The organism is Pseudomonas sp. F220, assembly GCF_057813935.1.
The window spans coordinates 57,300-114,970 of the sequence record NZ_JBVASJ010000010.1 but is presented as its reverse complement, the minus strand read 5'-3'; the positions used below and the strand labels follow the sequence as shown (position 1 = coordinate 114,970).

The following is a 57,671-nucleotide window of genomic DNA, read 5'->3' as shown; positions in this document are numbered from 1 at the left end:
GTGCGCGAAGCCCTCGCTGAACGCGAAGTGCTGCTGGCCAAAGCGCCGCACATCGTCAAACCGATGCGTTTCGTGCTCCCACACCGCCCTCACCTGCGCCCGGCCTGGATGATCCGCGCAGGCCTGTTCCTTTATGACCATTTGGGCAAGCGGGAAAAACTCGCCGGTTCCAAGAGCCTGAAGTTTGGCGCCGACAGCCCGCTCAAAGCGCAAATCAGCAAAGGCTTTGAATACTCCGACTGCTGGGTCGATGACGCCCGTCTGGTCGTACTGAACGCCATGGCTGCCCGTGAAAAAGGCGCTCACGTTCACACCCAGACTCGCTGCGTCAGTGCCCGTCGCAGCAAAGGCTTGTGGCACCTGCATCTGGAGCGCGCCGATGGCAGCCTGCTCTCGATCCGCGCCAAGGCATTGGTCAACGCCGCCGGCCCGTGGGTCGCCAAGTTCATCCGTGATGACCTGAAGATGGAATCGCCGTACGGCATTCGCCTGATCCAGGGCAGCCACCTGATCGTGCCAAAACTCTACGACGCGCCGAATGCCTTCATTCTGCAGAACGAAGACCAGCGCATCGTATTCGCCATTCCGTACCTGAACCACTTCACCCTGATCGGTACCACCGACCGCGAATACACCGGCGACCCGGCCAAAGTCGCGATCACTGAAGGCGAAACCGATTACTTGCTCAACGTGGTCAACGCGCACTTCAAGAAGCAACTGACCCGCGATGACATCCTGCACAGTTATTCCGGTGTTCGTCCGCTGTGCAACGACGAATCCGACAACCCATCGGCCGTAACCCGCGATTACACCCTGGCGTTGTCCGGCAACGCCGAAGAAGCGCCGCTGCTGTCGGTGTTCGGTGGCAAGCTGACGACTTATCGCAAACTGGCCGAATCGGCCCTGGCGCAACTGGCGCCGTACTTCAAAGACATCAAGCCAAGCTGGACCGCTCAGTCGACACTGCCAGGCGGCGAAGACATGACCACCCCACAGGCATTGTGCTCAAAGATCCGCGATAAATTCGACTGGGTCCCGAGCGAAATCGCTCGCCGCTGGGCCACCACCTATGGCAGCCGCGTCTGGCGCTTGCTGGAGGGCGTGCAGAATCTTAGCGACATGGGCGAACACATTGGTGGCGGCCTCTACACTCGTGAAGTCGATTATCTGTGCAGTGAAGAATGGGCCGTGAGCGCTCACGACATTCTGTGGCGCCGCAGCAAACTAGGATTGTTCACTACCCCGGCAGAGCAGCAGCAATTGCAGCAGTATCTGGACAAAGTTCAACAGAACCGCAGCAAGATCGAAGCGGCCTGATCGTTTTTCCGGTCATTGAAACGCCCCTGAGCCGAAAGGTTCGGGGGCGTTTTTATTTGTGCAAGTGCCTGGCTCCTACAGAGGGCGAGGAATGCCGATCAATCATTCGGTTTTCCGAACGCACCTTACAGCCTGATTCGGTTTACCGGATATTTCATCCGCTAAATTGTCGCCATAAATATTTAATATCCTTTTAAATCAACAACTTGATCTTACTCACCTGGCCTGGCACGAGTCATGCTCTACACTCTTGGACGAATGCCTGATGTGCCCACACTTCAGAAGCCCTCAAGGTATTTGCAGTACAGAAAGGCCGATGAACTGGCTTCATAAAAAAAACAATGTCGAGGAAAATTTGATGCGTATCGTTCCCCATCTTCTGGGCGCAGCAATCGCTGTTGCTCTGATTAGCACTCCAGTTTTCGCAGCCGAGCTCACCGGCACACTGAAGAAAATCAAAGAGTCCGGCACCATCACCCTCGGACATCGCGACGCGTCCATTCCGTTTTCCTACATCGCAGACGCTTCCGGCAAACCGGTCGGCTACTCCCACGATATTCAACTGAAAATCGTCGAAGCCATCAAAAAAGACCTGGACATGCCGAACCTCAACGTCAAGTACAACCTGGTCACCTCGCAAACCCGTATCCCGCTGGTGCAGAACGGCACCGTGGACGTGGAATGCGGCTCCACCACCAACAACGTCGAGCGTCAGCAGCAAGTTGACTTCTCCGTCGGCATCTTCGAAATCGGCACCAAGCTGCTGACCAAAAAAGACTCCGTGTACAAAGACTTCGCTGACCTCAAAGGCAAAAACGTCGTCACCACCGCCGGCACCACGTCCGAGCGCATCCTGAAGTCGATGAACGCCGACAAGCAGATGGGCATGAACGTCATCTCCGCCAAAGACCACGGCGAGTCCTTCCAGATGCTGGAAAGTGGCCGTGCCGTTGCCTTCATGATGGACGACGCACTGCTCGCCGGTGAAATGGCCAAGGCCAAGACGCCGACTGACTGGGCCGTGACCGGTACTCCACAGTCCTACGAAATTTACGGGTGCATGGTCCGCAAGGGCGACGAACCGTTCAAGAAAGCAGTCGACGACGCCATCATCGCGACCTACAAGTCCGGCGAAATCAACAAGATCTACGAAAAGTGGTTTATGCAGCCAATCCCGCCAAAGGGCTTGAATCTGATGTTCCCGATGAGCGACGAGCTCAAGGCATTGATCGCAAATCCGACCGACAAAGCGGCTGACGAAAAGAAATCCTGATTTCTGACTAACCTTACATCCTGAAGGGGCGAAAGCTCTTTCAGGAGTCTGTCACTACCTGCTGGCATTTTTGGAAACACTCGAACCGGTGGTTGTCGAGCCGATAGCGTGTGCCTGACGGTCAACGTCAGATGGGAATGGACTTCCCCCAAGCAGGTGCTTGTACATCGATCGATCTGAGGGGAGACCCTAATGAATTACAACTGGGACTGGGGCGTGTTCTTCAAGTCCACTGGCATTGGCAGTGAGACCTATCTCGACTGGTACATCACTGGTTTGGGCTGGACCATTGCCATCGCCGTGGTGGCCTGGATAATCGCCTTGCTGCTGGGCTCGATACTCGGCGTCATGCGCACCGTACCGAACCGTTTCGTATCGGGTATCGCCACCTGCTACGTGGAACTCTTCCGTAATGTACCGTTGCTGGTTCAGCTGTTCATCTGGTACTTCCTGGTGCCCGACCTGCTGCCGGCCAACTTGCAAGAGTGGTACAAACAGGACCTCAACCCTACCACTTCGGCCTACCTGAGCGTCGTTGTGTGCCTGGGGCTGTTCACCGCTGCTCGCGTTTGCGAACAAGTGCGCACCGGTATCCAGGCGCTGCCTCGTGGCCAGGAAGCCGCCGCTCGCGCCATGGGTTTCAAGCTGCCGCAGGTCTACTGGAATGTGCTGCTGCCCCAGGCCTACCGGATCATCATTCCGCCGCTTACATCGGAATTCCTCAACGTCTTCAAGAACTCCTCCGTGGCCTCGCTGATTGGCCTGATGGAGCTGCTCGCACAAACAAAACAGACTGCCGAGTTTTCCGCCAACCTGTTTGAGGCCTTCACCCTGGCTACCCTGATCTACTTCACCCTGAACATGGGTCTGATGCTGCTGATGCGTATGGTCGAGAAGAAAGTCGCGGTGCCCGGCCTGATTTCCGTGGGGGGTAAATAATGGACCTAGATTTCAGTGGAATCATCCATGCCACACCGGGCCTGTGGAACGGCATGGTGATGACCCTCAAGCTGATGGCCCTGGGCGTCTCCGGCGGGATCATTCTCGGCACGATCCTGGCGCTGATGCGCCTGTCCCACAGTAAACTGCTGTCGAACATTGCCGGCGCCTACGTTAACTACTTCCGCTCGATCCCGCTGCTGCTGGTCATCACCTGGTTCTACCTGGCGGTGCCGTTCGTACTGCGCTGGATCACCGGCGAAGACACCCCGATCGGCGCGTTCGCCTCGTGCATCGTGGCCTTCATGATGTTCGAAGCGGCCTACTTCTGCGAAATCGTCCGGGCTGGCGTGCAGTCGATTCCCAAGGGCCAGATGGGCGCTGCCCAAGCCTTGGGCATGACGTATGGCCAGATGATGCGTTTGATCATTCTGCCGCAAGCGTTCCGCAAGATGACCCCGCTGCTGCTGCAACAGAGCATCATCCTGTTTCAGGACACCTCGCTGGTCTACGCGGTCGGTCTGGTGGATTTCCTCAATGCTTCGCGCGCCAGTGGCGACATTATCGGCCGCTCCAATGAGTTCCTGGTCTTCGCAGGTCTGGTGTATTTTATAATCAGCTTTGCCGCCTCGCAGCTGGTCAAGCGTCTACAAAAAAGGTTTGCCGTATGATCTCTATCAAGAACGTCAACAAGTGGTATGGCGACTTCCAGGTACTGACTGACTGCAGCACCGAAGTCAAAAAAGGCGAAGTGATCGTGGTGTGCGGGCCGTCCGGCTCCGGCAAATCCACCCTGATCAAATGCGTCAATGCTCTGGAGCCGTTCCAGAAAGGCGATGTGGTGGTCGATGGCACGTCCATCGCCGACCCGAAGACCGACCTGCCGAAACTGCGCTCGCGCGTTGGCATGGTGTTCCAGCATTTCGAACTGTTCCCCCACCTGACTATCACCGAAAACCTGACCATCGCACAGATCAAGGTGTTGGGCCGCAGCAAGGAAGAAGCCACCAAGAAAGGCCTGCAACTGCTTGAGCGCGTCGGCCTCTCCGCCCACGCCCACAAGCACCCGGGCCAACTCTCCGGTGGTCAGCAACAGCGTGTGGCGATTGCCCGTGCGCTGGCGATGGACCCGATTGTCATGCTGTTCGACGAACCGACCTCGGCGCTCGACCCGGAAATGGTCAACGAAGTACTCGACGTGATGGTGCAACTGGCTCACGAAGGCATGACCATGATGTGCGTGACCCACGAAATGGGCTTCGCCCGTAAAGTGGCGGACCGGGTGATCTTCATGGACCAGGGCAAGATCATCGAAGACTGCAAGAAAGAAGAGTTCTTCGGTGATATCAACGCCCGCTCCGATCGTGCCCAGCACTTCCTCGAGAAGATTCTGCAGCACTGATCTTCGAGGCATACGCGGCCCCCTGTAGGAGCGAGCTTGCTCGCGATGAACGCCAACGATAACGCGGGGTGACTGATACCCCGCCGCTACGCGGCTATCGCGAGCAAGCTCGCTCCTACATCTGGTTGACCCAAGGCATCTGTGATGAAATGCGACCCCACTCTCTATCGCGCCGCGCCGCCATCACTCGCCGTGAAACCCCGCCTGATTCGCCATCTGTTCCTGCCGCCGCTGATCATCCTGTTGATGATCGGTCTGGGTTACATCGGCTTCTGGACCAGCGAGCACTACGGGATTCGCACCCTCAGCGAGAACGGCGAGCGTCAGTTGGAACTGCACGCCCGCGCCGTCGAAAGCGAGATCAGCAAATATACCTACCTGCCCAGCCTGCTGGAACTCGAATCCAGTGTCTCCAGGCTGCTGGCCGACCCGTCCCCGGAACACCGGCAGACGGTCAATGATTACCTCGAAGGTCTGAACCGACGCAGCCGCAGTCGGGCGATCTACATCATGGATACCACCGGCCGGGTAATGGCCACCAGTAACTGGCGTGATTTCGACAGCTATCTGGGCGAAGACCTGTCCTTCCGTGCCTATTTTCAGAACGCCGTACGCGGGCAGCCGGGACGCTTCTACGGCATCGGCAGCACCAACGGCGAACCCGGTTACTACCTGGCCCACGGCCTGGAAGAGCAAGGCAAAATCATCGGTGTCGCGGTGGTCAAAGTGCGCCTCGAAGCCATGGAAGAACGCTGGAAACGGGCACGCCTGGAAGCCTTCGTCAGTGACGAGAACGGCATCATCATCCTTTCCAGTGACCCGGCGCGGCGGCTCAAATCGGTCCGCCCGCTCAGTGATGAAACCAAGGAGCGCCTGGCGCGCAGCCTGCAATATTACTGGTTTCCGCTCAACGAACTGCAACCGCTGGCCCGCGAACACCTGGCAGAAGGCGTTGAGAAATTGACCTTCCCGGCCAACACCGAGCTGGTGTCCGATGAACAAGAAATCAGCTATCTGTCGCAGACTCGCCCGTTGAGCGATACGCCGTGGAACTTCACCCTGCTGACGCCCCTGCAAGACCTGCGGCGCGAAGCCATCAATCAGGGGATTCTGGTGGCCGTGGCGTTTGCCTTGGTCGCGTTTCTGCTGATCGCCTGGAACGAACGGCGCAAGGTCATTGCCACCCGCCTCGCCGCCCGTGAGGCCCTGCAAGAAGCCAACAACCAGCTGGAACGCAAGATCGCCGAACGCACGGCCGACCTGCGCGCCAGCAACGAACGTCTCAAGAGCCAGATCCGCGAACGGCGGCAAGCCGAAGAAACCTTGCGCCGCGCCCAGGATGAACTGGTGCAGGCCGGCAAGCTGGCAGCCATCGGCCAGATGTCCACCAGCATCGCCCATGAACTGAACCAGCCGCTGGCGGCCCTGCGCACCCTGTCGGGCAATACCGTGCGCTTCCTCGAACGCGGCGCGCTGGACACCGCCAGTGCCAACCTCAAGACCATCAACGAACTAATCGACCGCATGGGCCGTATTACCGCGAGCTTGCGCTCCTTCGCCCGCCGCGGCGATGACCAAGGCCAGGCCAGCCTCGGCAAAGCCGTCGACGCTGCCTTGCAGTTACTCGGCAGCCGCGTGGAAAGCAGTGGGCTACAACTGCACCGCGACTTCAGCAACGTGCAAGTGCAGATTGATCAGACCCGTCTGGAACAGATTCTGGTCAACCTGATCGGCAACGCCCTGGACGCCATGCAGGCGCAACCGTTACCCGAGTTGTGGCTGGAAGGCGAAACCGTCGACGGTAAATACCGCCTGCGGGTACGCGATAACGGCCACGGCATCGACGCCGAGACGCGCAAGCATTTGTTCGAACCCTTCTTCACCACCAAACCTGGCGAACAGGGACTGGGCCTCGGCCTGACCCTCTCGGCGAGCCTGGCCGCTGCCACCGGCGGCAATCTGGGCGTCGAACACCCCGCCAGCGGTGGTACCGCCTTTGTCCTCAGTTTACCGTTGGTAAGCCCCCTTCAAGCCGAGCCAATATGAACAACGACCTTACCGTGCTGATCGTCGAAGACGATCCCCATGTCCTGCTCGGCTGCCAGCAAGCCCTGACCCTTGAAGATATTCCCTGTGTTGGCGTCGGCAGCGCCGAGGAAGCCTTGGCGCAAGTCGGCGACAATTTCGCCGGGATCGTTATCAGCGACATTCGCTTGCCGGGCATCGACGGCCTGGAATTGCTGACCCGGCTCAAGGCCCGCGATCGCAGTCTGCCGGTAGTGCTGATCACCGGCCATGGCGATATCTCCATGGCGGTTGGCGCGATGCAAAAAGGCGCCTATGACTTCATGGAGAAACCCTTCTCCCCCGAGCGCCTGGTGGACGTGGCCCGGCGTGCGCTGGAACAACGCAGCCTGGCTCGGGAAGTCTGGTCACTGCGTCGACAACTGGCCGAGCGCGACTCGCTGGAAGGCCGGATCATCGGTCGCTCACCGGCCATGCAGAACCTGCGCGAGCTGATTGCCAACGTCGCCGACACCTCGGCCAATGTGCTGATCGAAGGTGAGACCGGCACCGGTAAGGAACTGGTCGCGCGCTGCCTGCATGACTTCAGCCGTCGCCAGTCCCAGCAGTTTGTCGCGCTGAACTGCGGTGGCCTGCCGGAGAACCTGTTCGAAAGCGAAATTTTCGGCCACGAAGCCAACGCCTTCACCGGCGCCGGCAAACGGCGGATCGGCAAAATCGAACACGCCCACGGCGGCACGCTGTTTCTCGACGAAGTGGAAAGCATGCCGTTGAACCTGCAGATCAAACTGCTGCGGGTATTGCAGGAGCGCACGCTGGAGCGCCTCGGATCGAACCAGAGCGTTGCTGTCGACTGCCGGGTAATTGCTGCGACCAAGTCCGATCTGGATGAATTGAGCAAGGCCAGTCAGTTCCGCAGCGACCTGTATTACCGCTTGAACGTAGTGACCCTGGAACTGCCGCCGCTGCGCGAACGCCGTGAAGACATCCTGCAATTGTTCGAACACTTTCTGCAGCAGTCGTCCCTGCGCTTTGACCGCACTGCGCCGGATCTGGACAACCAGACCCTGTCGAACCTGATGAGCCATGACTGGCCAGGCAATGTGCGTGAACTGCGCAACGTCGCCGAACGTTTTGCCCTCGGCCTGCCAGCCTTCAAAAAGTCCGGCAGCAACGCCAGCCAGGGCTTGGGTTTTGCCGAGGCGGTCGAGGCTTTCGAGCGCAACCTGCTCAACGATGCCTTGCAGCGTAGCGGTGGCAACCTGACCCAGGCCAGCCTGGAACTGGGCATGGCCAAGACCACGTTGTTCGACAAGGTCAAGAAGTACGGCTTGAGCCACTAACCCTACGCTTGCGAGAACACTGTGGATTTATTGTTGAAAGCTGCATTGGGCGCCGCTGTGGTACTGATTCTGGCCGCCCTGGCAAAAACCAAAAACTATTACATCGCAGGGCTGGTACCGCTGTTTCCAACCTTTGCGCTGATCGCCCATTACATCGTCGGCAAGGGCCGCTCACTGGACGACCTGAAGACCACCATCGTGTTCGGCATGTGGTCGATCATTCCCTACTTTATTTATCTGGCCACCTTGTACGTGATGGTCGATCGCCTTCGGCTGGAGTTGTCGTTGGCCGTTGCCGCCGTGGCGTGGCTGATGGCGGCGACGGTGCTGGTGACGCTTTGGGTTCGGTTTCACGCCTGACTTGGCCGCTAGCCCGGCCCTTGCAGTTACCCGCTAAAGCCCACTCGGCCTGCATTCATGATTGATGAAGCGGGTGGCATCGGCTACAGATGGCGTCCAGCATCAAAACTTATAACTAATCGCCGTCTGCACTTCCCCCTGATTCACGTTGCCCTTTTCTTTGACGATGCTGCTGTCCGCTGCTGAGCCCGTGAGATGAATCCAGCTGGCACTGGTCACCAACGACCAATGCTGCGCCAGAGGAAACTTGAAGCTTTGAGTCAATGCCAGGTTCTGCAAACCGCCGCTGGCGTTGTATTCGCGGATCCCCGAAGCCTGCGCCTCTTGGGCGCTGACCCCAAAGAAAATCTGGGTCTGCCGGCCATCGGCGAAGTGCGCCGTCAGGTTGCTGCTACCAATAATCCCCATACCCAGCGGATAGCCAAGCTCCCCACCCACTCGCCCGAGCAAGCCACCCTGACCACCCTTGCCGCCCACCGCTTGCCCGACTTGAGCGAACACGCGCCAAAAGTCTTGCGGGCTGTACTGGATGAACCCGCCCATTTCAGCCATATCCGGCACATCCCGCAGCCCTTGTATCGAACCATTGGCGCTGCGTCCCGGCACGTAATTGATAAACGGCCCCAGACTGAAACCAGAGGTTTTGAAAGCACTCCAGGTCAAACCATCGTCAGTGCTGAGGCTGACATCACCCCAGTCCAGATCGAGGTACGGTACTGGCACCGTTTCATAACGACTACCGGTAGGGTCATAGGGTTGATAACTGATGCCTAAACCGGCCTCACCGGTAATACCGTCAGCCAGTACGCTGGCCGAAAAGCCGCCAAGGCACAGAAGGCCGACGAATAAAACAGTGGTAATCCTGAACATGGAGCGATTCCTTATCTGTGCATGCGCGCATCAACTCCCAGAGCGGCATCGTCGGGCAAGCACTCATGTTTTTTGTAGCGACCTACAAAAATTGTAGCTCCAAGCATACCGGTTACCGGCCAAGGCCCACCAGCCATGGGCCTAAGTCACTTGGCACAGTCCCTGCTCTACCCCTTGGCATGCGCAACAGCGCGCTCCTGTCCAATAGGTAAATGCAGATGATTGACTGGCATATCGTGTGTGATTTCGACGGGACGATATCTCGCACCGACGCGATCGACAACATCCTTGAACGCTTTGCCGACCCGATCTGGAAAAGCATCGAGCAGGAATGGCTGGACGGTCACATCGGTTCGCGTGAATGTCTCAGCCGCCAACTGGCGCTGGTCAAGGCCACGCCTGCCGAGCTGCTGGCGTATTTCGACACGATCGAAATCGACCCTGACTTCCCGGACTTCGTCGACCACGTCGTAGGTCTGGGCGCTTCCATCGAAGTGGTCAGCGACGGCATCGAGCAAGGCATCGCGCGGATTCTGGCACGCAACTACGTGAGCCTGCTGCCGATCCTCGCCAACCGCCTGCGTCAGGTCGACCACAACAGCTGGCGCATTGACTTTCCGTATTCGAGCGACGCCTGCCGCGCCGCTTCCGGCAACTGTAAATGCAAGTCCACGCCCAAGGGCAAACGCGTATTGGTGATCGGTGACGGTCAGTCCGACATGTGCGTGGCCTCCACCGCTGATTTCGTCTTCGCCAAGGATCGCCTGGCCGAACATTGCGAACGCAACGGCATCGCCTACGCCCGCTTTGACGCCTTCGCCGAACTCCCCGCATTGCTGGCCCAACTGCCGATCGGCAGCGCCGCCAACGCCACCTCCTTCGCGCTTGAACACTCTTTAGAAAAACAGGAACTCTTCCATCATGTCTGATATTCGAATCGCTACTCCCGAAGACCAGGTTCTTCTGGATAAAGAAGCCAAGTACTGCTCCTACGGCGACACCGTTCACTACATCGATCCTCCACGTATTTTCAGCCGTTGCGAAGGTTCCTACGTCTGGGACACCGAAGACCAGGCTTACCTCGACCTGCAAATGTGGTACTCGGCAGTCAACTTCGGTTACGCCAACCCGCGCCTGAACAACGCCTTGAAACAACAGATCGACACCCTGCCGCAGATCGCCAGCCAATACCTGCACAAAGGCAAGATCGAGCTGTCGGAAATGATCGCAGTCGATGCCAAGAACAAGTTCGGTCTGGACGGTCGCGTGCACTTCAACGTCGGCGGTTCGCAGTCCATTGAGGACTCGCTCAAAGTCGTGCGTAACGCCAGCAACGGCAAGAGCCTGATGTTCGCCTTCGAAGGCGGCTACCACGGCCGTACTCTGGGCGCATCGTCGATCACCTCGAGCTTTCGCTACCGTCGCCGCTACGGTCACTTCGGCGAGCGCGCCAACTTCATCCCGTTCCCGTACCACTTCCGCGGCCCTAAAGGCATGACCAAGGAAGAGTACGGCAGCCACTGCGTGCAGCAATTCGCCCGTCTGTTCGAAACCGAATACAACGGCGTCTGGGACCCGAAAACCGGCCAGTGCGAATACGCAGCCTTCTACGTCGAGCCGATCCAGGGCACCGGCGGCTACGTGATCCCGCCGATGAACTTCTACAGCGAGCTCAAGCAAGTGCTGGATCAGCACGGCATCCTGATGGTGGTCGACGAAATCCAGATGGGTTTCTGGCGCACCGGCAAGCTGTGGTCGATCGAGCACTTCGACGTCAAACCGGACGTGATCGTCTTCGGTAAGGCACTGACCAACGGCCTCAATCCTCTGGGCGGTATCTGGGCCCGTGAAGAATTGATCAACCCGAAAATCTTCCCGCCAGGTTCGACCCACTCCACCTTCGCCTCCAACCCGCTGGGTACTGCCGTGGGTCTGGAAATGTTCAAGATGACCTCCGAAGTCGACTACGGCGCGATGGTCATGGAGAAGGGCAAGTACTTCCTGGCCGGTTTGCAGGACCTGCAAAAACGCTATCCGATCATCGGCGATGTCGACGGTCTGGGCCTGGCGCTGCGCTGCGAAATCTGCGGCCCGGACGGTTTCACCCCGGACAAGGCAACCCTGGACTTCATGGTCGAAGAAGGCATGAAGGGCGATATCGAAATCGACGGCAAACGTCTGGGTCTGATTCTCGATGTGGGCGGCTACTACAAGAACGTCATTACCCTCGCGCCGTCCCTGGAAATCAGCTACCCAGAAATCGACCTCGGCATCGCACTGCTCGACCGTCTGCTGCATCGGGCTATGAAGCGGTGAGCATAGAAGAGATCGATCTAGGCGAAGGCAACGCCGGCTTCGTTCTCGGCAAAGGTCCGGTCGGGGTCTTATTGATCCACGGCCTGACCGGCACCCCGACGGAACTCCGTCGGGTGGCCCAGGGCCTGGCTAAGGGGGGGGCGTGCACGGTGTACGTGCCCACACTGGCCGGGCACTGCGGGGACAACAGCGACTTGCAAGCCACCGGCTGGCGGGACTGGTACGAAGGCGTGCGTAAAACCTTCATCGGCGTGCGTCAGCGCCACGAGCAAGTGTTCGTCGGCGGCTTGTCCATGGGCGCGGTCATGTCCATGTACATCGCTTCCGAGCACCCGGGACAGGTCACCGGCCTGTTGATGTATTCCACCACCCTGCGCTACGACGGCTGGAGCATCCACAAGCTGGCGTTCCTGACCCCGCTGTTGATGAAAATTCCGTTCGGCGTGCACATGTGCAGTTTCGAAGAGAAATCGCCCTTTGGCATCAAAAACGAGCGCCTGCGGGCCATCGTCGAACGCCAGATGAAGGCCGGTGAAAGCAGCAACGCCGGGCTGTTGACCATGGAAGGCGTCACCGTGCGCGAATTGCACCGGATGAATGCTGTGGTCAAAAAGCGCATGCCGTCGATTAACACGCCGGCCCTGGTGCTGCACTCCATCGAGGACGACATCACCAGCCGCTGGAACGCTGATTATGTCGAACGCAAACTCGGTGGCCCGGTGACCAAAGTCATGCTGGACAACTGCTATCACATGATCACAGTCGACCTGCAATACCGCCGTGTCGTGGAGTTGAGCGCAGACTTCATCGAACAGCATTCCTTAAACCAGGCCGCGCGCGAAGATTTTCGACAGCGAGCGTAGCTTAAGGAAAAGCCGTGATCACCGCCCAAGCCTTCTCGACCATTCAGGCCATCGAGCGCAGCGCCTGGAATGATTGTTTTCCAGATGTTCTGGAAGGTTGGGACTATTACGTTGCCGTAGAAAATGCCGGAATCAAGGACTTTCAGTGGCGCTACCTGGCCCTGTACGAGGGTTCGACGTTACTGGCCGTTGCGCCAGCGTTCATGACCCGGTATCGACTCGACGCGAGGGTGCAAGGGGTAGGCAAGCGTTTCACCGAATGCCTGGAACAACTATGGCCGGGCATTTTGCAATTGCGCCTCTATGTCATCGGCTCGCCAGTGGCCGAGCAGTGCAATGCCGGGACCGCCAGCCATGTTGCACCGCATCGACGCCAAGCCTTGCTGGAACAGTTACTGAGTTCGGCCCGCCGCGATGCCGATAGTTTCGGTATCGGCCTGCTGGCTGTGAAAGATGCACCCAGTAACGATGAACAATGGGCGGCCAGTTGCCTTGCGGCAGGCCTCCAAGCAATGCCAAGTCCGCCGACAGCGCTGCTGTCGGTGCCGTTTGGCTCGATCGACGCGTATCTGGGCTCTCTTGGCAAATCCACCCGCAAGGACCTGCGGCGCAAGCTTCGCACCCCCGCGCCACGGATCGAATGGCGGCACTCCATCGACGACGTTCTGCCGAGCATAATGCAGTTGTACGAAGCGACGCTGGCGCGCAGCGATCTGCAGTTCGAACGGCTACCGGCGAGCTACTTCACCGGCATCCTCGAACAGCTCGAAGGGAGCGCGGTCTGTGTGCTGTATTGGGTCGACGAGCAATTAGTGGCGTTCAACCTGGTACTGATTGACCAGCAACGCCTGATCGACAAGTTTTTCGCCCACGACATCGAATCCAGTCGTGAGCACAACCTGTATTTCCGTAGTTGGCTGGCCAATGTCGGCTACTGTATTCAACACAAGATCCCGCTGTATGAGTGCGGACAGGCTGGTTATGCCAGTAAGCTGCGGCTCGGCTGTGAGCTTCAGGGCAACACGCTGTTCTTCCGCCATCGCAATTGGCTGCTCAACACGATGCTGAAACTGCTGAAAATGTTTGTCCGACCGGATCGATCCGACCCCGCCATGGCTGCTGCGGTAAGCGAAACCTGATGACCAAAAAAGACCGCCGTACCCCACGCCCCTTCGCCATCTCACGCTGGAGCGTCCAGCGCAAGCTGGTCCTGGCGTTCTGGCTGGTCAGCGTGGTGCCGACGATGATCGCCGCCGAACTCGCGGCGACGACCTTGTCGCAGATTTTCGATAGCAACGTACGGATCTGGTTGCAGGAGTCGACCAAGATCGTCAAGGACGAAATCGGAGAGATCCTGCGAACCAATGCGCGAGTGGCCCAGCTGTTCCTTCGCTATACCAGACCGCCGTCTTCGCGCTCAGCGGCCAAACATGAAAAATTAACGGCAGATATTGCCGACGCCATGGGCATCGACGTGGTCGCATTGATCCGCGAGAGTGATCACAAAGTGGTGTTTTCCACCGTTCCCGATGAGATCACTCGGCAACTCAGCACCGAGCCCAACGCGGTATTGCAAACGCTCAAAGTGAATGGCGACCTCTATGGCGCGGTGGTCTCTGTTTTCCACACGACTCAGGACGGCGCAGACTACCAACTGCTGGTCGCAAGCTATCTGGACAGCAGCTTCCTGAACAGCGTGGCGGACGTTCACTCCCTCGACCTGCGTTTATATCTGTCTGACGCCCACGGGTTCTCCGAGATTTTTTCGACCCAACGCTTCGAGGATCACCCCTCTCAAGTACCGAGCAGCATTGAGACGAACTTACGCGAAACCAAACTACCCAGCGAACAGTTCACCAGCCGTTACAGTGGGCTTTACTGGCCGATTCTCAACGACAACGGTGATCTGCAGGGTGTTATCTTCAGCGGGTTGCTACGCCACAACAGCCTGGTCGGGCTGGTCAATCAAAGCAACCTTTTCATCCTGATTTTCCTGATTGCCAGCGCCCTGTCTCTGAGCGCTGGCTGGCTGGTATCACAGCGTCTGACCCGACCGCTACGCGGCCTCTCCGAGGGGGTGCGGGCAGTGATCGCTGGCGATTATCGCCAACGCATAACCGTCAATGGCAGCGACGAACTGGCCGAACTGAGCAATACCTTCAACCACATGACCGAACGCCTCGGAGAATTGCACCATCTGGAAGCGCAGCTGCGCCGCCGTGATCGCCTGCACGCGCTGGGCGAAGTGGCGATGGGCCTGGCCCATGAAATTCGCAACCCGCTGGGTATCATCAAGACCGCGACCCAGTTACTGCACCGCCGCGCGGACCTGCCCGAAACCGACAAACGCCATCTGGAATATGTGGTCAGCGAAGTCAGTCGGATCAATGACCTGATCACCGAGTTTCTCGACTTCGCCAAACCCAGCGCACCGATGCGCTCGACCCAACTGGCCCGGCCGTTGGTGGATGAACTGATCGGTTTCTGCGCACCGGAACTGGCTACCCATAACATCGATGCACGGATCGACGATCAGGCTCCCGGCGCGACCATCTATGCCGATGCCCGGCAACTCAAACAGGCCTGCCTGAACCTGATCCTCAACGCCATCGACGCCATGCCTGAGGGCGGTCGCCTGACCCTGGGCATTGCCAAAGACAAGGAAAATACGGTCATCAGTGTTTCCGACACCGGCCAAGGCATCGAACCGGACATGATCGAACGTATCTTCACCCCATTCGTGACCACCAAGGCCACCGGCACCGGTCTTGGCCTGGCAAAAGTCTTCTCGATCATGGAAAACCACGACGGCCGTATCGAATGCGTCAGCGAAAAAGATGCCGGCGCCACCTTCAGCCTGTACATTCCGGCCAACGGTGAAGACAGCGGTGAGGATAACGATGACGCATAACATTCTGGTGGTCGACGACGAACCCAAGCTCTGTGACCTGTTGTCTTCAGCCCTGAGCCAGAACGGTACTCAAGTGTTCACCGCCGGCAACGGCCTGCACGCCCTGACCGTGCTTGAACAGGAGGACATCGACCTGGTGATCAGCGACTGGCGCATGCCCGGCATGGACGGACCGCAGTTACTGGCGGAAATCAAAGTACGTTTTCCGCAGCTGCCGGTCATTGTCATGACCGCTTACAGCACGGTGAAAAACGCCGTGCAGTCGATGCGCAACGGAGCCTTCGACTACATTGCCAAACCGTTCGACATCGACGAACTGGACATCACCGTCAGCAAAGCCTTGCAGTTTCGCGACATCCTCAAAGACAACCAGCGCATGCGCGCCGAGCTCGACGAACACCAGCAAATCGACAGCCTGGTGGGCGACAGTCCAACCTTTCGCCGAGTGCTGCAAGCAGTCGATTCAGTGCGTGAAAGCAATGCCACCATCCTGCTCACCGGCGAAAGCGGGACCGGCAAGGAAATGGTCGCCCGGGCCATCCACAAACACGGCAACCGCGCCGACAAACCCTTTATTGCGGTCAACTGCGCGGCGATCCCCGAGGGCCTGCTGGAAAGCGAAATGTTCGGCCACCGTAAAGGCGCCTTTACCGGCGCCGTGACCGATCACGTGGGGCGCTTTATGCAGGCCGACAAGGGCACGCTGTTTCTTGATGAAGTCGGCGACATGCCGCTGGCCTTGCAAGCGAAGATTCTGCGGGCCTTACAGGAGCGCGTGATCGAGCCGGTGGGCGACCCGCGCGAACGCAAGGTCGATGTGCGGGTCATCGCCGCCACCAACAAAAACCTGCTGGAAGCGGTGGTCAACAAAGAGTTTCGCGAAGACCTTTACTATCGCCTGAACGTGTTCCCTATTCCCTTGCCTGCCCTGCGCGAACGGGTCGAAGACATCGCGCCGCTGGCCCGACATTTCGCCCACACCCTGGGTGCCACCGCCGGCAAACGCATTACCGGATTCAGCCCGCAGGCCCTGCAGGCCATGACCAATTACACCTGGCCGGGAAATATCCGCGAACTGCAAAACTGCGTGGAGCGCGCGACTATCGTGGCCTCCGGCAGCATCATCGAAGACAGCGACCTGCCGGCCTATCTGTTCGCCTCACAACCCACCAACAGCAGCGTCAGCGCGATTCTCAGCGCAGGTTCCGGCGTGCCTGAGGATCTGGACGTAGCGCTGGCCGAAGTTGAAAAAACCTACATCCTCGCCGCCCTGCAACAGAGCAACGGGGTACAGGCCGCCGCTGCGCAGCTGATCGGTATCTCCGAACGCAGCTTCTGGTACCGGCTGAAGAAGCTCGGGATTCATGTGGACAAGATTGTGCGGTGAGGATGGGCTGAAGATCTTTTAGCGGTAAATGATCACAACAGATTCGGTGCCACCACCGAATCAATCTGCGCCCAATGCGAGGTATCTTCGCGATGGCTCTGCAAATACGGCAACACCGCCGCCAGTAACGGCGCCTTGAACGCCTCCTGAAAGCGATGAGCCAACCCGGGAATCAACTTCAACTGACTGCCCTGGATATGCGCTGCCAAATGCACTCCATGCATCACCGGCAGCAACGGGTCGGCGGTGCCGTGCACCACCAGCGTCGGCACCCGCAAGTGGTTGAGCAATGCCACCCTGCTCGGTTCAGCGAGGATCGCCATGATCTGGCGCTTCACGCCTTCAGGGTTGAACGCCCGGTCGTAAGAGACCGCCGCCTGATGCAGCAGCGCCTGCCGATCATCCACCACCTGCGGACTGCCCAACGCCGCCAGCAAATCCGCCTGTTGCTCGAGCGCCACCTCGCGGTTCGGCGCACTGCGCCGTGAGAGCAATTGCACCAGCGCTGCGTTCGGCGCCGGCAAACCTTCGGCACCGGAACTGGTCATGATCAGGGTAAGGCTTTCCACCCGTTGCGGCGCCATCGCCGCCATATGCTGGGCAATCATCCCGCCCATGCTCGCACCCAGCACGTGGAACTGCTGCACATGCAAGGCATCCATCAGGCCCAACGCATCGTCAGCCATGTCAGTGAGCGTATACGGTGCAGACACCGGCAAACCGAGTTTGTAGCGCAACACCTCAAAAGTCAGGTTCGCGCTGGCCGGTGCCTGGCGCCAGGTAGAGAGCCCGACATCGCGGTTGTCATAACGAATCACCCGAAAGCCCTGCTGACACAGCGCGACCACCACCTCGTCCGGCCAATGAATCAACTGCCCACCCAGTCCCATCACCAGCAGCAATGCCGGGTCCGACGCGCGGCCAATGCTCTGATAGGCCAAGCTGACCTGAGCCAGCTCGACCTGTTGGGTCGGTACGTTGACATCGCACCGTGACGCCGCAAAAGACGGCAGGCCGAACACCAACGCGACCAGAAAAAGTGCCGCTTGAAAAAACAATGCACGCATGAAAAACACCAAAACGCAGAACCCCAGTAGAGCGCGAGTCTGATGAACTTTGATCAAGCGCGCTGCCACAGTTGCGTGACAGTTTGATGAATGCCGCTGAGTGGTCTTTTTAGCGACCGCGTTATCGTTCATCGCGAGCAAGCTCGCTCCCACACTTGACCGAGTTCAGCCGCCGAATTTTCGGCTAACACAGATCTAATGTGGGAGCGGGCTTGCTCGCGATGGCGTCCGAACTGGCGCTATAGGGCGTTAAGCCAACTGATCCCTCAACTGCCGCGCCGCCGCGACCATGTTCACCAGGGCCGCTTCTGTTTCCGGCCAGGCGCGGGTTTTCAGGCCGCAGTCGGGATTGACCCATAGCCGTTCGGCGGGGATACGTTTGACCGCTTTGCTCATCAGCTTGACCATCTCGGCGGTGTCCGGCACCCGTGGCGAGTGGATGTCGTAGACGCCCGGACCGATATCGTTCGGGTAGTCAAATGCCTCGAAGGCTTCCAGCAGTTCCATGTCCGAGCGCGAAGTCTCGATGGTGATCACGTCGGCATCCATGGCTGCGATGGACCGGATCACGTCGTTGAATTCGCTGTAACACATGTGGGTGTGGATCTGGGTTTGGTCTTGTACGCCCGAGGCTGCGAGGCGGAAGGCTTCCACGGCCCAATCCAGATATTCCTGCCATTGCGCACGGCGCAGTGGCAAGCCTTCGCGGAAAGCGGCTTCGTCGATCTGGACGATTTTGATCCCGGCCTTTTCCAGATCGACTACTTCGTCACGCAGGGCCAGCGCCAATTGCCGGGCCTGGACTTTGCGTGATACGTCTTCGCGCGGGAAGGACCACATCAGCATGGTCACCGGGCCAGTCAGCATGCCTTTCATGACCTTGTCGGTCAGGCTCTGGGCATATTGAATCCAGTCCACGGTCATGGCATTCGGGCGGCTCAGGTCGCCGAAGATAATCGCCGGTTTCACGCAGCGCGAACCGTAACTCTGGACCCAGCCAAAGCGGGTGAACAGGTAACCGTCGAGCTGCTCGGCAAAGTACTCGACCATGTCGTTGCGCTCGGCTTCACCGTGGACCAGCACGTCGAGCCCCAGGCGTTCCTGGACTTGCACGGCGTGGCGGATCTCGCTGTGCATGGCGTCGGTGTAGTCGTTGGCCGACAGTTTGCCCTGCTTGAAGGCCTGACGTGCGAGGCGAATCGATGCGGTCTGCGGGAACGAACCGATGGTGGTGGTCGGGAACGCCGGCAGTTGCAAACGAGCGCGTTGCACCTCAATGCGCTTGGAGAATGGCGATTGACGCTGGCTGTCGGCGGCGCCGATGGCGGCGATGCGGGCCTGAACCTCTGCTTTGTGGATGCGCGGCGACTGGGCGCGGCTGGCCTGTACAGCGCGGCTATCCGCCAGTGCGGCTTGCACGTTTGCCGCGTGCGGGTTGTTCAAGGCATCGCGCAGCACCGCAATTTCGCCACACTTTTGTACGGCAAATGCCAGCCAGCTTTTCAGCTCGACATCGAGTTTGTCTTCGCGGCCCAAGTCTACCGGGCTGTGCAGCAGCGAACAGGAACCGGCCACCCAGAGGTTGTCGCCGAACCGTTGTTGCGCGATGTGCAGTTGTTCCAGCGCCTGTTCCAGCTCGCAGCGCCAGACGTTGCGGCCGTTGACCAGGCCAATGGACAAGACTTTGTAAGTCGGTAGACGATCAAGCACCGCCGCCAGTTGCTCAGGAGCGCGCACCGCGTCGATGTGCAGGCCATCCACCGGCAGGCCGACGGCCAGGCCAAGGTTGTCTTCCAGGCCACTGAAGTAGGTCGCCACGAGTTTTTTCAGCGGCGAGTATTGCAGGATGTGGTAGGCGCGCTCGAAGGCGTTTTTCCATTCCTGCGGCAGGTCCAGGGTAAGGATCGGCTCGTCGATCTGCACCCATTCCACACCTTGGGCCGCCAGACGACCTAGGATTTCGCCGTAGATCGGCAGCAAGCGCTCCAACAGGTCGAGCTTGTCGAAGTCGTCGCCTTTGGCCTTGCCCAGCCACAAGTAGGTCAGCGGGCCGATGATCACCGGTTTCACCTTGTGACCCAGTGCCAGTGCTTCATCGACTTCGTCGAACAGCTGCTCCCAGCTCAGTTTGAACGACTGATCAGCGCTGAATTCAGGGACCAGGTAGTGGTAATTGGTATCGAACCACTTGGTCAGTTCCTGAGCGTATTGCGCCTTGGCATGCTCGCCGCCGCAGCAGGCAGTGGCGCCGCGAGCCATGGCGAACAGGGTGTCGAGGGTTGGCAGGCCTCGGGCATCTTTGACGCTGTCGAAGCGCGCCGGGATCACTCCGAAGGTCAGCGAATGGCTCAGCACCTGGTCGTACCAGGCGAAGTCGCCCACCGGCAGCAAGTCGATACCCGCATCTTTCTGCAGTTGCCAGTGTTTGGCCCGCAGTTCACGGCCAACCGTTTGCAGAGCGCTCTGGGTGAGGTCGCCCTTCCAGTAGGATTCGAGGGCTTTTTTCAGTTCACGGTCAGCACCGATGCGCGGAAAACCAAGATTGTGGGCCAGGGCCATGACGACATTCCTCCATAAAAGATGGTGCTATTGTCGACACCCCATGCAACATGAGACAAACTCAACCTTTTCGTGTTGATCACAAAGTTTATTCATGGAGGCCACGGTGCTGGAAATCCGTCATCTGAAGACCCTGCACGCCTTGCGCGAAGCAGACAGCCTGGTAGAAGCCGCCGAGCGCTTGCACCTGACCCAATCCGCGCTGTCCCACCAGTTCAAGGAGCTTGAGGAACGGCTGGGGATGCAGCTGTTCGTGCGCAAGACCAAACCGGTGCGTTTCACCAGCGCCGGGTTGCGTCTGTTGCAACTGGCCGACGCCACTCTGCCGCTGTTGCGCGGGGCCGAACGGGATATCGCGCGGTTGGCCGGAGGCACTGCCGGGCGGTTGCACATGGCCATCGAATGCCACAGTTGCTTCCAGTGGCTGATGCCGACCATCGATCAGTTCCGCGATGCCTGGCCAGAGGTTGAGCTGGACCTGGCTTCGGGTTTCTCTTTCGCTCCCCTGCCCGCCCTGGCCCGTGGCGATCTGGATTTGGTGGTGACCTCTGACCCGTTGGAACTGACCGGTATCACTTATGTACCGCTGTTCACCTACGAAGCGATGCTCGCGGTGGCCAACCAGCATCGGTTGGCGAACAAGCCGTACATCGTGCCGGAAGATTTGCTCAGCGAAACCTTGATCACCTACCCGGTGGAACGGGACCGGCTGGACATCTTCACCCGTTTTCTGGAGCCAGCGGATATCGAACCGGCGCAGGTCCGCACCTCAGAGCTGACAGTGATGATGATGCAGTTGGTGGCCAGCGGTCGTGGCGTGTGCGGCATGCCCCACTGGGCTCTGCATGAGTACAGTTCACGGGGTTATGTGAAGGCCAAGCGGTTAGGCGACAAAGGTTTGTTTGCGACGCTGTATGCGGGCATTCGAGCCGACATGCTCGATGCGCCGTACATGCGCGACTTTTTGCTGACGGCCAAAGACACCTCATTCTCGACCCTGGATGGGGTGAGTGCGGTGCGCTAAAAGCCGAAACACTGATCCCTTGTAGCAGCTGGCGAAGCCTGCGTTCGAGTGCGTAGCGCTCGTGAATCCTGTATTTCCCGATCGACCTTCAGAATCGCGGTGTCAGGTTTTACGACTGCTACGCAGCCGAACGCAGGCTCCGCCAGCTGCTACAGGGGATTTGCGTCGCTCGTCGCCACTTCCCGCCACATATGGATCTTGTCGAGGTACTCCACTCCCACCCTCACCGCCAACGGCTCGAGCCCGAACTGCACAAAACCGCAGCGTTGATACAGGGCAAACGCCGCGTCATTGCCGGCGGTGACGGTCAGTTGAATCAGTTTCAACCCTTCATGCGCTCGCGCCTCGGCGAGTACGGCGTGCACCAGTTGATAGCCCAACCCGCTATGGCGAGACCCGGCAGATACGTACATGCCAAACAGCGTGGCCTTGTGCCGGGCTTTTTCCCGTGGCTCAAAGGCCAGACCGACAATGCCCACGAGGTTGTCGTCTGCAAACGCACCGAGCACCCGATCCAGATCGCTGCTTAGCCGTGACGCCCACCAGGCCAATGGCATCGCGGCACGCTCGGCAACGCTGGAGGTGAACGCCTCGGGATGCAGTCCGTAGGCTTCAAGCATCAACGCCCGATACTGCGTGGCGTGTTGTTGGCTGAGGCGTTGAATGGTCATGGCGTCTTCAAATCAGCGGTGAAAAATAGCTCATGCGGATGGCTCCTTCATCAAGCAGTCCGACGTTGTTCGAGCATCAACCGCACCGCGAGTGCGGCCAGCACAAAGCCCATGAAATAGCGTTGTACCGCCAGCCACAGCGGGTTGTGGACGAACCACGCTGCAATTCCGGAGGCAAACACTGCGATCAGCAGGTTGACTAAAAAGCTCACGCTGATCTGGGTCAGGCCAAGGATGATGCTCTGGCTGAACACCGAGCCGTGCTCGGGGTTGATGAACTGCGGAAACACCGACAGGTAGAACACCGCGATTTTCGGGTTCAGTGCGCTGGTGAGAAAGCCCATCAAGATCAGTTTTCTTGAGGAGTCCGGCGGCAGTTGCTGGGCCTCGAACGGCGAGCGCGCTCCAGGTTTTAGTGCCTGCCAGGCCAGCCACAGGAGGTACAGCGCGCCGGCCCATTTCAGCACTTCATAGGCCATTGGTACGGCGAGAAACACCGCCGTCAAACCCGCCGCTGCGGCGAACAGGTGCACGAAGAAACCCGCCACCACCCCCAGCAATGAGGTCACGCCGGCTTTACGGCCCTGGCAGATCGAACGGGAAATCAGGTAGATCATGTTCGGCCCTGGCGTGAGCACCATCAGCAGTGCGGCGCCGGCGAACAACAATAAGTCTTGAGTGGGAATCATGGGGCAGTCCTTTGTCCTCTAAATATCAGGCGGGAGTCGCTTGCGATGCTCGATAAAACGGCAAAATCAGGTCCCGTGTCAATGGCGCCAGCACCAGACCGCCATCAGTGGCCGGATCGATCCAGACCACTTCTTCGATCTCCGCTGCGGGGGCCACGTGGGAGGCGATGTTCAGCTGGTAAAGTTCGGCTTCCACCACAAAACCCGGCTCGTTGGCGGCTGGAGCACAGAACTTGCCCAGGTAACGGGCTGCCGTCGTCTCGATACGCAATCCGAGTTCTTCTTCCAGCTCACGCTTCAGCGCCGCCACCGGTTGCTCATGAATGTCTATCTTGCCGCCCGGCTGCATGAAAGCCTGAGTGCCGCGCTTGCGCACCAACAGGGTTCGACCGTCCGGGCCGATCAGCAGCGCGGCGGCGACGCGGATGATGGAGGGGGATGTTGCGGTTGGTGAAAGAGTCATGGATGAAAAAGGGCCTTGGGCTCAAAGGCGCAAGGATCCCATGGGGCTTGGCATCGGTGCAATTGAGCCCGATACAAATCCCCTGGTGCTTACTTACGCCGTAGCGACCTCCACCTCTTCCGGCACTTTGACAAAGATGTTGTACTTGGCCCCTTCCATCGCTTCAAAGGCGATCAACTTATCCACCAGCGGTCCATTCAGCACCTTGCCGGCATTAAGCAGGAGCATACCGTTGTCGGCATTGAGGTTACGCGCCAGCACCATGCCGGGCGCCACATCGCGGGTGCTCAGTACTTTGACCATTGGATCGTCGACGGTGACATCACTCAAGTACGCGGCACAGACTTGAACGAAATCCTCCACCAGTTCCGGATCGTATAGTTTGCCGGCATATTTGCGGATGAATACCAGCGCTTCATCGCTGTTCATCTGCCGCTCCAGGATCAGCCCGCGCTGCAGTTCGATGAAGTCCACCGCCAGTTTCAACAGCCGTGAGCCTAAAGGAATGGCCTCGCCCTTGAGGTGGTCGGGAAAACCGCTGCCGTCCCAACGCTCCTGATGATGAAGGATCAAGCGCGCCGCATCCTTCATCGGATCCAGGGTCATCAACAGCGACTCGCTCTGTTTCGGATACTCCCGGTAACACTCGCGATCGGCGTGGTGCAGCAAGTCGGAAGGCGCGGTCATCATGCTGTCGCTCCAGCTCAACTTACCGATGTTGTAGAGCGCCGCGGCCATGGTCAGATCGCGACTGCTGGCCTCATCCAGCCCATGAGATTTGCAGTAGACGCGCACCAGTTCGATGATCTGCCGGTTGGTCTGCTTGGCTGGCGGTAAACGCAGATTGGCCAACAGCGAGAACACTTCGGTGCCCGTGACGTAACTGTGTTTGAGCTCTTCGTAGGCCAGATCGAGCATGTCTGCCGTTTGCTGCAGTTCAGCAGTGCGGGCCGCAACGTGCTTTTCCAGCGTCGCGTTCAGCGACTTCAATTGATCATTCTGCGTACGGATCAACTGCTCAAGGCGCTGGCGTTCGCGCTCGGAATGCTGATGGGCCAGGGTCTGGCGCAAGGTCAACAGCATTTCTTCATCGTTCCAGGGTTTGCTGATGTAACGATGGATCTGCCCTTCGTTGATCGCTTTGATGATCATCGTCAGATCCGCATAACCGGTCAGCAAAATGCGTGTGGTCGAAGGATGACGCCGATGAATTTCCGCCAGCAAGGTGGCGCCATCCATAGTCGGCATGCGCGCATCGGTCATCACCAGGTCGATCGGTTGCTGCGCCATGACCTCCAGGGCCTGCTCGCCACTATTGGCCAGTATCACGTCGTAAGGCTGGCTACGCAGCAGACGGCGCAGACTGTTGAGGATCGATTCTTCATCATCGACCAGCAGCACTTTGGGCCTGTAGGCCGAAGTGGTCGCAGGTTGCTCATCCATGGCGTTACCTCATTTCAACACTGAGACAGTCATTCTTTGGGCAATCAAGGAAATATCCGCTATTTCCTGAGTTTGAACTACAGGCTAGCCGATTTTCACTCCATTCGAGGTCGAATTGATGTCATGCGTCCGGTGAACTCAGTGGAGCCAGTCTATGCTCAGGGTCTCGGATCCAATTTCTGTACCCGCATGCCCCATGATCAGGTAAGGATGCCACATGAACTCAACGCACATGACGGCCGTTTTCCTTGGTGCACACCGATGAAAGCGCTGCAGGAGCGTGCAAACCGACGAATTCTGATCGTTGATGACACCGCTTCGATTCATCAGGACTTTTACAAGATCCTCAGCCCGCAAGCGCTTGATGAGGACGCACTGAGCAGCGCCGAAGAGGCACTGTTCGGCTCTGCGGTGGCCGTTTCCTTCCAGAGCTTTGTGCTCGACTCGGCGTTTCAGGGCCTCGAAGCCCTGAGCAAGGTGGAGTCGGCGCTTGCCGACGACATGCCGTACGCCATGGCCTTCATCGATATGCGCATGCCACCCGGCTGGGATGGACTGGAAACCATCGAGCGCCTCTGGCAGGTCGACTCCAGGCTGCAAGTCGCGCTCTGCACCGCGTACTCCGATTACTCGTGGGAAGACATCGCCGAGCGTCTCAATCTGGGTGACCGACTGCTGATTCTGAAAAAACCCTTCGATGCGATCGAAATTCGTCAGATGGCCAGTGCGATGACGGTCAAATGGCAGATGACCGAAGACGCTGCACTGAAAATGAATCTACTGGAACAGGCTGTCGAGGAGCGCACCCGGGAATTGTCCGACGCCAATATCATTGTGCAGAACAGTCCGACCATCCTTTATCGCCTGCGCGGTGAGCCTTCGTTCCCGCTGATGTACATCTCCCACAACATCACCAAGTTCGGTCACGTCGCAGCCCAACTGGTAGCGTCGGCCAATTGGGCCAAGGAGCTGATTCATGCCGACGATCAGGAGAAAGTCGACGCCGCCATGGCTCGGGTACTGGACAGGCACGCCGCGGGCGCGTCCATCGAGTTCCGCCTGCGCACCGGCGACGGCGCCTGGCGATGGGTCGAGAACCGCTATATTCCGGTGCGCGATGGTGAAGGTCGGTTGCTGGAAGTCGAAGGAATCATCATCGACATCACTGAGCGCAAGGCCGCTGAGGAAAAGATCTCCCTGCTGGCGCGCACCGACGGGCTAACCGGCCTGGCCAACCGTGCCACCCTGATCGAGCGCCTGCACCAGGCCTTCGCCGCGGCCCGACGCGGTGCCACGCCCTTTGCGATGTTCTATCTGGATCTGGATCACTTCAAACGGATCAACGACACCCTCGGCCACCCCGTGGGTGATTTGTTGCTGCAAGAAGTCTCCCGGCGTATCAAGGCCTGTGTGCGCGAAAACGATGTCGTTGCGCGCCTGGGCGGCGACGAGTTCGCAATACTGCAGCTGGACATGGGCGACCCGACTCACTCCGCAGCCTTGGCGGCGAAGGTCCGCGATGCGCTGGTCCTGCCCTACTCGCTGGATGGCAACGACGTGCGAGTGTCTGTCAGCATCGGTATCAGCACCTACACGTCAGACAGCATTAGCGCCGATAACCTGCTGATCCAGGCTGATATGGCGCTGTACCGATCAAAGGAAAAGGGCCGCAACCAGTACCACTTCCACTCAGAGGAGATCAATCAGGAGGTGGTCGACCGGATGACCCTGGCCAACGATTTGAAACAGGCCATCGAACAGGGCGAGCTCGAACTGCACTATTTACCTGAAGTCGATCTGAGTTCGGGGAAAATCCTTGGCATGGAAGCCCAAGTGCGCTGGAACCACCCCGAGCGCGGCCTGTTGGAGGCTGATGTGTTCCTCCCTGCGGCCGAGAAAACCGGGACCATCATTGCCCTCGGGCATTGGATTCTGGACCAGGCCTGTCAGCAAATGCGCCAATGGCGCGACCAGGGCATGGCGCCACCGGTGATTGCGATCAAGCTCTCTTTGGCCCAGCTCAAGAGCGGCCCGGACTTGATCTATGACGTCCTCAGGACCACCGCCCGCTGGACTTTGTGCCCTTGGGATCTGCGGTTCGACGTCACTGAAGCGACCCTGGCCCAGACCAAATGGACCCATAACGATGTACTGCCACGCTTGCGGGAGCTTGGGGTGAAGATCGCCATTGACGATTTCGGCACCGAGTACTCCTCGTTCGACTACCTCAAGACCTACCAGGTCAACCATCTGAAGATTGCCCAGGCCTTCATCGACAGCGCCACGCGGGATCCGGCCAGCGCCACGACCCTGCGTGCCATCATCAATTTCGCCCGCGAAGTCGGTATCGGCATCATCGCCGAAGGCGTGGAAACCCAGGAGCAACGAACCTCACTGATGTCCACCGGCTCGCCGATGAATGCTCAGGGTTTCTACTTCAGCAAAGCGGTCAGCAGCCAGCAGGCGGTGCAACTGTTGATGGCCGGCAGCATCGTGCCGATGTCCCCTGCTGACATCTCGATTCCTGAGGTCGAGGACTCGGACTGCCCACCGGAGGCCACGCGATGAAGCCGTCTTTCGCCATTGCCAACCGACGCATTCTGATCATTGACGATACGCCGTCGATCCATGAGGACTTTCGCAAGATCCTGAGCCCTGCACCTGCGAGCGAACAGACCCTGGCCAGTACCGAAGAGGCCCTGTTCGGCACTGCACAGCCTGCACGCCCGACCTTCAGCCTCGACTCGGCCTACCAGGGCCAGGAGGCCTTGAAACTGGTCGAGCGCGCCCGGGCCGAAGGCCGGCCTTACGCCATGGCGTTCACCGACCTGCGCATGCCGCCCGGCTGGGACGGGCTGGAAACCATCGAGCACCTATGGAAGGTCGACCCTCATCTGCAGATCGCGCTGTGCACGGCGTATACCGACTATTCCTGGGAAGCGATGGCCGAACGCCTGGAGTTCAGCGACCAGTTACTGGTGCTGAAAAAACCCTTCGACAGCCTGGAAATACGCCAGATGGCCAGCGCGCTGACCTGGAAATGGCAGATGGCTCAGGATGCAGCGTTAAAAATGCTCAGCCTGGAGCGAACCATTGAGGACCGCGTCCAGGAGTTGCTGAAAGTCTCCCATCTGTTGCAGTACGACGTACTCACCGACCTGCCCAACAGCACCCTGCTTGGTGACCGGTTGACCCAATCCCTGGCGCTCTCCAGGCGCCATGACAAGCAACTGGCGGTGATGTTTCTAGGTCTGGATCGCTTCAAACGTATCAACAATGCGCTTGGGCATCCGATTGGCGATGAGATGCTAAAACGGGTTGGTCAGCGCCTGGTCGCGACCGTGCGCAAGTCCGACTCGGTGTTTCGCTACGGTTCCGACGAGTTCGTGGTGATCCTCGCTGACATTCATCATCCCCAGCAAACCAGGGGCATCGCCGAAAAACTCTTGAGCGCGGTGAGTACCCCCCAGCACATTGCCGGCCATGACTTGTGCGTCACCACCAGCTTGGGCATCAGCATTTATCCCGAGGATGGCTTCGATGCCTTGGCGCTAATCAAGAAAGCCGAAACTGCCATGCGCAACGTCAAGGACAGCGCGCCGAACGATTTCGGCTTCTTCATCGACGACATGAACCAGCGTGCCCGTGAACAACAAAACATCGAATCCGGTATCCGCCTCGCCCTGGAGCGCAAAGAGTTTGTCCTGCATTACCAGCCCAAGCTAGACCTTAGATCCGGCAAAGTGGTCGGTGCCGAAGCGCTGATTCGCTGGTGCAAACCCGGACACGGCTGGGTCTATCCGTCAGACTTCATTTCCATCGCCGAAGACAGCGGCCTGATCGTCCCGCTGAGCAAATGGGTGTTGGGCGAAGCCTGCCGGCAAGCCTGCGCCTGGCAGGCCGCCGGGCTGTCGCCGATCAGCATGTCGGTGAACGTTTCCGCCATCGATTTTCGTCAGCGCGGTTTTGTAGACGGCATTGTTCAAATACTGGCACAAACCGGTCTCGATCCGACCTTGCTCGAACTTGAGATCACCGAAAGCGTGCTGATGCAAAACGTCGACGCCACCGTGGAGACCCTGCGGGCCATCAAGGCGCTGGGGGTTCGGCTGACTATCGATGATTTCGGCACCGGCTACTCCAGCTTGAGTTACCTGCGACGGTTTCCCATCGACGTGTTGAAAATCGACCAGTCTTTTGTTCGCGGTCTGAGCAACGACAGCAATGACGCAGCCTTGGTCTGTGCCATCATCAGCCTGGGTAAAAGCCTCAACCTGAACATCATCGCCGAAGGCGTGGAAACCCTTGAGCAACTGGACTTCCTCAAGGCCCATCACTGCGAGGAAGGTCAGGGTTATTACTTCAGCGAAGCGATAGAGGCCCAGGCTTTCGCCCAGCTACTGACGAGGGGAGGACTGCAAGCGCCGCCTGACGAATAGACCAACACTTCGATTACTCAGGTTTAACGACACTCAGGCAACCTGCCAAGGAATCATCAGATGTCGCTACACGGACCCAGCCTGGTTTTCGCTCTGTTGCTCGGGGTTTGCCTGACAACGAGCGCCGCCCCACTCGACGAACCACTCAAACCACTGCCGCCGCCCCCTTACCAGGATCCCCAGCGTATAGAGCTGGGTCGACAGCTATTCAACGAGACACGCTTATCGGTCAATAACAGCCTGTCCTGTGCCAGTTGTCATCAGCTGGAAAAAGGTGGCGCCGATGACAAGCCGTTTTCCCTCGGCTTCGACGGCAATCCGGTGGCGGTCAACACCCCTAGCGTGTTAAACGCCAGCCTGAATTTCAAACAGTTCTGGAACGGTCGGGCCGATACCCTGGAAGCGCAGGCCCACGACGTCGTGCAAAGCCCCACCGAGATGGGCAACAACTGGAAAAACGTGGTCGAAACACTTTCCGCCGACCCGGCCTACCACTCGAGCTTCAGCGCGGCTTACCCGGACGGCGTAACAGCCGCCAACGTGCAGAATGCTCTGGCGACCTACGAACGCACCCTCTTGAGCAGCAACTCACGCTTCGACCAATACCTGCTCGGCAACACCGATATCCTGACGCTGGATGAAAAGTACGGTTACCAGCGTTTCAAGGATTACGGCTGTATCTCCTGCCATCAGGGGGTAAACATCGGTGGCAACATGTTTCAGAAGCTCGGTGTGATGGGTGACTACTTCCAGGCCCGAGGTCATCCGACCGAGTCCGATCTGGGGCGTTACCTGGTGACCCAGGATGAAGAGGACCGCAACGTCTTCAAGGTACCCAGCCTGCGTAATGTCGCGGTGACCGCCCCGTATTTCCACGATGCGTCGGCCAGGACACTCGAGGAAGCGCTCGATGTGATGTTCAAGTATCAGCTGGGACGCGTCCCTTCCGAGCAGGACAAGACCTTGATCATCCAGTTCCTCAAAACCCTGACCGGTGAATGGAAAGGCAAGCCGTTATGAAGGTATCCCGCAGCCTCAGCCAGATATTACTGACGGGGATGACCCTGCTGCTCGCCTCCACGCTGCTGTTCCTGTACCTCAAGTCCAGCTCCGATCAAACCCTGACCTATACCGAATCACGGGATCTGATCGCGCAGATAAAACAGCTGAACGCGCAGTGGGAAACTGAGGTGCTCAAGGCCAGAGTGGCTATCACCCACAACTATGACCCACTGGTTTCGCCGCTGACCGAGATGACCCGTCTTTGGGACCGGTTCGACACGATGGAGTCCAGCCATGGCCGCAATGACTCGGCACAATGGCAGACCAGCCATGACGCCTACCTGAATGCCATCAAGGAAAAAACCCGACTGGTGGAGCAGTTCAAATCCCACAACGCCGTGTTGCGTAACTCCCTGGCATTTCTGCCGACCGCCGAAGACGATATTCAGGGCCCGCTCGCCCGCCTCCAGGACAGTGACAAACTGCTGCTGCAAAACATCGCCACCGACACCTACGACCTATTGCTCAGCAGCCTTGAGTTCGCTCAAGTCACCTCCGATGACAAAGCCGCCGACATCCTGGTAGGCCTTAACAAACTCTCGGTGAACCAGGGGAGTCTTCCGGAGGAGTTCCGCGGCCCGGTGGAGATTCTGAGCAACCACATCGCGCTAATCCTTCGCGAACAGCCGGTGGTCAATTCCTTGCTGGAGAAAATCACTGTGATCCCGGTAGCCGAGCGCCTGGACGACATCACCAACCTGCTTAATCGAGACCAGCAACAGAACAATGCCACCAACCGCAAATACCACCTCTACATGCTGGTGTTCTCGACGCTGCTGGTCGTATTGCTGCTGTACCTGGCGATTCGCTTGTTGCGCAGTTTCGCGGTGATCAACCGCGTCAACAAGGACCTGCAAGCGGCCAATGAGAGCCTCGAACAACGGGTCGAAGAACGCACCCGTGAACTCAAAAACACCCAGAGCGAACTGCTGGATACCGCGCGTCAGGCCGGGATGGCCGAGATCGCGACCAACGTGTTGCATAACGTCGGCAATGTGCTCAACAGCGTAAATATCTCCGCTGACCTGGTCACCCGCAAACTGCGGACCAGCAAGGCCCTCGGGTTGGGCAAGGCCATGCAATTGATCAACGAACACTCGCACGACCTTGGCGAATTCATCACCCGGGACGAAAAAGGAAAGCTGTTGCCGGGGTACCTGAACCAATTGGTGGACGCCATCGCCGTCGAGCAACACAGCATCACTGACGAATTGACCCAGTTGAGCAAAAGCGTTGATCACATCAAAGACATCGTCGCCACCCAACAATCCTATGCCGGGGCCTCCAGCCTGGTGGAACCGCTGCACGTCAGTGACCTGCTCGAAGATGCCCTGCGCATGAACTCCGGCGCCCTGACCCGGCACCATGTAACGGTGGTCAAGGACTACAACGATGTGCCGCAGGTGATGGGCGATAAACACCGGTTGCTATTGATTCTGATCAACCTGATCAGCAACGCCAAATACGCGATGTCCGACCTCCGTGATCGGCCTCGGCAAATGACCTTGGGGGTGAAGGTCATCGACGACGCGACCTTGCAGGTGAGCGTCAAGGATGAAGGTGAGGGGATCGCGCCCGAAAACATGACGCGGATCTTTGCCCACGGTTTCACCACCCGCAAGGAGGGCCACGGGTTCGGCCTGCACAGCTGCGCCCTGGCCGCCATCGAGATGAACGGCCGCCTCACCGTCCACAGCGACGGCCAGGGCAAGGGCGCGCTGTTCACCTTGCAGATCCCCTTGATAACCGCAGCAGGTCAAGCATGAACAACCTGTCGAACCGACGCATTCTGCTGATTGATGACACGCCGTCGATCCATGAAGACTTTCGCAAGATCCTCACCCCACAAGCGGACCAAAACGCCGACCTGGACCTGATGGAAACTGCGTTGTTCGGCAGCGAGGCCAAGCGCACACGCACAGTGTTCGAACTGGATTCAGCCTACGGGGGTCAGGAAGGTCTGGGCAAACTCCTCGACGCCTCAAAGAACAATCGGCCTTACGCGCTGGCCTTCGTCGACATGCGCATGCCCGAGGGCTGGGATGGCGCGCAAACCATCGAACACTTGTGGGAAGAGGATCCGCGCCTGCAAGTGGTGGTCTGCACCGCCTATTCCGATTATTCCTGGGAAGAGCTGCTCGACCGCCTGCAGGCCCACGACCGGCTGCTGATTCTGAAAAAACCCTTCGACAATATCGAAGTTCAGCAGATGGCCAATACCCTCACCACCAAGTGGGAAATGACCGAGCGAGCGCAGATGCAGATGAGCCATCTGGAACAGATGGTCGAGCAATGGACCCAGGAGTTCAAACAGGCCAGCGCGGCCCTGCAACGGGAAACCGACGAACGTAAACAGCTGGAAGGCCAGCTGGTGCAATCAGAGAAACTGGCCTCCCTTGGCCAATTGGCGGCCGGCGTCGCCCATGAAATCAACAATCCCATCGGCTTCATTTCCTCCAACCTCGGCACGCTGAACGGCTACTTCAACCATTTGCAGGAAATGCTCGACGCCTATCGCAATGCCGAAGAAGCCATCAGTTCGAGCGAACTTCTTGAGCGCCTGAAAAGCCTGCGTGAGCGGATCGAACTGGACTTCCTCAAGGAAGACATTCCGTTGCTGATCAAGGAGTCCAAGGAAGGCATTGGCCGGGTCGGACAAATCGTCAAAGACTTGAAGGACTTCTCCCGGGTGGACTCCAACCAACAGTGGCAGTGGACCAATCTGCAGCTTGGGATCGACTCGACCCTGAACATCGTCGCCAACGAACTCAAGTACAAGGCCGACGTGATCAAGGAGTATCAGGAGCTTCCCGAGATCGAATGCCTGCCGTCACAGATCAATCAGGTGATCATGAACCTGATCGTCAACGCCGCTCAGGCCATAGGGCCTGAACGCGGCACGATTACCCTGCGCAATGGCATTGAAGGGGAAACCGTCTGGTTGGAAGTGGCAGATACTGGCTCAGGCATTGCGCCGGAGAGTTTGCAAAAAATCTTCGATCCTTTCTTCACCACCAAACCGATCGGGCAAGGGACCGGGCTGGGCCTGTCGCTGTCCTACGGCATTGTGAAAAAGCATCATGGGGATATTTCAGTGCGCAGTGAAGTCGGTGTGGGGACAACGTTTCGGGTTGAATTACCGGTTAGGCAGTCGACATTGAACGGCTGATCCTGGTGGAGGAGCCTCCCCGTCTTCCACGCCGCACAGTCGCACAGTCGCACAGAGAACAGCTGTAGGAACACGGCTTGCCGGCGATGGCGGCCTTGAGATCATCATCGCGAGCAAGCTCTGCTCCTACAAAAAATTATATATTCCAATGAGTTATTTTTAGTTCTATAAGAGTTGCCGTAGGCTCGGGCCGCGTTCGGACGATCTTTTTCTAACCAACAACTCGAACCCAAGGAAACCGTATGAGCCTGTCACTCCTGAGCCGCTACGCCTTCTTTGCCGTCTGCGTGATATTCACCCTCGCCAGCCTGCCATTTCTCGAAAACGACTGGCTCTGGCCGATCACCATTATCACCGGCCTGCTCAGCCTGCTGGGCTTGTTTGACCTATTGCAAAGCCCCCACGCAGTGCGCCGCAACTACCCGATCCTGGGCAATATCCGCTATCTGGTGGAAGGCATTCGCCCGGAAATCCGCCAATACCTGCTGGAATCCGACAGCGACGCCCTGCCCTTCTCCAGAGCCCAGCGCTCGCTGGTTTATTCGCGCGCCAAGAATGAAAGCGCCGACAAACCCTTCGGCACGCTGATCGACGTTTATCAGTCCGGCTTCGAATTCATCGGCCACTCCATGCGCCCGGCCCCCTTGAGCGACCCCAGCGGCTTTCGGGTGATCGTCGGCGGCCCGCAGTGCACCCAGCCGTACTCGGCGTCAGTGTTCAACATCTCAGCCATGAGCTTCGGTTCCCTAAGCGCAAACGCCATTCGCGCCCTCAACCAGGGTGCCAAACTCGGTAACTTCGCCCACGACACAGGCGAAGGCAGCATCAGCGCCTATCACCGGGAAAACGGCGGCGATCTGACGTGGGAACTCGGTAGCGGCTACTTCGGCTGCCGCACCGCGGACGGGCACTTCGACCCGCAACGCTTCGCCGCACAAGCGCAGACTCCACAAGTGCGGATGATCGAAATCAAGATGAGCCAGGGCGCCAAGCCCGGTCACGGCGGCATCCTGCCCAAGCACAAAGTGACCAAGGAAATCGCCGAAACCCGCGGCATCGTGATGGGCGAAGACTGCATCTCACCGTCACGGCATAGCGCGTTTTCCACCCCGATCGAACTGATGCACTTCATCGCGCAACTGCGTGAGCTGTCTGGCGGAAAACCGGTGGGCTTCAAGTTCTGCCTCGGCCACCCGTGGGAATTCATGGGTATCGCCAAGGCCATGCTGGAAACCGGCATCCTCCCGGACTTCATCGTGGTCGACGGCAAGGAAGGTGGCACTGGCGCAGCACCGGTAGAGTTCACCGACCATATCGGCGTACCAATGCGCGATGGCTTGCTGTTCGTCCACAACACCCTGGTGGGCCTGAACCTGCGGGACAAAATCAAACTCGGTGCCAGCGGCAAGATCGTCAGCGCCTTCGATATCGCCAGCGTGCTGGCCATCGGTGCCGACTGGGCCAACTCGGCGCGTGGCTTCATGTTCGCCATCGGCTGCATCCAGTCGCAGAGCTGCCACACCAACAAATGCCCAACCGGTGTCGCCACCCAAGACACCCTGCGCCAACGCGCCCTGGTGGTCCCGGACAAGGCCGAACGGGTCTTCAACTTCCACCGCAACACCCTCAAGGCCCTGGCCGAAATGCTCGCCGCCGCCGGCCTCGATCACCCGTCGCAACTCCAGGCCAAGCATTTGGTGCGGCGCATGTCAGCCACCGAGATCAAGTTGTTCTCACAGCTGCACGTGTTCCTCAAACCCGGCGAGTTGCTCACGGGTGAGGTAAACGGCGAGTTCTATTCGCGCATGTGGCAGATGGCGCGGGCAGACAGTTTTGAGCCCCATGAAGAAGTGGCGGCTTAAGGACAGGTTGAGCGCCGATCCTTTAACGGCATTGGCGCTCACTCAGACAATTCAAAGGACGAACCCTCATGTTGAAAGTGATCGCACAGGATTTTATCAAGCCCGAACATATTGAAACGGTACGGCCGTGGTACGCCGAGTTGGTTGAAAAGACCCGGCAGGAGCCCGATTGCATTGCCTATGACCTGTTCATCGATCAGAAAGACCCGGGGCACTTTATTTTTGTCGAGCAATGGCCAAACCAGGCCGCCCTGGACGCCCATTGCCAGTCGGAACATTTCAGAAGGCTCGTCCCGCAAATCAATCGCCATCAAGCGAAAGACTGTACGGTTTTGCTGATGGATGAGTTTTGACTCAAACTGCCCCTATCATTTTTTTTCGATACGTGGCGGCTCTTTCATGACAATAAAACCATAGTCACCGATCAGGTAGATATTATAGAACTTGCTATCCACCACCGGTGGATAGCCTCGATAACCTACCCGCGTCGCATTTCGACGCTCTCTTTCAGTGACCACATTTGTGATACCCACCCTGGGTAAATTCTCGGACAACATGTAAAAGTCCACATTCAAAATATAAGCCAGCACCGGCATCAATTCAAAAGCGCCTGTCGCATTCGACAGCCAATGATCGGAATAAGTAACCGACATATATATTCGCTTGGCTTCTCGCAGTCGCTGATTGGAGGCGATGTCGTGTTCAAGCGAAAACAGCGCACTGGCTCCGAATTCTTTCTGCACATTGAGAATCCGCCCATACGCATAGGACAGAGAAAGCATGCTCAGCAGAGGAACCGCTAGTAGAACACCCAGTCGCGGATGAATAGCCTCCAGCGATAGATGGCTCAAATAAAACAAAAACACCAACAACACTGCAAATCCCATTAAGGTTCTTGCGCCTTCATTGAAATCCCTGAAAACCAGAGCAGCGCCCGAAACGAGTAGCAACAGAGCCGGCAGAATCAGGAGGCACATCAAACTCAACATTGTTTTTTTCAGCGCACTCTCTTTTCGTTTAAATAGAGTGAGCCCGACGTGCACTGCCCCAGCGCCGGCGCACAGCACTACAGCCCAAAGCAACCAAAAATTTCCCTCATGGAAAAGCAGCGCAATTTTGTTCGTCAGGACCCCGATATTAGCTTCAATCTGAATAACTCCATTAGCGTCCCACTCCAGCAGCGCCAACCGTTCCTGACCAATAAATGGATAGGCAGCCAGATAGTAAACAACCCCACCCACTATCAACTGTGCAAATTTACACTTGACCAGCGAATATAACGACTCCCATGACGCCTTATTATTAACCCCTCTGACCAGTTCCACGCAACAGAGCCCAAGAAATACATTAAGGCTCAATTGGTACAGTGCCAACCCTATCGCTATCAACATGCCAGGTAACACTACTTGCAGCACCACAGACCTGGCTCGACATGTAATCGCATAAATAACAGCAACCAGGCTCAATGCCGTGGCAGGTCCATCGTATTGATAGGACAGGTTCTGCAGAAAAAACGGGCTATACCAAAGGGGTAATAGAACAAGACAGCATGAAACAGTGGGCTCTTTATAATAGTGCATTGTCAGGCTGGTCAAGGCCAGGGCAATGGCGAACGTTGCCATTAATAGGGGGAGTGGAAAAATATTTGGCGCACCCGACGAAAACGTCAAAACATTGTAAAACAGCTCGGTCAACAACCGCCCCTGACCTGCCCACGATGTTCCGGCAGCCAAAGACCGCCAGTTATCATCAATGTAATAGTAATCCGCCAAAATCAAAGGAAGTATATAAATAAAAGCGGCAATCAAAAAGAACACGAACACTTCTTGACCCAGCAGCTTCTTGTCCCAAAGCCCTGCCACCTTCATTCCAGTGCTCCTTTCTCAGCCCCGAACCTCACAGGAGCTTTCTATAGTCCAAGCCTGCTTTTACCGCCTATAACCTCTTTCACCACGTACCTCGGTCGATGCTTTGATTCGATGTAAATCCTGCCGACATACTCACCGAGTATGCCGATACCAATAAGCTGCACGCCGCCCAGAAAAAGAATGGCGGTCATCAATGAAGGATAGCCCGGCACACTGTTACCAAAGAAAATCTTGTCCAATACCATATAAATGGCAAAGAAGATCGCAAACAAGGAAATCCCGCTACCGACATAAGTCCACAACCGCAACGGCACCGTACTAAAAGACGTAACGCCTTCCAGTGCCAGGTTCCATAGTTTCCAACCGTTGAACTTGCTGGCTCCGGCCACTCGCTCGGCCCGTTCATACTCGATGACCACAGTATTGAAGCCCGCCCACGACAGGACGCCCTTCATAAATAGCTGATGCTCCGGCAGCGCCCGGATCACATCCACGACCTTGCGGTCCATCAACCGGAAATCACCCACGTTTTCTTCGATTTTGGTGTAGGCGATCCTGTTTATCAGGTGATAGAACAGTGCTGCACTATGCCGTTTCAGGTAGCCATCGGCGGCGCGACCACTGCGTTTGGCGAGAACCACATCAGCCCCGTTCATCCACTCCTGGATCAACAGAGGAATCACGCTGATCGGATCCTGCAGATCGACATCCATCGGAATCACGACGTCACCGCTGGCGTACTCGAGCCCGGCAAATAACGCGGGCTCCTTACCGAAGTTGCGCGAGAAATTGATCACCAGTACATCGTCATCGGCCAATGCGAGGGCTTTGGCCTGCTCAGCGGTCCGGTCTGCACTGCCGTCGTTGACGAAAACGATCTCGACCTCGTACTCACAGTCCGACAATTGCTGGCGGACAGCGTGATAAAACAGGTCAATTGCCTGTTCCTCATTGAACACCGGAACGACCAGCGAAACTTTCACGTCCCACACTCCCGAAAAATGAAGCATTTCGAGTAAAAAACCGCAGACCGTTTTTTGCGAACACTACTACGGCTTCAGACCAGCGCGGGCTATATCCAAGCTAGGCACCCTTGGCCTACTTGTCTACTTTCAGTTCTGCGAATAGACCAATGGGCAAAAACGCCATTCTGCCAACTCGCTTTAATTCGCGTTACGTGACCCTGTCCTTCGCTTCCGGCACCTGAGACATCCAGCAATATCCAGCCTTTGCAATTACCACCAAATCACGCCACCCTGCGCGCCGCCGATGTGCGGCACGCAACCTTTTGGTGCGTCCGCTACTCCTTTCTTAACATTCGCTCAAGAGCCCGCTGTAATGCTTAACGGACGCGACCCTCGCATCGACTTCTTTCGTGGTCTGGCGCTGATCTTCATTTTCTGGGATCACGTGCCACAAAATCCGCTCGCCCATTTCACTCTGCGCAATTTCGGTTTCAGCGACGCGGCGGAAATTTTCGTGTTTCTGGCAGGTTATGCAGCGGTACTGGCCTACGGCAAAATCGCCCTGCGGGAGGGTTATCTGATCGCCTGCGTGAAAATTCTGCGTCGCGCCTGGGTGCTGTACGTGGTGCATATCTTCTTGTTGGCGCTACTGATGGGTATCGTGTTTTTCGCCAACAGCCATGTGGAAACCCGCGATCTGGTACAGGAAATGGGTCTTCAGTATTTCCTGACCAATCCACAACAAGCATTGGTCGATGAGCTGTTGCTACGCTTCAAACCGAACCTGATGGATCCACTGCCGCTGTACATTCTGTTGTTGCTCGGTTTGCCGCTGGTGTTGCCGATGCTATTGCACAAGGCTGAATACGTGGTGGGGCTGTCGGTGGGGCTGTATCTGCTGGCGCCGTGGTTCCAGTGGAACCTGGCGGCTACGGAAGGCGGCGTGTGGTTCTTCAATCCGATGGCCTGGCAACTGCTGTTTATCCTCGGCGGTGCTGTGGCGATTCATGGGCAGCGGCCACGTGTGCCGCAAAGCCGTCTCTTGCCTCGCCAGCCGTTGTTTGTCGCAGCAGCGGTCTACCTGCTGATCACCGGATTGATCGCACTCTCGTGGAAATGGCCGGCGGTACATGACGCTTTCATGCCAAAAATGCTCGGCGAGTGGCTCTACCCGATCAGCAAGACCAACCTTTCTCCGACGCGTCTGCTGCACTTCCTCGCCCTCACCTACGTCACCGCAAAGCTGTTGCCGAGTAGCGGCTGGACACAAAACTGGTGGGCGCAGCAAAGCTGCCGCATGGGTCGTTATTCGCTGGAAGTGTTCTGTTTTGGCGTGCTGCTCGCGCCGCTGGCGGACATGCTCAACTCGTTGGCCGGGGATGCCTTGGCGATGCAGATATTCAGCGCCGTACTGGGGGTGGGATTGATGGCAGTGTTGGCGGCGTGGCTGGATTTGAATAAACGCTTGAACAGGCCGGTGCCTGTGGCGGCGATTTAAAGTCAAAAGATCGCAGGCTGCGATCTTTTGATCTTCGTGACTACAAATTACGAAGCCGAACGCACCGCACCCTGCAGTGCATTGGCCGGTTGCAGCTTGAACACGTAGAACACCACCGTCAGCAGCACCAGGAATGCCGGGCCGACATACAGGGCGATGCGAGTGTCCGGGAAGTAAGCCATCAGGCCCACCACCAGTACCAGGAACACCAGTGCCAGGTACGAGCTCACCGGGTACAGCCACATGCGGTATTTGAGACCCGCACGTTCAGCTGGGCTCAGGCCTTTGCGGAACTTGAGCTGTGCCAGCAGGATCATCACCCAGGTCCAGATTGCGCCGAAGGTGGCAATCGCGGTGACCCAAACGAAAACCTTCTCTGGCACCAGATAGTTGAGTAATACGCCCAGCAGCAAAGCACCAATGGACAGCAGCAATGCGCGACGTGGCACACCGTTGCTCGAGGTTTTGGCAAAGCCCGCCGGGGCCTGGCCATTTTGCGCCAGGCTGTAGAGCATCCGACCGGTGCTGAAGATGCCGCCGTTGCAGGACGACAGCGCTGCGGTGATCACCACGAAGTTGATGATCCCGGCAGCAGTCTTGATACCCAGACGCTCAAAGGTCATCACAAACGGACTGCCTTGGGTGCCGATTTCATTCCACGGGTAGATCGACAGGATCACGAACAGCGCGCCGACGTAGAACAGCAGAATGCGCCAGAACACCGAGCCGATTGCACTCGGAATAGTCTTTTGCGGGTTCTTCGCTTCACCGGCGGTCAGGCCGATCATCTCAACGCCCAGGTAGGCGAACATCACCATTTGCAGGGACATCAACACACCCTGGATGCCGTTAGGCATGAAACCGCCGTGGCTCCACAGGTTGGAAATCCCCAGCGCAACGCCGTCGTTGCCGAAGCCAAAAGCAATCACGCCGACGCCACCGACAACCATCGCGATGATGGTGACGATCTTGATCAGGGCGAACCAGAACTCGAACTCACCAAAGGCCTTGACCGCGATCAGGTTGATCGAGCCCATGCTCACCAATGCCGCCAGCGCCCAGATCCAGCGCGGCACCTCGGGGAACCAGACGCCCATGTACACCGCTACGGCGGTGATTTCCGCGACGCAGGTCACCAGCCACAGGAACCAGTAATTCCAACCGGTCAGGAAGCCCGCCAACGGGCCGAGGTAGTCTTGAGCGTAGCGGCTGAAAGAACCGGCTACCGGGTTATGCACGGCCATCTCGCCGAGGGCGCGCATGATCACCAGAATCGCCAGGCCGCCAATAATGTAGGACAGCATGATTGCCGGGCCGGCCATTTCGATGGCCTTGGCCGAGCCCAGGAACAGCCCGACACCGATACAGGCGCCGAGCGCCATCAAGCGAATATGCCGTTCGCCGAGTTCTCGTTTCAGCGGGCCGCCCTGAGCGGTCTCACCATGGGGCAGATGATTGCCAACTGGCATAGGGGTACAACCTCGTCTTGTTATTGGATATGAACCACCGAGTATTCGAAGTGCGGGCGGATAGCCTGTACTTGCTCAACCGGGCCGACCGTGTGAGTCGGCCAGCCTTGTAGGACAAAAACCTACGAGATCAGCGGGGCGTGCAGTATAAAAAGCTCTCATCAGGGCTTTTCACTATAAAAATAACTAGATTCAGCGAGAACTCGCGGCAAAATCCCCTCAGACGGAGGGGCATTCCCTGGATTTCTAACATCATCGTGCCTTCAATCTGGCGCTGAGTATTGCACAGCAATGGTGCGTCGTCATGCCCCTACCTACGGCGTATTTACCTGTTAAAAGGCTCTACTTCAATACTTTCAAGCCCAAAACCTCTGGACCCAAGCACCCATCCCTGTGGGACCGCGTCGCGCTCCAGTGGGAACATGCCCCCTCGCCACAAACGGTCATCGACCCCAGGATTCGTGACAGCCCGCTGGCCCTCACAAAAAGACCACAGACAACCTTCACAAACTTTTCACCGGTTCCAACCACCGTCTAAGCTTCAGACAAGTCCGATCAATCTGCGTGAATGGATCAGTCGACTATGGGCGCTTTGTGGCAAACCGATTCGAGTAAAACTGTGGTGCCTACTGACCGTGTGGATGAAGAGCCTTTACCAAAAAAACCTCGCCGTCGCTGGCACTGGTGGCGGCTTTTCTGGTTGTTGTTGCTGATTGCCTTGATTGTCCTGGGTTTCGCCGCCGCCAAGGAGATGCGCACCTCAAAAGTACAGGCCCGCGAGTTCAGCAAATTCGCTGCGGCGCTGAGTTATTCCATACAGCCCGGTGCCAGCGATTCGATTTTCTATCCAGGCGCAGGCCCATTCGACAAACGCCTGGGCTACAGCTCCCTGGGTGAATTCCTGCCGCGACTGCTCAAGCGCGACTATATGATCCAGTCGCAAACCCGCTTTTCCTCGGCACTGTTCGATTACAGCGAAAAAGGCTTCTTCGTGCCTTATGCGGAGAAAATCCAGGCCGGGTTGTCGATCACCGATTGCCGTGGTGCACCGCTTTACCAGTACCACTATCCGCAGCAACTCTATTCAAGCTTTGCGGCGATTCCACCGCTGGTGATACACAGCCTGCTGTTTATCGAAAACCGCGACTTGCTTGACCCTGAACAACCCTTGGCCAACCCGGCGGTGGACTGGCCGCGTTTTGGCAAAGCGGCGTGGTCGCAAGTGGCGAAACTGCTTCATCTACCCGGCCAGACAGCGGGCGGTAGCACCCTGGCCACGCAGCTCGAGAAGTATCGGCACTCTCCGGATGGGCTGACAGTGTCCGGGAGCGAAAAAATCCGTCAGATGATCTCCGCCAGCGTGCGCGCCTATCAAGATGGCCCTCAAACACTGGAAGCACGGCAAAATATCGTCCGCGACTACCTCAACAGCGTGCCGCTGTCAGCGGTGCCTGGCCATGGTGAAGTGCATGGCATGGCCGAGGGCTTGCGGGTCTGGTACGGCGCGGATTTCAATCAGATCAACCAACGTCTGGCCAGCACCGCCAGTGATCCACAGAGCCTGTCGCAACGTGGACTGGCCTTGCGTGAAGTGTTGTCGTTGATGATTGCTCAGCGTCGGCCGTCCCACTATCTGGCGCGTGGCCGCGATGAATTGGCGGAACTCACCGACAGTCATATCCGCCTGCTCGCGCAAAACGGCGTGATCGACGCGCCGTTGTCGGCCGCAGCCTTGGCCAGCAAAGTGACTTACCGCGACTGGCAGACACAACCGACCATCCAGCCGATTGAAACCAACAAGGGCATCAGCGTTGCCCGCAGTCGTCTGGCGGCGCTGCTCAACCGTCCGCTGTATGACCTGGACCGCCTCGACCTGTCGGCCACGAGCACCTTGCAAAGCGAGCTGCAAACCAAGGCCACCGAGTACCTCAAACATCTGGCCGACCCGGCTTTTGCAGCGCAAATGGGTTTGCTTGGCGAGCACCTGCTGACGCCCACCAGCACCACCCAAGTGCGCTACAGCTTCACCCTGTTCGAACTCACCCCCGACGGTTCGCGGGTTCGGGCACAGACCGACAGCACCGATCAGCCGTTCGACATCAACGAAGGCAGCAAGCTGGAACTGGGCTCCACCGCCAAGATGCGGGTGCTGACCACTTACCTGCAAATCATCTCCGAACTGCACGACCGCTATGGGGCAAAAACCCCGACGGAGCTTAAAAAAACCGAGGTTGCCGACCAGGACCGAATCACCCGTTGGGCGGTCGACTACCTGATCCAGAACACCGACCGCAGCCTGCCAAAAATGCTCGGTGCGGCCCTGGATCGCAAATACTCGGCAAGCCCCGGTGAAAGCTTTTTCACTGGCGGCGGGATGCACACGTTCCACAACTTTCGCAGCGAAGACAACGGCCGAAGCCCGACTTTGCGCGATGCCATACGCGAGTCGATCAACCTGCCGTTCATTCGGCTGATGCGAGACCTGGTGCGCTACAGCACTTACTCGGGGCCCAACAACAGCGCCCTGTTGCTCAAGGACGACGGCGACCCACGGCGGCAGGAGTACCTGGCCCAATTCGCCGACCGTGAGGGCACTTCGTTCCTGCTGCGTTTTTGGAAGAAGTACCAGAAAAAAGACACCCAGGCCCGCCTCGAGACTTTCCTCGACGGTATGCACCCGACGGCCATCCGTCTCGCTGCGGTGCACCGCTACCTCCTGCCGGAGGCCAGTCAGGAGAGCTTCAATAGCTTCGTGCGCTCGCATCTGAAAACCGCCAAAATCGACAAAAACTCCAAATCCGCCAAAGTCACTGAAAAGCTCACCGACGAACGCCTGGACAAGCTCTATAGAAGCTACGGCCCCGGTGCCTTTGACCTGCCGGATCAGGGCTTCATAGCCAAAGTTCACCCTCTGGACTTGTGGCTGATGGGGTATTTGCTGAACAACCCCGAGGCCAAGTTCAGCCAGATCGTGAAGGCCAGTGAGTTCGAACGTCAGGAAGTCTATAGCTGGCTGTTCAAGAGCAAACACAAGAGCGCTCGCGACAGCCGGATCCGCACCATGCTCGAGATCGAGGCGTTCCTCGATATCCATCAACGCTGGCAGAAAGTCGGCTACCCGTTTGATCACTTGGTACCGTCACTGGCCACTGCTATCGGCAGCTCCGGTGATCGCCCGGCGGCTCTGGCAGAGTTGATCGGCACCATCCTCAACGATGGTGTGCGGCTGCCGACCCTGCGCATCGACAGCCTGCACTTCGCCGCCAACACGCCCTACGAAACCCGGCTGATCAATGATCCGGACAAAGGTAAACGAGTGATGCCTTCGGAAGTCGCGACGGCGATGCGCGAAGCGTTGTCGCAAGTGGTGGATGCCGGCACCGCCAAGCGGGTCGCCGGTAGCTTCAAACTGGCCAACGGCACCCCATTGGCCATGGGCGGCAAGACCGGCACCGGTGATAACCGCATCGAGGCCTTCGGTTCCGGCGGGCGGGTTCTCAGTTCCAAATCGATCAACCGCACCGCAACCTTTGTGTTCTACATCGGTGAGCATCACTTTGGCACCTTGACCGCGTTCGTCCCGGGCGTATCGGCCCAAGCCTACAAGTTCACCTCGGCGTTGCCGGTGCAAGTGCTCAAGGGTATGGCGCCGATTCTCATGCCTTACCTGCAGCCGGGGAGCAACACGTTATGCCTGGGGACGGTGGTAGCGCGCTGAGGCCGGGTTGATCCGGCCCCCGCTATTGCGCTGCCTCGCCCAAACAGTATGGCGCCCCAAGCAGTCCGTGAACTCGATCAATTGATGTACCCAATCGAGGACTCACAGGTTTTCTGGGCAAGCCTGTTGAGATCCCTCAGTCAGAAGAAATACCCCACTTCCCCTCACATTCACTCAAAAGGTACCGCTGGTCTTACTTTCTTGCTTTTTCTTTAAGATATATCTTAAGTTATATCTAAACCCAATGAGAGAACGAGAAAATGAGAGAGCATCATCCCCATCGAGAGCATGGTGACGGCCACGACGGCTTCGAAAATCGCCCGGGACGTTTACGCGGTGGCCGCGGGCCGCGGGTCTTCGCCCCCGGTGATCTAAAACTGCTGTTGCTGGCGCTGATCGCCGAACAGCCGTGCCACGGCTACGATCTGATCCGCCAGATCGAAGGTCTGTTCGACGGCGCCTACAGCCCAAGCCCGGGCGTGATTTATCCGACCCTGACTTTTCTGGAAGAGAGCGAGCTGATTGCCGGCGACGCTGAAGGCGGAAAAAAACGTTACAGCGTGACCGATGCCGGACGTCTTTCTTTAAACGAGAAAGCGATTGCCCTGGATGGCGTGCGCACGCGCATCGATGTCAGCAAGCGCTCGTTGCGCGGACATGACCGCCCGGCAGAGATCGATGAAGCCGTGCACAACCTGCGCCATGCCCTGCAATTGCATCACGGACGCTGGAGCCCGGAAGAAATCCTGCGGGTTCGCGACCTGCTGAACAACACCGCCAAAGCGATCGTCGATGGTCCTGCCGTTCAACCTGCACAGGAGAAACCCGAATGACTGCAGTCAACGTGCAAACGATTCACCGTGTCAGCCATGAGATCAAACGCCGTCGCCTGGAAGTGTTGCGGGTTGTCGACCTGACCCCACGTATGCGCAGGATCACGCTCGGAGGGCCTGAGCTGGCCGGGTTCGTCAGCCTGGGCACCGATGACCATGTGAAGTTGCTGTTCCCACAGACGGCTGAAGAACACGCCGCGCTGGAAACCCTGGTGCTCGGTGCTGGCAAAGATGGCGGCCCGATGCCCACCATGCGCGACTACACGCCGCGACGCTATGACCTGGAAACCCTTGAGCTGGATATCGACTTTGTCCTGCACGGCGACGGCCCCGCCTCGACGTGGGCCGAGCAGGCCAAACCCGGTCAGTACCTGCACATTGCCGGGCCGCGCGGCTCGATGGTCGTGCCCGACATCTTCGACAGCTACCTGCTGATCGGCGACGAAACCGCCCTGCCCGCCATCGCCCGCCGTCTTGAAGGCCTGACAGTCAATCGCCGCGCATTGGTCGTGGTGGACGTCGAGAATGCAGCCGAACAGCAAACACTGGAAAGCGCTGCGCAGGTCGAGGTGATTTGGGTACTGCGCGAGGGCGGCAAGCAGGATTTGTTGAGCACCGTGCAGCAACTGCAAATGCCGACCGGCGAGTTATATGCGTGGGTGGCGACCGAGGCCAAGGTGTCCCGACAGATTCGCCGGGTGCTGCTGGATGAAAAGGGCTTGAATCAGGATCAGGTGAAAGCCGTGGGTTACTGGAAACTGGACGAAAACGACGAAGACTAATCACCCGACTGAGTGCCACAGCCTGTAGCAGCTGCCGAGCCCGCGAGGCTGCGTCCGGCCGCGGAGCGGTCGTAAAATCAGGCAACGCGTTCTTTTCGGTAAACCGCGACTGCATGATTTGCGAGGACTTCGGTCGAGCGCGACCCCGGCTCGAACGCAGCCTCGCAGGCTCGGCAGCTGCTACGGGAGTGAGAGCAGTTACTTATGCCCTCGCCACCGATCCACCCCAACCAGCACCAACGAAACCAGCACAAACCCCACCAATATCCCACCGGCATTGATAAACACCTGCAGGTAGCCCATGCGGGAAACATCGAGAAAGGGGTACTGGTACAGCCCCAGCGAATGCCCGCGCAGCAAGGCGTAGGCGAAGTACACCACCGGGTAGATCGCCCACAACCCAATGTGTTTCAGGCGCAGCGTCCCTTTGGGCACACACAGCCACCAATAGAGCAGAAACAGCAACGGCATCACGTCGTGCAGCAACTCGTCAGCCAGCAGTTGCCAGCCTTGCGGATGCCAGAGATGGCGCAACAACAGGCTGTAGGCCAGACCGACCACCACAATGCTCACCGCGATCCCACTGCTGACCCACGGCTGAAGAAAGAAATCCCGACCTTTCGACGCTCGCGTGTTCAGCGCATAGGTCAGCACCACTGCAACCAATGTGTTGGTAAACACCGTAAAAAAACTGAAGAAATTCACCAGCCCGCCCAGCAGGCTGGCCTCAGACGTCCAGCGAAAATAAAGGATCAGGTACTGCTGAATGGCTAGTCCCGACCAGCCCAACACTGCGGTCAACGCGATAAAACCACGCATCCTGCGTGAAGGCTGAGAGTGTCCGTTGTGCATCCCTATTCCCTAGATTGGGCGTTTTGTGCGCTGCAACTTCACGTACAAGCCTTCCACTTTCTCACGCGCCCATGGGGTTTTGCGCAGGAAGGTCAGGCTCGACTTGATGCTCGGATCGCTCTTGAAGCAGCGAATATCAATGCGTTCGGCCAGCCCCGACCATTCGTAGTGTTCAACCAGTGCGGTGAGGATCTGTTCCAGGGTCACGCCGTGCAGCGGGTCGTTATTCGGTGCAGTCATGCCAGGCCTTTGAGCGAAGAAAGAAAAGGAAGCCGCGCACCTTAGCCGAGGGCTTCGTTCGGTGGAAGGATTCTATGTGTTAGACAGTTAACTGTAGGTGAAGCAGAAAAGATCGCAGCCTATCGGCAGCTTCTACGGATTGCGTTCACACCTTGATAACGGATGTACCCGGTCTGTGTAGGAGCTGCCGATAGGCTGCGATCTTTTGACTATTACCAAATCCGAAATGATCCATGTCAATAAAAGCTCTTTCTCTCTAACAAGCGGCGCTTTATCCTTTCAGCACTAAAAGCTGAATCGCTTCATCTTCCTTTTTAAATCAGCGGCATGCCGTTCTCGATGACTATTGAATCGAGCGCGAGCGGCCTCTGTTTCTGCCCATTCCTAGAAAAAGATCAAGACGTCATCCATGCCCGAACTCCAGAAACTGCCAGACAGCGCTGTCCGACGCCCTATTGCCAGGAAAAAAGCCCTGAATCTGATTAGCGGCCTGACCGCATGCGGTCTTGCCACCTGCACTCAGGCGGCGCCAGCATTCGATAGCGATTCCCCCTGGATGCTCGGCGACTGGAACGGCACGCGCACTGAGCTGGCCGAAAAAGGCTACGACTTCAAAGTCGATTACACCGGCGAGATGGGCTCCAACCTGCACGGCGGCTACGACCACGACCGCACCGCGCGCTACAGCGACCAATTCGGCCTTGGCACGCACCTGGACCTGCAGAAGATACTCGGCTGGGACGATGCTGAATTTCAGCTGACCATCACCGAACGCAACGGCAACAACATCAGCAACGACCGGATCAACGATCCGCGGGTCGGCGGCTTCACCTCGGCTCAGGAAGTCTGGGGTCGTGGCCAGACTTGGCGGCTGACGCAGATGTGGTATCAGCAAAAATTCTTCGACCAGAAGCTCGATATCAAGGTCGGTCGTTTCGGTGAAGGCGAAGACTTCAACAGCTTCCCCTGCGACTTCCAGAACCTGGCGTTCTGCGGCTCTCAGGTCGGCAACTGGGTCGGTGGCATCTGGTACAACTGGCCAGTCAGCCAATGGGCGCTGCGGGTCAAATATCACCTGACGCCTGAGCTCTACGCGCAAGTCGGCGCTTATGAGCAGAACCCATCGAACCTGGATCGCGGCAACGGCTTCAAGCTCAGCGGCAGCGGCACCCAGGGTGCGGTTCTGCCGGTGGAGCTGGTGTGGACACCAACGCTCAACGGCCTGCCGGGCGAATATCGCGCCGGTTACTACTACAGCAGCGCCAACGCCACCGACGTCTACAAGGACAGCAACGGTCAGCCGGCAGCCCTGAGTGGCGAAGCTTATCGCAGTGCGTCGAGCAAGCACGGCGTCTGGCTGGGCGTGCAGCAACAGTTGACCAGCCGCGCCAGCGACCACTCGCGGGGCTTGAGTGTGTTCGCCAACGGCACGATGCACGACAAGAAGACCAACGCCATCGACAACTATGTCCAGGCCGGCGTCGTCTACAAAGGCCTGTTCGATGCCCGCAGCAAGGACGACATCGGCTTCGCCATGGCCAGGGTTCACGTTAACCCGGCCTACCGCAAAAACGCCGAGGCGACCAATCAGGCGCACGCGGTCTTCAACTACGACGACCCGACCTACCTGCCACCGCAAGACACCGAATACAGCGCCGAACTCTATTACGGCGTGCACCTGACCAACTGGCTGACCGTGCGCCCGAACCTGCAATACATCCGCCACCCCGGTGGTGTGAACGAGGTCGATGACGCGCTGATCGGCGGGATCAAAATGCAATCGTCGTTCTAACTAACGCTACAAAACCCTGTGGGAGCGGGCTTGCTCGCGAAAGCGGTGGGGCAGTCAACATTGATGTCGAAGCTGACGGCCCCTTCGCGAGCAAGCCCGCTCCCACAGGGATTGCATGAACCAAACAGTCTCTAACCAAGTGTCACTTTTCTAACTGAAACCTGCCCGTGCCTGATCGTCATCTACAGTGAACATGCGCGGGACTACTTAAAACGTCACGGAGAACCACACTATGAGCACTGATGGTGCTTTCAGTCGAAGCCGTCTGCTACCGAGCCTGCTCGGTATCCTGCTGCTGCTAATGGGCCTGGCCTTGCTGGCCGGGGGGATCAAGCTGAGCATGCTCGGCGGCTCGCTGTACTACTTGCTGGCCGGTATCGGCCTGGTGCTGACCGGGATTTTGCTGCTCGCTGCTCGCCGTGCCGCTTTGGGCCTGTATGCACTGGTGCTGTTCGCCAGCACCGTGTGGGCCTTGTGGGAAGTCGGCCTGGACTGGTGGCAATTAGTGCCGCGTCTGTCGCTGTGGTTCGCCCTTGGCGTGGTCCTGCTGTTACCGTGGTTCCGCCGTCCGTTGCTGCGCAATGGCGCCGCCCCGCTGGGTACTGGTGCGCTGAGCGTGGCCGTGGTCCTGGCCGGTGCCGCCGCCATTGGCAGCCAGTTCACCCATCCGGGTGAAATCATGGGCGAGTTGGGCCGCGACAGTGCCGACATGACCAGCACCGCGCCATCAATCCCCGAAGGCGACTGGCAGGCCTATGGCCGCACCGAATTTGGCGACCGTTACTCGCCGCTGCGCCAGATCACCCCGACCAACGTCGGCAAGCTGCAGGAAGCCTGGCGTATCCGCACCGGCGACTTGCCGACCGCCGATGACCCGGTGGAGCTGACCAACGAGAACACCCCGCTGAAGGTCAACGGCATGCTCTATGCCTGCACCGCCCACAGCAAAGTACTGGCTCTGGACCCGGACACCGGCAAGGAAATCTGGCGTTTCGACCCGCAGATCAAGAGCCCGGTGGGCTTCAAGGGCTTCGCCCACATGACCTGCCGTGGCGTCTCTTACTACGACGAGAACGCCTACGCCAAGGCTGAAAACGGCTCGGCCGCGACAATCTCCGAAGCAGGCAAAGTCGTTGCCCAGGCCTGCCCGCGTCGTCTCTACCTGCCCACCGCCGATGCTCGCCTGATCGCAATCAACGCCGAAACCGGCAAGCTCTGCGAAGGCTTCGGCAATCACGGCGTGGTTGACCTGACCCAAGGTATCGGCCCGTTCACCCCCGGTGGCTACTACGCCACCTCACCAGCGGCGATCACCCGTGATCTGGTGATCATGGGCGGTCACGTCACCGACAACGAGTCGACCAACGAGCCTTCAGGCGTGATCCGCGCCTTCGACATACACGACGGTCACCTGGTCTGGAACTGGGACAGCGGCAACCCGGAGGCTACCGAGCCTTTGGCTCCGGGCAAGATCTACACCCGCAACTCGCCGAACATGTGGTCGCTGGCCAGCGTCGACGAGAAACTGGGCATGGTTTACCTGCCGCTGGGCAACCAGATGCCTGACCAGTGGGGCGCAGACCGCACGCCGGGCGCTGAAAAATTCAGCGCTGGCCTGGTTGCTCTGGACCTGGCCACCGGCAAGGTGCGCTGGAACTACCAGTTCACCCATCATGACCTGTGGGACATGGACGTCGGCAGCCAGCCGACCCTGCTCGACCTGAAGACCGCCGACGGCGTCAAGCCGGCGCTGATCGCACCAACCAAGCAGGGCAGCCTGTATGTACTCGACCGTCGCGATGGCAAACCGATCGTGCCGATTCGCGAAATTCCGGTACCGCAAGGCGCGGTCACCGGCGACCATAGCGCCCCGACCCAGGCGCGCTCGGACCTCAACCTGCTCGGCCCCGATCTGACCGAGAAGGCCATGTGGGGCGCCAGTCCGTTCGACCAGATGCTCTGCCGCATCCAGTTCAAGCAACTGCGCTACGAAGGCCAGTACACCCCGCCGTCGTTGCAGGGCAGCTTGATCTATCCGGGTAACGTCGGGGTGTTCAATTGGGGCAGCGTGTCGATCGACCCGGTTCGCCAGTTGATGTTCACCAGCCCGAACTACATGGCGTTCGTCTCGAAACTGATTCCCCAGGCAGAAGTGGCTGCCGGTAGCAAGCGCGAGAGTGAGACCTCTGGCATACAACCCAACACCGGCGCGCCGTACGCGGTGACCATGCACCCGTTCATGTCGCCGTTCGGCGTACCGTGCCAGGCTCCGGCGTGGGGCTATGTAGCCGGTATCGACCTGACCATCAACAAAGTGGTCTGGAAGCGCAAGAACGGCACCAGCCGCGACAGCTCGCCGCTCCCCTTCGGCCTGCCTATCGGCGTGCCAAGCATGGGCGGCTCAATTGTCACCGCCGGTGGCGTGGGCTTCCTCAGCGGCACCCTGGACCAATACCTGCGCGCCTATGACGTCAACAGCGGCAAGGAACTGTGGAAATCGCGCCTGCCGGCCGGCGGCCAAGCCACACCGATGACCTACACCGGCAAGGACGGCAAACAGTACGTGCTGCTCGTCGTCGGTGGCCACGGCTCCTTGGGCACCAAAATGGGCGACTATGTGATCGCTTACAAACTGGCGGAATAAGCGCTAGCGGCAGTAATGAAAAAGGCGACTCCCGAAAGGTAGTCGCCTTTTTTGTGGGGAGGATACAAATCCCATAACACTGGCTATTAGCGCTGGCTTTGCTTTTGATTCGGCTTCTGATCCACCTGCCCCTTCGGAAGGCCGAGTGCAGGTGTTCATCAGGGGGTTGGCGCGCAGCGCCGTTCGGCGAAGCCGGACACATCGAGAGGAGGTCGTCGCGAAGCAGACCGTAGGCGATGCCCCCTGATGGATACCGAAGCAAGGGAACCCCGAGCCTAAGCGAGGGGCCGTACGCTCGGGGCGAGCGTTTTTTGCTTCCTTTTTTCGGCGCTTGTAAAAAAGGGAGTTGCCGTAAGGGCGAAACCGCCAGCCGCCATCACGACAAAAACGGATATGTACGCCATCAAAAGGTAAGTCGGCTGCAAGTCCGCCATCGCAGGCAAGCCAGCTCCCACAGTTAATCGGTGTACATCCCACAAAACTGCATCGGCTTTCAGGCCGCCATCGCGAGCAAGCTCGGCTCCTACAGCTGGGCGAAGACCTGTCCACAACCTGAATACACCTTATGAAATATCCGCTAACAACCTCTCACCATTGAAACCACTGTTCACCTGCCCCATCTAACCTCCATACCCAATGCGCAGGTGCCCCATGAGCGACCAGCAAGAATTCCCGGAAGATCCGAGCGACTACGCCGATCCAGAAAACGCCGAACACCACACGACGGGCACCGGTCTGGCCCTCCCCGGGCAGAATCTACCGGACAAGGTCTACATCATCCCGATCCACAATCGGCCGTTCTTCCCGGCGCAAGTGCTGCCGGTGATCGTCAACGAAGAGCCCTGGGCCGAAACCCTTGATCTGGTGAGCAAATCCGATCATCACTCCCTGGCGCTGTTCTACATGGACACCCCGCAGGAAGACCCACGGCATTTCGACACTTCGAGCCTGCCGCTCTACGGCACGCTGGTGAAGGTCCATCACGCCAGCCGCGAAAACGGCAAACTGCAATTCGTTGCCCAGGGCCTGACTCGCGTGCGCATTCGCACCTGGCTCAAGCATCATCGCCCACCGTATCTGGTGGAAGTCGAATACCCGCATCAACCGAGTGAGCCGACCGACGAGGTCAAGGCTTACGGCATGGCGCTGATCAACGCGATCAAGGAACTCCTGCCGCTCAACCCGCTGTACAGCGAAGAGCTGAAGAATTACCTCAACCGCTTTAGCCCCAACGACCCGTCGCCGCTGACCGACTTCGCCGCCGCACTGACCTCGGCCACCGGCAACGATCTGCAAGAAGTGCTCGACTGCGTGCCGATGCTCAAGCGCATGGAAAAAGTCCTGCCGATGCTGCGCAAGGAAGTCGAAGTCGCGCGGTTGCAGAAAGAAATCTCTGCCGAAGTGAACCGCAAGATCGGCGAGCACCAACGCGAGTTCTTCCTCAAGGAACAACTTAAGGTCATCCAGCAGGAGCTAGGCCTGACCAAGGACGACCGCAGCGCCGACATTGAACAATTCGAGCAGCGGTTGGTGGGTAAAGTCCTGCCGCCTCAGGCGCAAAAGCGTGTCGAAGAGGAAATGAACAAGTTGTCGATCCTCGAAACCGGCTCGCCGGAATACGCGGTGACCCGCAACTATCTGGAGTGGGCGACGGCGGTGCCGTGGGGCGTGTATGGCGAGGACAAACTCGACCTCAAATACGCGCGCAAAGTGCTCGACCAGCACCACGCCGGGCTCGGCGACATCAAGACCCGGATCCTCGAATTCCTCGCGGTCGGCGCCTACAAAGGCGAGATCAGCGGTTCCATCGTGCTGCTGGTGGGCCCGCCGGGTGTGGGCAAGACCAGCGTTGGCAAGTCCATCGCCGAATCCCTCGGCAGACCGTTCTATCGCTTCAGCGTCGGCGGCATGCGTGATGAGGCGGAGATCAAAGGCCATCGCCGGACCTACATCGGCGCCCAACCGGGCAAACTGGTGCAGGCACTTAAAGAAGTCGAAGTGATGAACCCGGTGATCATGCTCGACGAGATCGACAAGATGGGCCAGAGCTACCAGGGCGACCCGGCCTCGGCGCTGCTGGAAACCCTAGATCCGGAACAGAACGTCGAATTTCTCGACCACTACCTGGACCTGCGTCTGGACCTGTCGAAAGTGCTGTTCGTCTGCACTGCCAACACCCTGGACTCGATTCCCGGTCCGCTGCTTGACCGTATGGAAGTGATTCGCCTGTCCGGCTATATCACTGAAGAAAAGATCGCCATCGCCAAGCGTCACCTGTGGCCCAAACAGCTGGAAAAGGCCGGCGTATCCAAAGGCAGCCTGTCCATCAGCGACAGCGCCCTGCGCGCGGTAATCGACGGTTATGCACGCGAGGCTGGGGTGCGGCAGCTGGAAAAACAGCTGGGCAAACTGGTGCGCAAATCGGTGATGAAGTTGATCGACGAGCCGAACGCGGTGATCAAGATCGGCAACAAGGACCTGGAAGCCTCCCTCGGCATGCCAGTGTTCCGCAATGAGCAAGTGCTCAGTGGCACCGGGGTGATCACCGGGCTGGCGTGGACCAGCATGGGCGGCGCGACTCTGCCGATCGAAGCGACGCGAATTCACACGCTTAATCGCGGCTTCAAACTCACCGGGCAACTGGGTGACGTGATGAAGGAGTCAGCCGAGATCGCCTATAGCTACATCAGCTCCAACCTCAAGCAGTTCGGCGGTGATGCGAAGTTCTTCGACGAAGCCTTCGTCCATCTGCACGTACCGGAAGGCGCCACACCGAAAGACGGCCCAAGCGCTGGAGTGACCATGGCCAGTGCACTGCTGTCGCTGGCGCGCAACCAACCACCGAAAAAAGGTGTGGCCATGACCGGCGAACTGACCCTGACCGGCCATGTACTGCCGATCGGCGGCGTGCGCGAGAAGGTCATCGCGGCGCGACGGCAGAAAATCCATGAATTGATCCTGCCGGAACCCAACCGCGGCAACTTTGAAGAACTGCCGGACTACCTCAAGGAAGGGATTACCGTGCACTTCGCCAAACGGTTTGCGGATGTGGCGAAGGTGTTGTTCTGACAGATCAGCGGTGCCTGGGCTGACGCTATCGCGAGCAAGCTCGCTCCTACATGGATTGCGTTAACCCTGTAGGAGCGAGCTTGCTCGCGATGACGTCATAACTACCGACGATGAACCGTCGCCCGTCCCGCTCGTCACACTTTGTCTCATCTTCGGTTATGCTCGCCGTTCGTCGTGTATGACCGGAGCTTCCTGACCCATGTCCCCCACCCGTCTGCTTCTCCCCCTCAGCCTCGCACTGCTCGCCGCCTGCGCCAGCCAACCCAAGCAGAACGTCACTGTGGATAAACAGAGCGAGTGCCCTGTGCAGTTGAAGACCGGGCAGAACCTGATCCTGACGCTGCCGAGCAATCCGACCACAGGCTATCGCTGGGCGATTCAGGATTCGGCCGGGGGCGTTCTGCGCAGCCTCAGCCCTGAGGTTTACAGCAATCCGCAAGACACCGGACTGGTAGGCAGTGCCGGGCAGTCGACCTGGCGCTTTCAGACCTTCGCAGCCGGTAACGGTCGCTTGCGTCTGACTTATTCACAGCCATGGGCACCGGAAGTGCCGCCGGTGGAAACCTTCGACTGCCCGATTTCGGTTAACTAATCATGGGCTGGCTGATCCTTGCGCTGATGGGCGCGGTGACCTTCATCTACGGGTTGAGCGTTCATGCCGAACTGCTGTGCCTGCTGGTCAAGCCGTTGCCGGTGCTGGCGTTGCTCGGTTGGTTGCACGATGCACCACCCAACGACTATCGACGCTGGATCAGCCTGGGCTTGCTGTTTTCCCTGCTCGGTGATGTGCTGCTGGCGTGGCCCGGGGATTTGTTCATATTCGGCCTCGGGGCGTTTTTAATCGCCCACCTGGCCTATCTGAAAGCGTATGTGAGTGACTGCCGTCGGCTGGCGCTATTGCCGCTGTTGCTGGCGCTCGGTGTCGGGGCGGTGTTGCTGGGAGTCCTGATTTCACATGGACTTGGCCCGTTGCTGATTCCGGTGATTATTTACGGTTTGGCCATCAGCGCCATGCTCTGGAGAGCACTGGCACGCTTGGGCAGCGATGTGCCCAAGCGTTCGGCGTTGCTCGCGGCCGGCGGTGCCGTGGCGTTTGTGTTCTCAGACAGTGTGATTGGCATCAGCCGCTTTGTGGTGGCCTTCGAGGCCGCGCCGTACCTGATCATCCTCAGCTACTGGCTAGGGCAATGGGGGATAGCGGCGTCGGCGTTTGCGCAAAAACCGCGCTGAATGTAGATCGGATACCCCGGCGCTTTATCAGACAGACCGCGCATCCCCTCGCCAAGTTGGCTAAAATGCCGACCTTTTCCACCTATACCGCTGGAACCGCCGTGAGCAAAGAACCCGATCGCCTTTTCGCCCAGCCCCTGCCTCAGGTGCCGGACTTCGCCTTCAATGAGGACGTGGTGCGGGTATTCCCGGACATGATCAAGCGTTCGGTGCCGGGTTATCCGACCATTGTCGAGAATCTGGGTGTACTCGCGGCGCAATTCGCCCAACCCAACAGTGTGCTGTACGACCTGGGTTCTTCCCTCGGTGCCGTGACCCAGGCCTTGCGCCGTCACGTGCGCACCGACGGTTGCCGGGTGATCGCTGTGGATAACTCGGCGGCGATGGTCGAGCGTTGCCGCGAATACCTCAACGGCCAGGACTCGATGTTCCAGGAGCTGCTGCCGGTAGAAGTGATCGAGGGGGATATCCTCGCCCTGGAGTTCCAACCAGCCTCGGTGGTGGCGTTGAACTTCACTCTGCAATTCATTGCCCCTGAACAGCGCCTGGCGCTGCTGAGCCGTATTCGCCAGTCCTTGTTACCAGGTGGCGCGCTGATTCTCTCGGAGAAACTGCGTTTCGTTGACGCCCAGGAGCACGCGCTGCTCACCGACCTGCATATCGCCTTCAAACGCGCCAACGGCTACAGCGAACTGGAAATCGCCCAGAAGCGCAGCGCCATCGAAAACGTAATGAAACCCGATAGCCTCGAAGAACACCGCGAACGCCTGCTGGCGGCCGGGTTCTCGAAAGTCGTGCCGTGGTTCCAGTGTCTTAACTTTGCCTCGTTGATTGCCTTGCCATGATTGATCTGTCCCCCCTCGCCCGTCGTCTGGCCGGCACACCGTTGGCTGAATGGGCCAACAGCCTGCAAGCGCAACTCGACACCAAAATGGAAAAGGGTCACGGCGACCTGGAGCGCTGGCAGAGTGCGCTGGATGCCCTGCCGAAGATCATGCCGAGCCAGATCGACTTGCTCAGCGGTTTGACCCTTGATACCGACTGCGATGATGAAACCCGCGCGCAGATGCGCACCGCGCTGATGGGCCTGTCGCCGTGGCGAAAAGGTCCCTTTGACCTGTTCGGGGTGCACGTCGACACCGAATGGCGCTCGGACTGGAAGTGGTCACGGGTCGCCCCGCATCTGGACCTCAAGGGTAAACGGGTGCTGGATGTCGGTTGCGGCAACGGCTACTACATGTGGCGCATGCTCGGTGC

At 58.5% G+C, this 57,671-nt stretch carries 45 protein-coding genes (2 of these 45 cut by a window edge); 33 read left to right on the top strand and 12 right to left on the bottom strand.

The genetic code is table 11. The features are described 5' to 3' along the window. From glpD to ACZYSM_RS11910, 8 genes are all read left to right on the top strand, one after another. Positions 1 to 1,317, top strand: the 3' portion of a protein-coding gene (gene glpD / locus ACZYSM_RS11945; RefSeq protein WP_489071691.1) for a glycerol-3-phosphate dehydrogenase. It extends 222 nt beyond the left edge of the window; only the last 1,317 of its 1,539 coding nucleotides appear in the window; its start codon lies beyond the left edge, outside the window; the stop codon is at positions 1,315 to 1,317. Positions 1,318 to 1,675: 358 nt separating this feature from the next. After that, complete coding sequence (locus tag ACZYSM_RS11940) at positions 1,676 to 2,590, top strand: glutamate/aspartate ABC transporter substrate-binding protein (RefSeq protein ID WP_489071690.1); 915 nt, start codon at positions 1,676 to 1,678, stop codon at positions 2,588 to 2,590. 192 nt (positions 2,591 to 2,782) lie between these two features. Next, on the top strand, positions 2,783 to 3,529 hold the full coding sequence (locus tag ACZYSM_RS11935) for an amino acid ABC transporter permease (protein ID WP_489071689.1): 747 nt from the start codon (positions 2,783 to 2,785) through the stop codon (positions 3,527 to 3,529). Continuing rightward, positions 3,529 to 4,200: an amino acid ABC transporter permease gene (locus tag ACZYSM_RS11930; RefSeq protein ID WP_489071688.1), complete on the top strand. Its 672-nt coding sequence runs from the start codon at positions 3,529 to 3,531 to the stop codon at positions 4,198 to 4,200. Before ACZYSM_RS11935 ends, ACZYSM_RS11930 begins: the two co-directional genes overlap by 1 nt. Further along, positions 4,197 to 4,931 carry an amino acid ABC transporter ATP-binding protein gene (locus tag ACZYSM_RS11925; RefSeq protein ID WP_401116171.1) on the top strand — a complete coding sequence of 245 codons (735 nt, stop codon included), beginning with the start codon at positions 4,197 to 4,199 and terminating at the stop codon, positions 4,929 to 4,931. Before ACZYSM_RS11930 ends, ACZYSM_RS11925 begins: the two co-directional genes overlap by 4 nt. 144 nt (positions 4,932 to 5,075) lie before the next feature. Further along, entirely contained in the window at positions 5,076 to 6,977 is a 1,902-nt protein-coding gene (gene aauS / locus ACZYSM_RS11920) for a two-component sensor histidine kinase AauS (protein WP_489071687.1), read from the top strand. Beyond that, positions 6,974 to 8,299 carry a two-component response regulator AauR gene (aauR, locus tag ACZYSM_RS11915; RefSeq protein ID WP_489071686.1) on the top strand — a complete coding sequence of 442 codons (1,326 nt, stop codon included), beginning with the start codon at positions 6,974 to 6,976 and terminating at the stop codon, positions 8,297 to 8,299. The genes aauS and aauR overlap by 4 nt, the downstream gene beginning before the upstream one ends. A gap of 30 nt (positions 8,300 to 8,329) precedes the next feature. Then, positions 8,330 to 8,659, top strand: coding sequence for a GlpM family protein (locus ACZYSM_RS11910; protein ID WP_489071737.1), 330 nt, complete (start codon positions 8,330 to 8,332; stop codon positions 8,657 to 8,659). Positions 8,660 to 8,761: 102 nt separating this feature from the next. On the opposite strand, the gene ACZYSM_RS11905 is transcribed toward ACZYSM_RS11910, so the two are convergent. Next, complete coding sequence (locus ACZYSM_RS11905) at positions 8,762 to 9,529, bottom strand: MipA/OmpV family protein (RefSeq protein ID WP_489071685.1); 768 nt, start codon at positions 9,527 to 9,529, stop codon at positions 8,762 to 8,764. Positions 9,530 to 9,747: 218 nt separating this feature from the next. Here ACZYSM_RS11905 and ACZYSM_RS11900 point away from each other — a divergent pair, with 218 nt between their 5' ends. Genes ACZYSM_RS11900 through ACZYSM_RS11875 form a run of 6 tightly spaced genes read left to right on the top strand, consistent with a single transcriptional unit; the run spans position 9,748 to position 17,006 of the window. Continuing rightward, on the top strand, positions 9,748 to 10,458 hold the full coding sequence (locus tag ACZYSM_RS11900) for an HAD-IB family phosphatase (RefSeq protein ID WP_489071684.1): 711 nt from the start codon (positions 9,748 to 9,750) through the stop codon (positions 10,456 to 10,458). Then, the gene (locus ACZYSM_RS11895) at positions 10,451 to 11,845 is read left to right on the top strand and encodes an aspartate aminotransferase family protein (protein WP_489071683.1); all 1,395 of its coding nucleotides are present in this window, start codon (positions 10,451 to 10,453) and stop codon (positions 11,843 to 11,845) included. The genes ACZYSM_RS11900 and ACZYSM_RS11895 overlap by 8 nt, the downstream gene beginning before the upstream one ends. After that, positions 11,842 to 12,708, top strand: a complete 867-nt coding sequence (locus tag ACZYSM_RS11890) for an alpha/beta hydrolase (protein ID WP_489071682.1) — start codon at positions 11,842 to 11,844, stop codon at positions 12,706 to 12,708. Before ACZYSM_RS11895 ends, ACZYSM_RS11890 begins: the two co-directional genes overlap by 4 nt. Before the next feature lie 14 nt (positions 12,709 to 12,722). After that, on the top strand, positions 12,723 to 13,847 hold the full coding sequence (locus tag ACZYSM_RS11885) for a GNAT family N-acetyltransferase (protein ID WP_489071681.1): 1,125 nt from the start codon (positions 12,723 to 12,725) through the stop codon (positions 13,845 to 13,847). Beyond that, positions 13,847 to 15,619: a sensor histidine kinase gene (locus ACZYSM_RS11880; RefSeq protein WP_489071680.1), complete on the top strand. Its 1,773-nt coding sequence runs from the start codon at positions 13,847 to 13,849 to the stop codon at positions 15,617 to 15,619. Before ACZYSM_RS11885 ends, ACZYSM_RS11880 begins: the two co-directional genes overlap by 1 nt. Continuing rightward, the gene (locus ACZYSM_RS11875) at positions 15,609 to 17,006 is read left to right on the top strand and encodes a sigma-54-dependent transcriptional regulator (RefSeq protein ID WP_489071679.1); all 1,398 of its coding nucleotides are present in this window, start codon (positions 15,609 to 15,611) and stop codon (positions 17,004 to 17,006) included. The genes ACZYSM_RS11880 and ACZYSM_RS11875 overlap by 11 nt, the downstream gene beginning before the upstream one ends. A gap of 32 nt (positions 17,007 to 17,038) precedes the next feature. Here ACZYSM_RS11875 and ACZYSM_RS11870 read toward each other — a convergent pair whose 3' ends face one another. Both ACZYSM_RS11870 and metE read right to left on the bottom strand, forming a co-directional pair. After that, positions 17,039 to 18,073, bottom strand: a complete 1,035-nt coding sequence (locus tag ACZYSM_RS11870) for an alpha/beta fold hydrolase (protein ID WP_489071678.1) — start codon at positions 18,071 to 18,073, stop codon at positions 17,039 to 17,041. Positions 18,074 to 18,322: 249 nt separating this feature from the next. After that, entirely contained in the window at positions 18,323 to 20,632 is a 2,310-nt protein-coding gene (gene metE, locus ACZYSM_RS11865) for a 5-methyltetrahydropteroyltriglutamate--homocysteine S-methyltransferase (protein WP_489071677.1), read from the bottom strand. Positions 20,633 to 20,738: 106 nt separating this feature from the next. Between metE and metR the strand changes: the two genes are divergently transcribed. After that, the gene (gene metR / locus ACZYSM_RS11860) at positions 20,739 to 21,656 is read left to right on the top strand and encodes a transcriptional regulator MetR (RefSeq protein ID WP_489071736.1); all 918 of its coding nucleotides are present in this window, start codon (positions 20,739 to 20,741) and stop codon (positions 21,654 to 21,656) included. A 149-nt stretch (positions 21,657 to 21,805) separates the two neighbouring features. Here the strand turns inward: metR and ACZYSM_RS11855 are convergent, their stop codons facing one another. The 4 genes from ACZYSM_RS11855 to nosR form a co-directional block, all read right to left on the bottom strand. Then, positions 21,806 to 22,327: a GNAT family N-acetyltransferase gene (locus tag ACZYSM_RS11855; RefSeq protein WP_489071676.1), complete on the bottom strand. Its 522-nt coding sequence runs from the start codon at positions 22,325 to 22,327 to the stop codon at positions 21,806 to 21,808. Positions 22,328 to 22,377: 50 nt separating this feature from the next. Beyond that, the gene (locus tag ACZYSM_RS11850) at positions 22,378 to 23,016 is read right to left on the bottom strand and encodes a LysE family translocator (protein WP_489071675.1); all 639 of its coding nucleotides are present in this window, start codon (positions 23,014 to 23,016) and stop codon (positions 22,378 to 22,380) included. A 25-nt stretch (positions 23,017 to 23,041) separates the two neighbouring features. Then, the gene (locus ACZYSM_RS11845) at positions 23,042 to 23,479 is read right to left on the bottom strand and encodes an NUDIX hydrolase (protein ID WP_489071674.1); all 438 of its coding nucleotides are present in this window, start codon (positions 23,477 to 23,479) and stop codon (positions 23,042 to 23,044) included. A gap of 93 nt (positions 23,480 to 23,572) precedes the next feature. Next, positions 23,573 to 24,922: a response regulator c-di-GMP phosphodiesterase, NosR family gene (gene nosR, locus ACZYSM_RS11840; RefSeq protein ID WP_489071673.1), complete on the bottom strand. Its 1,350-nt coding sequence runs from the start codon at positions 24,920 to 24,922 to the stop codon at positions 23,573 to 23,575. Between the two features lie 261 nt (positions 24,923 to 25,183). Between nosR and ACZYSM_RS11835 the strand changes: the two genes are divergently transcribed. The 7 genes from ACZYSM_RS11835 to ACZYSM_RS11805 all read left to right on the top strand — a co-directional run bounded on the left by ACZYSM_RS11835 (position 25,184) and on the right by ACZYSM_RS11805 (position 35,807). After that, positions 25,184 to 27,490 carry a putative bifunctional diguanylate cyclase/phosphodiesterase gene (locus ACZYSM_RS11835; RefSeq protein ID WP_489071672.1) on the top strand — a complete coding sequence of 769 codons (2,307 nt, stop codon included), beginning with the start codon at positions 25,184 to 25,186 and terminating at the stop codon, positions 27,488 to 27,490. Next, on the top strand, positions 27,487 to 29,361 hold the full coding sequence (locus tag ACZYSM_RS11830) for a two-component system response regulator (RefSeq protein WP_489071671.1): 1,875 nt from the start codon (positions 27,487 to 27,489) through the stop codon (positions 29,359 to 29,361). The genes ACZYSM_RS11835 and ACZYSM_RS11830 overlap by 4 nt, the downstream gene beginning before the upstream one ends. Positions 29,362 to 29,421: 60 nt before the next feature. Next, a complete protein-coding gene (locus ACZYSM_RS11825) occupies positions 29,422 to 30,381 on the top strand; it encodes a cytochrome-c peroxidase (RefSeq protein ID WP_489071670.1) in 960 nt (319 codons plus the stop codon). Next, positions 30,378 to 32,189 carry a DAHL domain-containing protein gene (locus ACZYSM_RS11820; protein ID WP_489071669.1) on the top strand — a complete coding sequence of 604 codons (1,812 nt, stop codon included), beginning with the start codon at positions 30,378 to 30,380 and terminating at the stop codon, positions 32,187 to 32,189. Before ACZYSM_RS11825 ends, ACZYSM_RS11820 begins: the two co-directional genes overlap by 4 nt. Next, positions 32,186 to 33,592, top strand: a complete 1,407-nt coding sequence (locus tag ACZYSM_RS11815) for an ATP-binding protein (protein WP_489071668.1) — start codon at positions 32,186 to 32,188, stop codon at positions 33,590 to 33,592. The genes ACZYSM_RS11820 and ACZYSM_RS11815 overlap by 4 nt, the downstream gene beginning before the upstream one ends. A gap of 242 nt (positions 33,593 to 33,834) precedes the next feature. Continuing rightward, positions 33,835 to 35,454 carry an FMN-binding glutamate synthase family protein gene (locus ACZYSM_RS11810; RefSeq protein WP_489071667.1) on the top strand — a complete coding sequence of 540 codons (1,620 nt, stop codon included), beginning with the start codon at positions 33,835 to 33,837 and terminating at the stop codon, positions 35,452 to 35,454. Between the two features lie 68 nt (positions 35,455 to 35,522). After that, on the top strand, positions 35,523 to 35,807 hold the full coding sequence (locus ACZYSM_RS11805) for a putative quinol monooxygenase (RefSeq protein ID WP_489071666.1): 285 nt from the start codon (positions 35,523 to 35,525) through the stop codon (positions 35,805 to 35,807). 15 nt (positions 35,808 to 35,822) lie between these two features. On the opposite strand, the gene ACZYSM_RS11800 is transcribed toward ACZYSM_RS11805, so the two are convergent. Beyond that, positions 35,823 to 37,322 (bottom strand): glucosyltransferase domain-containing protein, encoded by a 1,500-nt coding sequence (locus ACZYSM_RS11800; RefSeq protein WP_489071665.1) that lies wholly within the window; start codon positions 37,320 to 37,322, stop codon positions 35,823 to 35,825. Positions 37,323 to 37,363: 41 nt separating this feature from the next. Continuing rightward, complete coding sequence (locus ACZYSM_RS11795; RefSeq protein WP_489071664.1) at positions 37,364 to 38,305, bottom strand: glycosyltransferase family 2 protein; 942 nt, start codon at positions 38,303 to 38,305, stop codon at positions 37,364 to 37,366. A 355-nt stretch (positions 38,306 to 38,660) separates the two neighbouring features. On the opposite strand from ACZYSM_RS11795, the gene ACZYSM_RS11790 reads away from it, so the two are divergent. Beyond that, positions 38,661 to 39,785 carry an OpgC family protein gene (locus ACZYSM_RS11790; RefSeq protein WP_489071663.1) on the top strand — a complete coding sequence of 375 codons (1,125 nt, stop codon included), beginning with the start codon at positions 38,661 to 38,663 and terminating at the stop codon, positions 39,783 to 39,785. Positions 39,786 to 39,832: 47 nt separating this feature from the next. Here ACZYSM_RS11790 and ACZYSM_RS11785 read toward each other — a convergent pair whose 3' ends face one another. Next, positions 39,833 to 41,254: an amino acid permease gene (locus tag ACZYSM_RS11785; protein WP_489071662.1), complete on the bottom strand. Its 1,422-nt coding sequence runs from the start codon at positions 41,252 to 41,254 to the stop codon at positions 39,833 to 39,835. A 583-nt stretch (positions 41,255 to 41,837) separates the two neighbouring features. Between ACZYSM_RS11785 and ACZYSM_RS11780 the strand changes: the two genes are divergently transcribed. The 3 genes from ACZYSM_RS11780 (at position 41,838) to ACZYSM_RS11770 (ending at position 46,587) form a co-directional block, all read left to right on the top strand. Then, positions 41,838 to 44,972: a transglycosylase domain-containing protein gene (locus tag ACZYSM_RS11780; RefSeq protein ID WP_489071661.1), complete on the top strand. Its 3,135-nt coding sequence runs from the start codon at positions 41,838 to 41,840 to the stop codon at positions 44,970 to 44,972. Between the two features lie 260 nt (positions 44,973 to 45,232). After that, the gene (locus ACZYSM_RS11775) at positions 45,233 to 45,805 is read left to right on the top strand and encodes a PadR family transcriptional regulator (protein WP_489071660.1); all 573 of its coding nucleotides are present in this window, start codon (positions 45,233 to 45,235) and stop codon (positions 45,803 to 45,805) included. Then, complete coding sequence (locus ACZYSM_RS11770; protein WP_489071659.1) at positions 45,802 to 46,587, top strand: siderophore-interacting protein; 786 nt, start codon at positions 45,802 to 45,804, stop codon at positions 46,585 to 46,587. The genes ACZYSM_RS11775 and ACZYSM_RS11770 overlap by 4 nt, the downstream gene beginning before the upstream one ends. Before the next feature lie 198 nt (positions 46,588 to 46,785). Here ACZYSM_RS11770 and ACZYSM_RS11765 read toward each other — a convergent pair whose 3' ends face one another. Both ACZYSM_RS11765 and ACZYSM_RS11760 read right to left on the bottom strand, forming a co-directional pair. Continuing rightward, complete coding sequence (locus ACZYSM_RS11765) at positions 46,786 to 47,439, bottom strand: Pr6Pr family membrane protein (RefSeq protein ID WP_489071658.1); 654 nt, start codon at positions 47,437 to 47,439, stop codon at positions 46,786 to 46,788. Between the two features lie 9 nt (positions 47,440 to 47,448). Next, positions 47,449 to 47,679, bottom strand: a complete 231-nt coding sequence (locus ACZYSM_RS11760; RefSeq protein ID WP_150804022.1) for a VF530 family protein — start codon at positions 47,677 to 47,679, stop codon at positions 47,449 to 47,451. A gap of 409 nt (positions 47,680 to 48,088) precedes the next feature. Between ACZYSM_RS11760 and ACZYSM_RS11755 the strand changes: the two genes are divergently transcribed. The 7 genes from ACZYSM_RS11755 to cmoB form a co-directional block, all read left to right on the top strand. Continuing rightward, on the top strand, positions 48,089 to 49,471 hold the full coding sequence (locus tag ACZYSM_RS11755; RefSeq protein ID WP_489071657.1) for a carbohydrate porin: 1,383 nt from the start codon (positions 48,089 to 48,091) through the stop codon (positions 49,469 to 49,471). Positions 49,472 to 49,703: 232 nt separating this feature from the next. Beyond that, positions 49,704 to 52,115, top strand: coding sequence for a glucose/quinate/shikimate family membrane-bound PQQ-dependent dehydrogenase (locus ACZYSM_RS11750; protein WP_489071656.1), 2,412 nt, complete (start codon positions 49,704 to 49,706; stop codon positions 52,113 to 52,115). 651 nt (positions 52,116 to 52,766) lie between these two features. Further along, positions 52,767 to 55,184 carry an endopeptidase La gene (lon, locus tag ACZYSM_RS11745; RefSeq protein WP_489071655.1) on the top strand — a complete coding sequence of 806 codons (2,418 nt, stop codon included), beginning with the start codon at positions 52,767 to 52,769 and terminating at the stop codon, positions 55,182 to 55,184. A gap of 199 nt (positions 55,185 to 55,383) precedes the next feature. Beyond that, positions 55,384 to 55,776 (top strand): protease inhibitor I42 family protein, encoded by a 393-nt coding sequence (locus ACZYSM_RS11740; protein WP_489071654.1) that lies wholly within the window; start codon positions 55,384 to 55,386, stop codon positions 55,774 to 55,776. A gap of 2 nt (positions 55,777 to 55,778) precedes the next feature. Then, complete coding sequence (locus ACZYSM_RS11735; protein ID WP_489071653.1) at positions 55,779 to 56,414, top strand: lysoplasmalogenase; 636 nt, start codon at positions 55,779 to 55,781, stop codon at positions 56,412 to 56,414. 65 nt (positions 56,415 to 56,479) lie between these two features. Continuing rightward, positions 56,480 to 57,259 carry a carboxy-S-adenosyl-L-methionine synthase CmoA gene (cmoA, locus tag ACZYSM_RS11730; RefSeq protein WP_489071652.1) on the top strand — a complete coding sequence of 260 codons (780 nt, stop codon included), beginning with the start codon at positions 56,480 to 56,482 and terminating at the stop codon, positions 57,257 to 57,259. Further along, positions 57,256 to 57,671 carry the 5' portion of a tRNA 5-methoxyuridine(34)/uridine 5-oxyacetic acid(34) synthase CmoB gene (gene cmoB, locus ACZYSM_RS11725; protein ID WP_489071651.1) on the top strand. 541 nt of this gene lie beyond the right edge of the window, so the window shows 416 of its 957 coding nt (coding positions 1–416); it begins with the start codon at positions 57,256 to 57,258; the stop codon falls past the right edge of the window. Before cmoA ends, cmoB begins: the two co-directional genes overlap by 4 nt.

What these genes read in the sequence shown, in the direction of transcription:
- ACZYSM_RS11940 (WP_489071690.1), top strand. Translation starts at nt 1,676, where the DNA reads ATGCGTATCGTTCCCCATCTTCTGGGCGCAGCAATCGCTGTTGCTCTG.
- ACZYSM_RS11935 (WP_489071689.1), top strand. Translation starts at nt 2,783, where the DNA reads ATGAATTACAACTGGGACTGGGGCGTGTTCTTCAAGTCCACTGGCATT.
- ACZYSM_RS11930 (WP_489071688.1), top strand. Translation starts at nt 3,529, where the DNA reads ATGGACCTAGATTTCAGTGGAATCATCCATGCCACACCGGGCCTGTGG.
- ACZYSM_RS11925 (WP_401116171.1), top strand. Translation starts at nt 4,197, where the DNA reads ATGATCTCTATCAAGAACGTCAACAAGTGGTATGGCGACTTCCAGGTA.
- aauS (WP_489071687.1), top strand. Translation starts at nt 5,076, where the DNA reads ATGAAATGCGACCCCACTCTCTATCGCGCCGCGCCGCCATCACTCGCC.
- aauR (WP_489071686.1), top strand. Translation starts at nt 6,974, where the DNA reads ATGAACAACGACCTTACCGTGCTGATCGTCGAAGACGATCCCCATGTC.
- ACZYSM_RS11905 (WP_489071685.1), bottom strand. Translation starts at nt 9,529, where the DNA reads ATGTTCAGGATTACCACTGTTTTATTCGTCGGCCTTCTGTGCCTTGGC.
- ACZYSM_RS11900 (WP_489071684.1), top strand. Translation starts at nt 9,748, where the DNA reads ATGATTGACTGGCATATCGTGTGTGATTTCGACGGGACGATATCTCGC.
- ACZYSM_RS11895 (WP_489071683.1), top strand. Translation starts at nt 10,451, where the DNA reads ATGTCTGATATTCGAATCGCTACTCCCGAAGACCAGGTTCTTCTGGAT.
- ACZYSM_RS11880 (WP_489071680.1), top strand. Translation starts at nt 13,847, where the DNA reads ATGACCAAAAAAGACCGCCGTACCCCACGCCCCTTCGCCATCTCACGC.
- ACZYSM_RS11875 (WP_489071679.1), top strand. Translation starts at nt 15,609, where the DNA reads ATGACGCATAACATTCTGGTGGTCGACGACGAACCCAAGCTCTGTGAC.
- ACZYSM_RS11870 (WP_489071678.1), bottom strand. Translation starts at nt 18,073, where the DNA reads ATGCGTGCATTGTTTTTTCAAGCGGCACTTTTTCTGGTCGCGTTGGTG.
- metE (WP_489071677.1), bottom strand. Translation starts at nt 20,632, where the DNA reads ATGGCCCTGGCCCACAATCTTGGTTTTCCGCGCATCGGTGCTGACCGT.
- ACZYSM_RS11855 (WP_489071676.1), bottom strand. Translation starts at nt 22,327, where the DNA reads ATGACCATTCAACGCCTCAGCCAACAACACGCCACGCAGTATCGGGCG.
- ACZYSM_RS11850 (WP_489071675.1), bottom strand. Translation starts at nt 23,016, where the DNA reads ATGATTCCCACTCAAGACTTATTGTTGTTCGCCGGCGCCGCACTGCTG.
- ACZYSM_RS11845 (WP_489071674.1), bottom strand. Translation starts at nt 23,479, where the DNA reads ATGACTCTTTCACCAACCGCAACATCCCCCTCCATCATCCGCGTCGCC.
- nosR (WP_489071673.1), bottom strand. Translation starts at nt 24,922, where the DNA reads ATGGATGAGCAACCTGCGACCACTTCGGCCTACAGGCCCAAAGTGCTG.
- ACZYSM_RS11835 (WP_489071672.1), top strand. Translation starts at nt 25,184, where the DNA reads ATGAAAGCGCTGCAGGAGCGTGCAAACCGACGAATTCTGATCGTTGAT.
- ACZYSM_RS11830 (WP_489071671.1), top strand. Translation starts at nt 27,487, where the DNA reads ATGAAGCCGTCTTTCGCCATTGCCAACCGACGCATTCTGATCATTGAC.
- ACZYSM_RS11825 (WP_489071670.1), top strand. Translation starts at nt 29,422, where the DNA reads ATGTCGCTACACGGACCCAGCCTGGTTTTCGCTCTGTTGCTCGGGGTT.
- ACZYSM_RS11820 (WP_489071669.1), top strand. Translation starts at nt 30,378, where the DNA reads ATGAAGGTATCCCGCAGCCTCAGCCAGATATTACTGACGGGGATGACC.
- ACZYSM_RS11815 (WP_489071668.1), top strand. Translation starts at nt 32,186, where the DNA reads ATGAACAACCTGTCGAACCGACGCATTCTGCTGATTGATGACACGCCG.
- ACZYSM_RS11810 (WP_489071667.1), top strand. Translation starts at nt 33,835, where the DNA reads ATGAGCCTGTCACTCCTGAGCCGCTACGCCTTCTTTGCCGTCTGCGTG.
- ACZYSM_RS11805 (WP_489071666.1), top strand. Translation starts at nt 35,523, where the DNA reads ATGTTGAAAGTGATCGCACAGGATTTTATCAAGCCCGAACATATTGAA.
- ACZYSM_RS11800 (WP_489071665.1), bottom strand. Translation starts at nt 37,322, where the DNA reads ATGAAGGTGGCAGGGCTTTGGGACAAGAAGCTGCTGGGTCAAGAAGTG.
- ACZYSM_RS11790 (WP_489071663.1), top strand. Translation starts at nt 38,661, where the DNA reads ATGCTTAACGGACGCGACCCTCGCATCGACTTCTTTCGTGGTCTGGCG.
- ACZYSM_RS11785 (WP_489071662.1), bottom strand. Translation starts at nt 41,254, where the DNA reads ATGCCAGTTGGCAATCATCTGCCCCATGGTGAGACCGCTCAGGGCGGC.
- ACZYSM_RS11780 (WP_489071661.1), top strand. Translation starts at nt 41,838, where the DNA reads ATGGGCGCTTTGTGGCAAACCGATTCGAGTAAAACTGTGGTGCCTACT.
- ACZYSM_RS11775 (WP_489071660.1), top strand. Translation starts at nt 45,233, where the DNA reads ATGAGAGAGCATCATCCCCATCGAGAGCATGGTGACGGCCACGACGGC.
- ACZYSM_RS11770 (WP_489071659.1), top strand. Translation starts at nt 45,802, where the DNA reads ATGACTGCAGTCAACGTGCAAACGATTCACCGTGTCAGCCATGAGATC.
- ACZYSM_RS11765 (WP_489071658.1), bottom strand. Translation starts at nt 47,439, where the DNA reads ATGCACAACGGACACTCTCAGCCTTCACGCAGGATGCGTGGTTTTATC.
- ACZYSM_RS11760 (WP_150804022.1), bottom strand. Translation starts at nt 47,679, where the DNA reads ATGACTGCACCGAATAACGACCCGCTGCACGGCGTGACCCTGGAACAG.
- ACZYSM_RS11755 (WP_489071657.1), top strand. Translation starts at nt 48,089, where the DNA reads ATGCCCGAACTCCAGAAACTGCCAGACAGCGCTGTCCGACGCCCTATT.
- ACZYSM_RS11750 (WP_489071656.1), top strand. Translation starts at nt 49,704, where the DNA reads ATGAGCACTGATGGTGCTTTCAGTCGAAGCCGTCTGCTACCGAGCCTG.
- lon (WP_489071655.1), top strand. Translation starts at nt 52,767, where the DNA reads ATGAGCGACCAGCAAGAATTCCCGGAAGATCCGAGCGACTACGCCGAT.
- ACZYSM_RS11740 (WP_489071654.1), top strand. Translation starts at nt 55,384, where the DNA reads ATGTCCCCCACCCGTCTGCTTCTCCCCCTCAGCCTCGCACTGCTCGCC.
- ACZYSM_RS11735 (WP_489071653.1), top strand. Translation starts at nt 55,779, where the DNA reads ATGGGCTGGCTGATCCTTGCGCTGATGGGCGCGGTGACCTTCATCTAC.
- cmoA (WP_489071652.1), top strand. Translation starts at nt 56,480, where the DNA reads ATGCCGACCTTTTCCACCTATACCGCTGGAACCGCCGTGAGCAAAGAA.